Source organism: Candidatus Methylacidiphilales bacterium (genome assembly GCA_028713655.1).
Taxonomy (GTDB): Bacteria; Verrucomicrobiota; Verrucomicrobiia; order Methylacidiphilales; family JAAUTS01; genus JAQTNW01.
In genome coordinates this window covers 1-57,671 of record JAQTNW010000012.1, presented here as the reverse complement: position 1 = coordinate 57,671, position 57,671 = coordinate 1, and the positions used below count along the sequence as shown (strand labels likewise).

35 protein-coding genes (1 of these 35 running past the window's edge) are annotated in these 57,671 nt (G+C 57.3%); 10 read left to right on the top strand and 25 right to left on the bottom strand.

The features are described 5' to 3' along the window. The 11 genes from PHD76_05630 to PHD76_05580 all read right to left on the bottom strand — a co-directional run. Nucleotides 1-126, bottom strand: the start of a protein-coding gene (locus PHD76_05630) for a thioesterase family protein (protein ID MDD5261314.1). Its footprint begins 348 nt before the window's first position; 126 of the gene's 474 nt are visible here — the first part of the coding sequence; the start codon lies at nt 124-126; its stop codon lies off the left edge, out of view. Continuing rightward, the gene (locus PHD76_05625) at nt 110-1,390 is read right to left on the bottom strand and encodes an NAD(P)/FAD-dependent oxidoreductase (GenBank protein MDD5261313.1); all 1,281 of its coding nucleotides are present in this window, start codon (nt 1,388-1,390) and stop codon (nt 110-112) included. The genes PHD76_05630 and PHD76_05625 overlap by 17 nt, the downstream gene beginning before the upstream one ends. Then, a complete protein-coding gene (locus PHD76_05620) occupies nt 1,387-1,860 on the bottom strand; it encodes a hypothetical protein (protein MDD5261312.1) in 474 nt (157 codons plus the stop codon). The genes PHD76_05625 and PHD76_05620 overlap by 4 nt, the downstream gene beginning before the upstream one ends. Before the next feature lie 109 nt (nt 1,861-1,969). Further along, complete coding sequence (locus PHD76_05615) at nt 1,970-3,292, bottom strand: coproporphyrinogen-III oxidase family protein (GenBank protein MDD5261311.1); 1,323 nt, start codon at nt 3,290-3,292, stop codon at nt 1,970-1,972. Continuing rightward, complete coding sequence (locus PHD76_05610; GenBank protein ID MDD5261310.1) at nt 3,289-4,395, bottom strand: iron-containing alcohol dehydrogenase; 1,107 nt, start codon at nt 4,393-4,395, stop codon at nt 3,289-3,291. The genes PHD76_05615 and PHD76_05610 overlap by 4 nt, the downstream gene beginning before the upstream one ends. Further along, the gene (locus PHD76_05605) at nt 4,392-5,747 is read right to left on the bottom strand and encodes an aldehyde dehydrogenase family protein (GenBank protein MDD5261309.1); all 1,356 of its coding nucleotides are present in this window, start codon (nt 5,745-5,747) and stop codon (nt 4,392-4,394) included. Before PHD76_05605 ends, PHD76_05610 begins: the two co-directional genes overlap by 4 nt. A gap of 2 nt (nt 5,748-5,749) precedes the next feature. Beyond that, the gene (locus PHD76_05600; GenBank protein ID MDD5261308.1) at nt 5,750-6,787 is read right to left on the bottom strand and encodes a hypothetical protein; all 1,038 of its coding nucleotides are present in this window, start codon (nt 6,785-6,787) and stop codon (nt 5,750-5,752) included. Then, on the bottom strand, nt 6,784-8,319 hold the full coding sequence (locus PHD76_05595) for a sodium:solute symporter family protein (protein ID MDD5261307.1): 1,536 nt from the start codon (nt 8,317-8,319) through the stop codon (nt 6,784-6,786). Before PHD76_05595 ends, PHD76_05600 begins: the two co-directional genes overlap by 4 nt. Beyond that, a complete protein-coding gene (locus PHD76_05590; GenBank protein ID MDD5261306.1) occupies nt 8,316-8,537 on the bottom strand; it encodes a DUF3311 domain-containing protein in 222 nt (73 codons plus the stop codon). The genes PHD76_05595 and PHD76_05590 overlap by 4 nt, the downstream gene beginning before the upstream one ends. Next, entirely contained in the window at nt 8,534-10,045 is a 1,512-nt protein-coding gene (locus tag PHD76_05585; protein ID MDD5261305.1) for a PQQ-binding-like beta-propeller repeat protein, read from the bottom strand. The genes PHD76_05590 and PHD76_05585 overlap by 4 nt, the downstream gene beginning before the upstream one ends. Then, nucleotides 10,038-12,374 carry a PQQ-binding-like beta-propeller repeat protein gene (locus PHD76_05580; GenBank protein MDD5261304.1) on the bottom strand — a complete coding sequence of 779 codons (2,337 nt, stop codon included), beginning with the start codon at nt 12,372-12,374 and terminating at the stop codon, nt 10,038-10,040. The genes PHD76_05585 and PHD76_05580 overlap by 8 nt, the downstream gene beginning before the upstream one ends. 120 nt (nt 12,375-12,494) lie before the next feature. Here PHD76_05580 and PHD76_05575 point away from each other — a divergent pair, with 120 nt between their 5' ends. The 3 genes from PHD76_05575 to PHD76_05565 all read left to right on the top strand — a co-directional run bounded on the left by PHD76_05575 (nt 12,495) and on the right by PHD76_05565 (nt 16,675). Beyond that, on the top strand, nt 12,495-12,989 hold the full coding sequence (locus PHD76_05575; GenBank protein MDD5261303.1) for a MarR family winged helix-turn-helix transcriptional regulator: 495 nt from the start codon (nt 12,495-12,497) through the stop codon (nt 12,987-12,989). A gap of 38 nt (nt 12,990-13,027) precedes the next feature. Beyond that, nucleotides 13,028-14,299 (top strand): PQQ-binding-like beta-propeller repeat protein, encoded by a 1,272-nt coding sequence (locus PHD76_05570; protein ID MDD5261302.1) that lies wholly within the window; start codon nt 13,028-13,030, stop codon nt 14,297-14,299. A gap of 237 nt (nt 14,300-14,536) precedes the next feature. Then, nucleotides 14,537-16,675 (top strand): TonB-dependent receptor, encoded by a 2,139-nt coding sequence (locus PHD76_05565; GenBank protein MDD5261301.1) that lies wholly within the window; start codon nt 14,537-14,539, stop codon nt 16,673-16,675. Here PHD76_05565 and PHD76_05560 read toward each other — a convergent pair. The 7 genes from PHD76_05560 to PHD76_05530 form a co-directional block, all read right to left on the bottom strand. After that, the gene (locus PHD76_05560; protein MDD5261300.1) at nt 16,653-18,242 is read right to left on the bottom strand and encodes a 2Fe-2S iron-sulfur cluster-binding protein; all 1,590 of its coding nucleotides are present in this window, start codon (nt 18,240-18,242) and stop codon (nt 16,653-16,655) included. The two genes, PHD76_05565 and PHD76_05560, sit on opposite strands and share 23 nt — an antisense overlap. After that, nucleotides 18,235-20,661, bottom strand: coding sequence for an NAD(P)H-dependent oxidoreductase subunit E (locus tag PHD76_05555; GenBank protein MDD5261299.1), 2,427 nt, complete (start codon nt 20,659-20,661; stop codon nt 18,235-18,237). The genes PHD76_05560 and PHD76_05555 overlap by 8 nt, the downstream gene beginning before the upstream one ends. Nucleotides 20,662-20,664: 3 nt before the next feature. Then, nucleotides 20,665-22,368, bottom strand: a complete 1,704-nt coding sequence (locus tag PHD76_05550) for a PQQ-binding-like beta-propeller repeat protein (GenBank protein MDD5261298.1) — start codon at nt 22,366-22,368, stop codon at nt 20,665-20,667. After that, nucleotides 22,365-23,630: a 4Fe-4S binding protein gene (locus tag PHD76_05545; protein ID MDD5261297.1), complete on the bottom strand. Its 1,266-nt coding sequence runs from the start codon at nt 23,628-23,630 to the stop codon at nt 22,365-22,367. Before PHD76_05545 ends, PHD76_05550 begins: the two co-directional genes overlap by 4 nt. Continuing rightward, on the bottom strand, nt 23,627-24,175 hold the full coding sequence (locus PHD76_05540; GenBank protein MDD5261296.1) for a hypothetical protein: 549 nt from the start codon (nt 24,173-24,175) through the stop codon (nt 23,627-23,629). The genes PHD76_05545 and PHD76_05540 overlap by 4 nt, the downstream gene beginning before the upstream one ends. Nucleotides 24,176-24,356: 181 nt before the next feature. After that, complete coding sequence (locus PHD76_05535; protein MDD5261295.1) at nt 24,357-25,385, bottom strand: hypothetical protein; 1,029 nt, start codon at nt 25,383-25,385, stop codon at nt 24,357-24,359. Continuing rightward, nucleotides 25,382-26,836 (bottom strand): PQQ-like beta-propeller repeat protein, encoded by a 1,455-nt coding sequence (locus PHD76_05530; protein ID MDD5261294.1) that lies wholly within the window; start codon nt 26,834-26,836, stop codon nt 25,382-25,384. Before PHD76_05530 ends, PHD76_05535 begins: the two co-directional genes overlap by 4 nt. Nucleotides 26,837-27,098: 262 nt before the next feature. Between PHD76_05530 and PHD76_05525 the strand changes: the two genes are divergently transcribed. From PHD76_05525 to PHD76_05515, 3 genes are all read left to right on the top strand, one after another. After that, entirely contained in the window at nt 27,099-28,331 is a 1,233-nt protein-coding gene (locus tag PHD76_05525) for a PQQ-binding-like beta-propeller repeat protein (GenBank protein ID MDD5261293.1), read from the top strand. A gap of 303 nt (nt 28,332-28,634) precedes the next feature. Then, nucleotides 28,635-29,111, top strand: a complete 477-nt coding sequence (locus PHD76_05520; GenBank protein MDD5261292.1) for a DUF5069 domain-containing protein — start codon at nt 28,635-28,637, stop codon at nt 29,109-29,111. 292 nt (nt 29,112-29,403) lie between these two features. Beyond that, nucleotides 29,404-29,901, top strand: coding sequence for an FHA domain-containing protein (locus PHD76_05515; GenBank protein ID MDD5261291.1), 498 nt, complete (start codon nt 29,404-29,406; stop codon nt 29,899-29,901). A gap of 87 nt (nt 29,902-29,988) precedes the next feature. Here PHD76_05515 and PHD76_05510 read toward each other — a convergent pair whose 3' ends face one another. From PHD76_05510 to PHD76_05485, 6 genes are all read right to left on the bottom strand, one after another. Then, the gene (locus PHD76_05510; GenBank protein MDD5261290.1) at nt 29,989-31,806 is read right to left on the bottom strand and encodes a TolC family protein; all 1,818 of its coding nucleotides are present in this window, start codon (nt 31,804-31,806) and stop codon (nt 29,989-29,991) included. Between the two features lie 91 nt (nt 31,807-31,897). Next, on the bottom strand, nt 31,898-33,886 hold the full coding sequence (locus tag PHD76_05505; protein ID MDD5261289.1) for a hypothetical protein: 1,989 nt from the start codon (nt 33,884-33,886) through the stop codon (nt 31,898-31,900). Between the two features lie 35 nt (nt 33,887-33,921). Then, nucleotides 33,922-35,589 carry a hypothetical protein gene (locus PHD76_05500; GenBank protein ID MDD5261288.1) on the bottom strand — a complete coding sequence of 556 codons (1,668 nt, stop codon included), beginning with the start codon at nt 35,587-35,589 and terminating at the stop codon, nt 33,922-33,924. Then, entirely contained in the window at nt 35,589-37,094 is a 1,506-nt protein-coding gene (locus tag PHD76_05495) for a hypothetical protein (GenBank protein ID MDD5261287.1), read from the bottom strand. Before PHD76_05495 ends, PHD76_05500 begins: the two co-directional genes overlap by 1 nt. A 342-nt stretch (nt 37,095-37,436) precedes the next feature. Beyond that, complete coding sequence (locus PHD76_05490) at nt 37,437-39,587, bottom strand: biotin/lipoyl-binding protein (GenBank protein ID MDD5261286.1); 2,151 nt, start codon at nt 39,585-39,587, stop codon at nt 37,437-37,439. A 45-nt stretch (nt 39,588-39,632) separates the two neighbouring features. Further along, entirely contained in the window at nt 39,633-41,012 is a 1,380-nt protein-coding gene (locus PHD76_05485) for an efflux RND transporter periplasmic adaptor subunit (protein MDD5261285.1), read from the bottom strand. Between the two features lie 67 nt (nt 41,013-41,079). Between PHD76_05485 and PHD76_05480 the strand changes: the two genes are divergently transcribed. The 3 genes from PHD76_05480 to PHD76_05470 all read left to right on the top strand — a co-directional run bounded on the left by PHD76_05480 (nt 41,080) and on the right by PHD76_05470 (nt 42,623). Continuing rightward, nucleotides 41,080-41,871, top strand: coding sequence for an SUMF1/EgtB/PvdO family nonheme iron enzyme (locus tag PHD76_05480; GenBank protein MDD5261284.1), 792 nt, complete (start codon nt 41,080-41,082; stop codon nt 41,869-41,871). A 69-nt stretch (nt 41,872-41,940) separates the two neighbouring features. Continuing rightward, on the top strand, nt 41,941-42,180 hold the full coding sequence (locus PHD76_05475) for a hypothetical protein (protein MDD5261283.1): 240 nt from the start codon (nt 41,941-41,943) through the stop codon (nt 42,178-42,180). Then, nucleotides 42,177-42,623 (top strand): type II toxin-antitoxin system VapC family toxin, encoded by a 447-nt coding sequence (locus PHD76_05470; GenBank protein MDD5261282.1) that lies wholly within the window; start codon nt 42,177-42,179, stop codon nt 42,621-42,623. The genes PHD76_05475 and PHD76_05470 overlap by 4 nt, the downstream gene beginning before the upstream one ends. A gap of 4 nt (nt 42,624-42,627) precedes the next feature. On the opposite strand, the gene PHD76_05465 is transcribed toward PHD76_05470, so the two are convergent. Continuing rightward, nucleotides 42,628-43,419 carry a hypothetical protein gene (locus PHD76_05465; protein ID MDD5261281.1) on the bottom strand — a complete coding sequence of 264 codons (792 nt, stop codon included), beginning with the start codon at nt 43,417-43,419 and terminating at the stop codon, nt 42,628-42,630. A gap of 305 nt (nt 43,420-43,724) precedes the next feature. Here PHD76_05465 and PHD76_05460 point away from each other — a divergent pair. Then, the coding region (locus PHD76_05460) for a calcium-binding protein (protein ID MDD5261280.1) at nt 43,725-57,671 on the top strand (13,947 nt) is incomplete at its 3' end.

Sequence of the window (57,671 nt, the reverse complement as noted above, 5' to 3'; positions counted from 1 at the left end):
CAGGCTGCGATAAAAACCGTGCTCCGCCACCTCCATGAAACGGAAAAAATTCGAGAAGTGCATGATCCCGGCCATGTCTGTGTCGCAGAACTCGACCAGGCGTTTTATTTTAAACTCGAAGGGCATTGGGTTCTCCTTGGGGCTGGTTGATGAGCGGTTTGCCATGTTCCACCGGCGCCGGCACATCGGCGAATTCGGCGACACGTTGGAAGAGTTCGTCGAAGTCGGTGAACAGATCGCCGGTAAGGCAGTCGGTCAGCCGTTTGTGCAGGTGTGGATATTTTTTGAAAAGTTCCTTGAACCGGAAGTTTGGATCGTAAAATGCATAGACCAACTTTCGCATGCTCTCGATGCCATAGCAAAGAGTATTGCCATAGCTGCTAAACATCTTCGCGGAATAATCGCCTGCGGTCAGTGCTGCGTCAACGGCATCGCCGGCCATCTCGCCACTGCGCAACGCGAGCATGACACCTGACGAAAAGACCGGGTCGAGGAAGGCAAACGCGTCACCGGCCAGCACGAGCCCGTTGGCGGCACAGTATTTTGACCGGAACGAGTATTCGCCGGTGACACGGTATTGCGAGGCGACCTTGCCGGGGGCGAGATGGTTTTGGATCCAGAGATTGTTTCCAACTTCCCGCTGAAAAATCGTTTCGGGGTCGCGCGTATCGCGGAAGAGATATGAACTTTCCGCTACGACACCGACGCTGACCCTGTCATCCGGCCACGGGATATACCAGAACCAGCCTTTGCCGGGTAGGTAGGCGACCGTCGTCGCTCCTTCGTCGATGCCTTGATCGCGCATCGCGCCTTTGTAGTAGGTCCAGACGGCGATCTTGTTAAGCTTTGGATCACGAATGCGCCAGCCGTTCTTTACCTGGGTGAAACCGTCGCGTCCGCTCGCATCAATCGTCAGTGGCGCCCGCACCTCAAACGGGCGCCCCTGCTTGTCTTCGCCGCGCACGCCGACCACGAAGTCGTTTTCGCGGATTGGCTCTTTCACCGTCATTTCCTCAATGACTTCCGCGCCTTTTTCCCTGGTGTTGTCCAGCAGCATCTGGTCGAACTCGCTGCGGATGACCTGCCATGTGCTTGACGACGGATGATCCCAATTTTGCGTGAAATAAAACGGCGTCGAGACCTCGCCGCTTTGGCGGACAAATTGGACGCTGTATTTCCTGACGAAGTGCGTTTTCCTGAGCTTGTCGAGCATGCCGAGCCGTTCGAGTGTGAAGTACGTGTACGGAATCAGGGACTCGCCGATGTGGTAGCGTGGAAATTTTTCTTTTTCGAGCAGCAGTACCCGCCGGCCTTTCATGGCCAGCACGGCGGCTGCGGTTGAACCGGCGGGACCCCCGCCGATTACGATGACGTCATAGTTTGATTTCATGGGGGTAGAATCTCCACAATATCGGCGAGCACATCGCCCGACGGTGTTAGCAACGCATTACATCTGCCGTACAACGAACGAGGGCCCTCAAGTTCCAGCACCCGGCTGATCAAGGTGTCGGCCTCCACCCGGATGAATGTTTTCGGACAACTGACAAATTTAACGCCGTGTTCCAGCAACAATCCCCCCAGAGGCCGTTCGGCCAGCAGGATCTCACGCCGGACATCCGGCGGCAGAAGGCCAAGGTGGATCGAACTCGCCCCGAATTCCACCGGCCGCTTCGAACCATCCAGCGCGAGCACGACTTCGCGCTGGTAGATTTCATTCCCGCTCTCCGCGCGTAACAACCGCAAATGCGTCCTTGCGCCGTAAAATGTTTGGAGAGTGGTGGTCATGTCGCGTTGATGAACGAGCAGGTCCCGCTGCGGCTGCGGAATTTCCGATGAGGCGATTTCGAAAATAGCCGGCATGCTCTGCCCTGTCGCGTTGTAAACGTGGGCCAGCGGACACAACCCGCATCTTATCCCGCCTTCGCAGGCGTCGGATTTCCGGCAGAGTTCTCCGCAGAACAGGTTGGTGTCAGGCGTAGCGTGCATCACGGTGTTGGGGTAGAAAGAAATCGTGCAGCAGAGTGTCCACCTGGAGCAATCCAGCGCGCGAATAGCGGATCGTATCGCCATTGATGTCCAGAAAGCCTTCGCTCTCCAACTGGCGCAACGGCGAGGCAAACCGCTCGGCAACATCCACGCCGAATTTATTCCGGAAATATTTCCGGCTGATGTGCCCGAGTTTCATCTGGAGGACCATCTCGCGGATGAGACGCTCTTCCGCGTTTGGTGCCAGCGCACGCCATAGCGGAAGTTCGCCCCGCGAAACCTTGTCGAGATACGGCACGATGTCGTGTTCGTTCTGGAAATGCACGCCGTTGATGTGGCCGAATGACGCGACGCCGATCGGCAGCAGATCCGCACCTTCCCACAAACGATCGCGATAGAGGAATTTCGTGTGTGTCGGATCTTTCACCGCCGTGTACGCACTGGCGATCGTATAACCGGCCCTTTCCAGCTCTGCAAACGCGTACTCCACCCAGCCGCGCTTTGTCTCCCAGTCGGCGACGGGTGCGACGAGTTTGCCCTCGGCCTTCATTTCCTTGTAGATGGTCGTGTTGTACGGGATTTCCATCTGGTAGATGGTCACGCTTTCGGGCGACATTGCGACGACCTTCTCCACGCACTTCAACCAATTCGCCTCCGTCTCTTCAACCATTCCGGCGATGAGATCGATGTTGATCTGGTTGAAGCCGATCGTGCGGGCGAAACCATAGGCGCGTTCAATTTCCTGCGAGTGATGAGCGCGGCCGTTGATCTCCAGAATGTGATCGTCGAAATTCTCCACACCCAGGCTCAGCCGGGTCACGCCCATGTCTTTGATCGCCTGCAGCTTCGGCTCCGTCAATGTACCGGGTTCACATTCGAACGCGACTTCCTGGACAGCATCCCACGGCAACAGCGCTTTCAGCCGTCCGGTCAAATCGGTCAATTGTTTGACTGACAGATACGACGGGGTGCCGCCTCCGAAATAAACAAAGTCCGGGTGCCGGCCGCCGATGAAAGGCTTGCCGGCGTAAATTTTCAGCTCCGCCACCGCAGCATCGATGTACTGCTGGACGCGGGCTGCATTCTGTTCGGTGTAAACCTTGAAGTAACAAAAGTGGCAGCGTTTCCGGCAAAATGGAATATGGACGTACAACCCGAGCGGGTTCCCCGGTGCCGGAGGACGTCCCAGCGCCGCCTGCACGTCACCGACGTTTTCCGGTTTCCAAAACGAAAACGGCGGATAGTTCGCAACGAAGTAGTTGCCGGCCCGTGTCGCGTGATGTTTGGCTGTCGTTGGGCTCGTCATAGGATAACCTCGTACAATTTGATGAAGTCTGCAACTTTTACCGGACGCGGATTAAATTGAGCCGTCCACTGCCTCGCCGCTTCTTCGGCCAGCTTTGGAATTGCGGTTGACGGCACGCCGCAGTCCGACAATTTTTTTGGAAGTTTCGTTCTGGCGAACAAATCATCAAGCAGGTCCCCCAGGCGCGGCGAAAGCTGGTCGTAGAGGGCCTTGGTCGGTGTGTCAACGGCATTGAACCGGACGACTGCCGGAAGCATCAGGCCGACGGCATGGCCATGCACGATCCCGAAATGCGCTGTCAACGGATTGGCCGCACTGTGGACTGCGCCGAGCATGCTGTTCTCGATCGCAGTGCCGGCATGCGCCGCTCCCAGTTGCATGGCAGCACGGGCCTCGATATTTTGCGGCGATTCCAGTACGCGCGGAAGATTTTCAGCCGTCAGCTTGAAAGCTTCGCGGCTGTACAACCACGACAACGCGGTGCGCTTCCTTGTTACAGCCGTTTCCACAGCGTGCGCAATCGCATCGATCCCGGTGCATGCTGCAACGCGGCTGGGTTGCGTCAGTGTAAGGAGGGGATCGAGGATGGCGACACGGGCCGCCGCCTTCGGATCGCCGCACGCCATTTTCTGGTGTGTTTGTTCGTCGGCGATCAGAGAGAACGACTGGCATTCACTGCCTGTGCCTGCGGTGGTTGGGATGGCGATGAAAGGCAGCATCGGCCTGGTTGCCTTGCCGATGCCCTGGTAATCCTGCATCCGGCCTCCGTTGGTCAACAGAAAGTTGGCGCCCTTCGCCGTGTCCATGCTGCTGCCGCCGCCGACCGCCACAATCAAGTCCGCCTGTGCGGTTCTCGCAACGACCAGGCACGCATCGACATCCTTGGTGGTTGGATTTTCCCGGCAATTGCCATAAATCGTCACGGCAAAACCCGCCGCCGCCAGCGACTCCTGCGCGCGCGCCGCATGTCCCGCAGTGATGATGCCGGGATCGGTGACCAGCAGCACTTTCTTCCCGCCGAGTTCGCGCGCGAGTTCGCCGACGCGTTCGGCTGAGTTGGCGCCGAAGACGAGCCGAGTATGGGGTTGCCAGTCAAAGTTCATATGCGTTCAAACGCCCTGCGTTTGTATAAAAATTCAAAAAGATTGCCTTCATGCGGCTGGTGCCAGGAGATTTTCATCGTCGAAATCGGGCCGATGTTGAGCCGTTCGATGTGCGAGGATTCCATGAGTTGTTCGATCCAGCATTCATCACGCGTGATCGCCGTAACGACGAGCGACGAGCCGATTTGTTCAAGCATTTTGCCCTGGGATACTTCGACAATGCCCGCATATGGAAACAAGTATTCTTTGTTAGCCAATGGATGTGCGAAGGAATCGCACCGCACAATCACTGGCCGCAGATATGTGCCGCCCTGAAAATTCACCAGCCGCGGTCCGCCACGATATTGAGCCGTCACGTCCACAGCGCCGGGGGTTGCAAGACCTTGCTCGATGCCGGCATCGATTGCCTCGGCCATCCTCGGGTTGGCGAAAGCGGATAGACTTGCATTTTCATCTTCCGGCGGCATCGGTGCGATGGGACCGAGGCGTTTTGCCAGTGCGTCGGCAATTTCATCGGCGTACGACGGGACAACAATCGTGGATGCGCAGAGGCAACTGCGCCCGCTGTTGGCGGCGATGGAGTCAACCAGCACATCGAGAAATTCCGGCCATCGTTCAATTTGATCGGCTCCGATGAGTACTTTGCTGTAACCGGGGCCATGCGTCTGAATTGCCGGATTTCCCGCGTACTTGTCAGTCGTGCTCTTGTCGCCAAAGACCAGAGCCCGGCCGCAAAGCCGCAGGATCGTGTCGGCGCCTTCGTGGTCGGTCGGATAAAAGCCGAACGCTTCCGCCGGTATGCCGGCGGCGATGAAGGATTGGATGAGCCGGTAGGGTGTCCACGGTTCGTCGCGGCCGGGTTTGATGATGACCGGAATCCGCAAGGCGATTGCCGGCAGCCAGAGCGAATTGACGGCGGGCGAGTTGCTGGGCATTACGAGGCCGAGGCAGTCGGTCGCCGGGTTGAAGCAATACGGGCTGGTTTTGTCGTCGAGATCGAGCCCTCGCGTCAGGCCGCGCAACACCTGGCCCATGTTGGCGAGCATGCCGTGAATGCGCTGCATGTTCCGCCGCACCAGAACATGCGGCAGGCCGCTCGTGGCGGAAAGGGTTTCGACGTAATGTTGCGGGTCGTTGGCGTTTAGAAAAATGTCACCCGCCCGGCCGCAGAGTTCGATAAGTTGCGCGAAGCTGAATTTTTTCAGCGCCGCGCGCGAGGCGGCGATTTTCTGAAGATCCTTGTGGATGATACCGGCGTTGACCTGGCTGACAGTGGCAATCGAGTCCTTCAACCCGATTTTGTCGAGGCTTTCATAAGGCCGACCAAGCCGAAGCGCCGGGATGTGAGTCATAATCAGTAAACACCTTCAACGATCGTTTTCTCCATCGCACCGAACGGGCGGACTTCGGCGACGCCATCCCAGGTGTAGGGCGCGCGCGGTTCACGCCGGATGGCTTCGTCGCGTTCGAGAAAACGGGGCATGAAGAATTCCTTCGTAAGCGTGGTGAGCTCGACACGACCCCAGGCTCCGTAGGGTACGGTTTCGTCTGTTTTCTGCGGGTTGACGACGCGGAGGATGGCGCGGGGTTGCGGTGCGTAGTAGGTGATCGAGTAGTTGTCTTCGGGGCGCAGTGGGAGGCTGGCGGCAAGGCCCATGAGTGTGTTGCCGTAGGTCGGGTAAAAACCGATTTTATCTTCGAGCACCTCCTCAATGATGAAGCGCACGTACTGAGGCGCCATCGTTGTGCCGCCGCAAAACACGCCCCGGATGCCGGTTTCGTAAAGATTTATTTTCTCAGCCAGCGCTTCGAGCAGTTTCGGCGTGGTGAACAAACCGGCAACTTTGCGGTTCTTGAGGATGTTGACAGCTTGCTCGACAACGTGGTCCATGTAGGCGCGGGCATGGTCGAAATCTTTCGCGGTCAAAGCCTTTTTCACCCAGCGCGGATCGAGATCGATGAAGTAGCAGGAACTGCCGCGGAAATTGGCGAGATGTTCAATCGCAAGCCGCAGCCGGCGCGGCCCGGTGGGGCCGACCATCAGCCATGCGCCTCCGCGCGGGAAATGTTCGTCGCTGATTTTGCCGCTGAACTCCTCGTAGTCCGTTTTGTAGTCGTTCCAGCCGATGCGCTGTTTTGGCATGCCGGTGGTGCCACCGGTTTCAAAGATATTGAACGGCTTGCCTTTGAAGGCGGCGGGTACCCAAGCTTCGGGCTGGAGATCACGGAGCCATTCGTCCTGGAAGTGAGGGAACTTCAGCATGTCGGCTGACGAGCGGATTTCTTTGCACGGGTCGAAATTTTTCCGCGCCCAGTCGAGCCAGAACGGACAGCCTGTCTCGGGACTGAAATGCCATTTGATGATTTCGAGCAAATGGGCGTCGAAGTTCACGAGAAATATTTCCTGATGGTCTCTTCACCCGGCGGCTTTGTAATCAGCGAAACGAGAACCATCAGCACTGCGGAGCCGAGAACCATCGGCACGACCGGCAGGAAGCCGAAACAAGTCGCGTTGGCAATGGTGCGTTCAAACAGATGACCGAAGGCCGGGAAAATGATCGTGGGCGGCTGGCCCGGTTTGGGGATCATGCCATCGGAGATGTGTTGGAGCCACCAGGCGCCAACGAGGCAGGCGGCGACCCACAACGTGGAGGCGAGCGCTCCGTATTTGGTGCTGCGTTTCCAAAACAACGCGGCGATCATCACAGGCGCCATCGCGGCAAAACCGCTGAACGCAAACCGGACGGCGAGTTCGAAGATGCTTTCCGGGGTGTTCAAGGCGACGATGTAGGCCACCATCGTGACGAAGATGATGAAAGCGCGGGCGAACACGACGCTGCCGCCTTCGCCGAACCGTTCCTTGCCGCCGTAGTGGGCAAAGACGTCCTTGGTAAACATCGTGCTGACAGCGAGCACCTGGTGCGTATCGGAACCCATGACAGCGGAGATGATGCCGGCGCCGAGGATGCCGGCGAGCCAGACGGGGGCGTGGTCGGTGAGCAGGTGCAGCAGAATTCCATCGGGATTCTTCAGACCAGGCTCGGTCTGGGTGCCGAGAACACCAAGGAAGACACACGGCAGCCAGATCGCCATGATGGCCAGCGGATAAAGGACGACTGTACGTTTGAAGGCGGTGACTTTACGGGCGGCAAAACACATCATCGCCATGTGCGGGAACATGATCGATGACAGCGGAATCAGCGTGTAGCTCCAGAAAAACTGCGGAGACATCCGTTCGCGGGTGACGAGATAAGATGTCTTCGGGTTGTCTGCAATCTTCGCAATGTATTGTCCGAAACCGCCGGGCAGCGCGTGGCTGATGACCGCGAGGGCGACCACGCCGAAAAGCAGGAAGAGAATCGTTTGGAAAATGTTCACCCAGACGGTGCCACGCATGCCGCCGAAGAAGACGTTCATTGTGACAACGAGCACGACGACTAGACATCCGAGCCAGTAGGCGACGTGGCCGCCGCTGATGTCGGTCAGGACGCGACCGCCGCCCATGATGCTGATGATCATGTACGGCACAAGCATCACGACGCTGAGGATAAAAATCACCGTGCCGATGGTGCTGCATTCCCACCGGTCGCGGAAGAAGGAGACCTGCGTCTGGTGGCCGAACTTTTTGCCGAGCGCCCAGAGCCGGGTGCCGATGAAGAAAATAGTGAGCGGGATGACGAAACCGGAAGATGACGCCATGAGGCCGTAGATGCCGATGCCCTGCCGGTAAGCCTGACCTGAGCTTCCAAGGATCGCAAAGGCGGTCATGTTGGTGGCGAAGATCGAGAGGAAGAAGACGAGGCCGCCGACGGTGCGGCTGGCGAGGAAGAAATCCTCGGTGTTTGATTTACTGCGCGTGTACGCAACGCTGCCGATAACGGCGATGATGAGGAGATAAATACCGATGACAAGGATGGGAATCACTTGGGTTCGTCCCCGTCAATGTCCTCGAGATGCTTTGGCCAGGCCGCCTTGACCAGGATGGCCATCATAATCGCGGCGAGTATGGAATAAGCGGCATGGTAAGCGAGGCCGATTGGCAGAAAACCGAAGAGGAGTGGATAAGAGGCGCGCCAGTTCCAGAAATCCTGGTGCAGCACGTACACGGCGGCGATGAGCAGGAAGAGGAGGATTTTTTTCATTTGGCTTTGATTGCGAAGAGGTTGGTAGTGGTCTGAACGTAGAGAGTGCCGTTGGCGACAACGGGTGTCGAATAGACGGGATCACCCATGTCCATCTTGGCGATCAACTTTTTTTCCTTGCTTGCGGCGAACACGGCAAAGGTGCCGTCCTCGGCGCCGATGTAAATTTTACCGTCGGCATAAAGCGGCGAACCCCAAATGTGTGATTTGAGGTCATGGACCCAGTAAACCTTTCCGGTTTCGGCATCGAGACAGTGGAGAAAGCCGGAAAAATCACCGACGAACAACAGGCCGTCGGGCGTAATCGCGCAGGTTGAGAGGCTGCGGTGGATTTTGTTGTACGACCAGACAATGCCGGTCTTGGTGATGTCACCCGTCTTGGTCGGATCGACACAAATCAGGTTGCCGATGCCCTCGCCGTGCTCGGGATCCTGGCCGACTGCGACGTAAACATGACCTTTCCAAAATACCGGCGTTGCATTGATCTCGCTCGGACCATCGGCGGCGGGATATTTTTTCGCGCGGTATCCATTCGGGTTGGCGTCGCACCACCAGATTTTTTTAAGGTGGAGATCGTCGCCCTCCTTGACCGGCTTCGGGTCGAACGCGTACAGGAATCCGTCGGGTCCGCCGAAGAAGACCAACGTTTTGCCGTTGACCTTTCCGGCTGAGGGAGAACACCAGATGCCGTGAAAAATTTTCGGACCAATCTGTGCGTCGTCCTCGCCAAGATATTTGCCGGTTTTTTTGTCAAGCGCGATGAGCGTCGGGGCGTTTGGCGACGGGATGTTGGTGTGGGTCCAGTCCATGCCGTTGGAAGTGCTTGAAATGATTTCGTCGTCCAGAATCATCACGTCGCAGTTCGATGCGTTATGCGGAAATACACCGAGTTCATCGATCATATCGTACCGCCAGACGATGTCGGCATCCTTCGGGTTGGGTTTGACAGGTGGTTTGCCCGGGCCGGCAATGTACTGGCCCTCGGTGATGAACGGGCCGGTGTTGCCTTTGGCAAGACCGTCTGTAGTGAGGCACACGACTTCGCAGCGGTTGGTGACGAGGTAAACGCGGTTGTTTTCGATCGTTGGCGAGGAGAGGATGCCGAGGTATTCCCAGTCGTTAACTTTGCCGGAGGCGAGCTTCGGCACGACCAACTGCCACTGGAACGCGCCGGTCTTTTCGTCGAGGCACATCAGGATGCCGCGGTCGTCCTTGTATTGCGGGTCGCGGGGTGAGGCGTTGTTGGTGCCTATGAACACCTTGCCGCCCGAGATGGTGACATTGCCGAAGCTTTGCGAACCCAGCTTGGCGACCCATTTTACGTTTTTTGTCGTTGTGAGATCGATTTCTTCGGAACCGAGTTTTGACTTGCCGGGATCGAAGCTCCCAGGCAGCCCGGTTTCCGGCGAAGACATGTTACGTTCGTTGGTGCCGCCCCATTGCGGCCAGTCACCAGCGCGTACTGTGGTTGTAAGAAGCAGTGCGGAAAGAGACAGGTATTTAATCATTGGATTTCACCGTAATGTTATCGATGTACACGCGCATGTCTTGCGGTGCGAAGCCAAATAGGCCCGGGGAGCCGTTGCGGTGCGCGGTGCGGTGCGGGACTTCGATGGTCCACGCGGATGGTTCGGCTTCGCCGCGTTTCCAGGCCTTGGCGCGAATCATACCGGCGCCGTTAACGGCGATATCGACGCGCGTTTTCAAGTGGTACCACTCGTTCGGAGTCCACTTGAACGGGACGGCCAGGTGGAGGCGTTCGAGGTTGGAGTTAACTTCAAGTTTTTGCTCGTTGCCTTTGAGAAGTATGGCGTAACGCTGGTTGATGACACCGACGTCGGACATCTTGCGTTTGTTGCCGTCGCTGAGGACATCAGCCTCAATGGTGTAGTTTTTCATGTCGGGATGGCCGATGAACACCTGCGCGCGTTGAAAAAATCTGTTGTCGATGGTTTTGGTGAGTGCCTTATTGCCATCGCGTTCGCGGACTTCAAACTTGAACCGTGCGCCGATCCATGAGAGCGGTGGATAGGCAAATGACGCTCCCTCGGTGGCATTGGTTTCCGTAAGCTTGAACTCTTCAAAATCTTCCTTGAGTGGCAGGTTCGGCAAAATGCGGCCGCGCAGATAGCCGTGCAATTCACCGAGCGACGCCTGCATCATGCCCGCGGAAGGCGCCGGGTCGGACGTTGCGACAAGTTGGCCGGCGTCGTTGACTGAGGCTTTCATCGTCGATTTTACTTTCGCCGTGGCTGGAATGAATGGTTCCCATTTGATCGACTTCGGATCGACGCTTTCCTCGACGGTGAATCCGTTGGCATCCAGCGCACGGATATGCAAGGGAATGTTTTCACCTGGTTTCAGCAACACTTCCGCCGGAATGATCTGGAGTTGTTTCTTTGGACCCGGTGCCGGCCATTTTTCGGCAGCGGGTTCAGCCGGGAGGTTCGGATTGTTGCCTTTGGTGCCGAAACAATAGAGTTTCTTGGTTGTCTGGACGTAAATCTTGCCATTGTAGGCTGTTGGGCTGCCGAAACAGCGACCTTCGAGTGCGACATGGCAAAGAATTTTGCCCTCGGTTTTGCCCGGTTGGATGATGTAGAAGGCGCCCTTGCTGCCGGCACCCGAGTCATCACCCCCGCTTTCGCCGGGCTCGTTGAGGACCGGGACGTAAATTTTGCCATCGGCAAACAGCGGTGTCGAAGTCCGCTGTTCGATGCCAACCTTGAGTTTCCAGGCGGTCTTGCCGGTGTTGGCGTCAATGGCGCAGAGCTCACCGGTTTCTGTGACAAGATAGACGCGATCCTTGTTGAGGGCCAGGGAACTCACCGAGGTGGAAGCTTCGTTGGTCCAGAGGCGGACGGTTGCGGGATCAATCACGACGGGGCCTGCGGCGGGGTTGGCCGGTTCGACGGTCGGAATTTTGATGGCGATGGTTTCGCCTTTTTCATAGGGTGTGCCGAAGATGGCGATGATTTTGTCGTTGTTGTGAACGACCAGCGAAGCGTTGATCCCGGAAGTAAACAAAGGCACGCGCCAAAGCGGGGCGCCGGTGCGGGTGTTCACGCAGACGATGCTGCCGTCACCGCATGCGGCGTAGAAAACGCGCTTGCCGTTGAGCCAGCCGAGCACGGGATGAGAGAATGAGTTGTCCTTCGGTTTGTCGCCCGGGCTGGATACCCAGGCCAGGTCGCCGGTCTTCTTGTCGTATGCATAAAAACGATCGGCTGCAGGACCTTGAGCGCCCCAGTTGGCGGTGATCCCGCGAGTGATGACGAGGTCGCGGTCGATCAGCGGTGAGGCGGTGCGACTGTTAGGAAAGGTGAGACGGCCGAACTCCTCCATCAAGTCGTGCTGCCAGACCGGTTTTCCGTCGGCTGTAAAACAACCGAAAATGCCCTGGGTGTCCTGCATGTAAACGTTGCCGGTTTCAGCATCGATGGCGGGGCTGGAAGTCGCGTATCGCAAATAGATCGTGTCGCTGAGGAAATCGTTGTAAAGCTGCTGCCACTGCTTTTCCCCGGTTTCGGCATCGAAGCAGGCAACGCCTTCCTGCATATCCGGCCCGTCGCCGAGGTAGCCCATCACATACACCTTGCCGTTGGCGATCACCGGCGTGGATTGTCCGGGGAAATCCGCCGCCCACAACTGGTTTTTACCGCCTATCCGGATCTTGTCGGGCAACCCGGTTTCCAGCGAGCTGCCGTTCTGCTGTGGTCCGCGCCATGAAAGCCAACCGTGGGCCCGAGTTGCCTGGGTTTCGGGGCTGGTGGCGGCGGCAAGGGCGGCAGTGCCAAGAATCAGCGGAAGGAGGATCAGTTGGAGTGTCCGTTTCATGGTGGGGCCTGCTGAATTTAAGGGTACGCTCGCATACTTTTTTTTCTGCGCAAGCACTTATAATACGTATGCGTATTATATTTTTCGTGCCATCGGCGGGGGGCTTGGTAGGCTCTGCACATGGCTCCAGCCCCGACACCTTCCTCCACACACCGGCGCAGGCTTGCGCCCTTGATGCGAAGAACCTGGTACAGCATTAACCAGACCTTCCGCCGACGCATCGCCCATGCCAAGTTGACACCGGACCAGTTCATCGTGCTGCGCTGGCTTACAGAGGGTGATCCCAGGGGCACAACCGTCAATGAATTGTGTGTGTTGATGTCCAGCGACCCGAACACGATGGCCGTGCTCATCCGCCGCATGAAGCAGATGGGGCTGGTCACCAGACACGGCGATGAGACCGACGGCCGCATCCTGAGGATCCGCCTGACCGCCAAGGGACGACGCGCATTTGCCGGGCTTCGGCACATCGCATTGGACTTGCAGACGGAAATCCTATCCGTGCTGCCGGCCGGCGAGCGGAATGAGTTTCTCGACAGCCTCGAACAAGTGTCGGAAAAGTGCCGCGCATTGCTCGATGCGAGTCTCAAGAATTCCCAGTCTTGCCGGGGTTGATCTGAAATAATTGGAACTATTTCGACCAAATGGAAGACATGAACCATAAAACAACAGGCAATTCCTTGTCTTCATACGCATACGCGAATTTACTGTTAGGCTGGATGCTTGTCATCGCATGGGGTGTTGCGAGCGCGCATGCCGGGGATTGGCCGCAATTCAGGGGGCCCAAGCAGGATGGAGTATCGACCGAGACCGGCATCAACAAAAACTGGGCGGAAAAGCCGCCGCAGGTCGTGTGGACCTGCGAGTTGTCAGACGATGGATTTGGAGGACCGTGCGTGGCGCAAGGAAAGGTGTACATCGTGGATCATCAGGGCACGGATGATATCGTTCGGGCCTTGGATGCGGAAACCGGCAAGGAAATATGGCGCTTTGCCTGCCCTGGCCCGTCTCAGAGCCGCAATGGCTTCACGGGTGCGACGCCGACGGTGGATCACGGAAATGTCATCGTGATCGGCCGCAAGGGAATCGTGCATGCTTTGAAAGCCGACACCGGAAAGATGATCTGGGAACGGGATATCATGGCGGACTTCAAGGGGAGATTTCCAGAGTGGGATATGAATATCTCGCCGGTTGTGGATGACGGGCGACTGATTGTCGTGCCGGGAGGAGCGGATGCTTCCGTGGTGGCCTTAAACGAGCAGACAGGAGAAACGATCTGGCGGGGGGCAGGTTCCGAGCCGGGATATGCGACTCCCCTGGTTGTGGAGTTGGACGGCCAGAAACAGTACGTGACGTTTACGGCCGAGGGACTGGCGGGATGGAAGCCGGAAACCGGCCAACGCCTGTGGAGTGTGCCATGGATAACCCCCCACAAGCAGAATGCCGCCACACCGATCGTGATGGGAAATCGCATCTTCATCAGCAGCGCGTGGGGTGCGGGTTGCGCCTTGGTTGAAGTGAAGGCCAACAATCCGAAGGTGTTGTGGAGCAACAAAACGATGCTGGCCCGGTTCAACAGTCCGGTTTTTTGGAAGGGATTTATTTATGGAGTCAGTGAACCGGGGAATCTGAAGTGCATCGATGCTGCGACGGGAGAACTGCAATGGGAAAAGGCGGGGTTCGAGTTTGGTCCGGTGATGGTCGTTGATGGTGCGCTTATTGCGGTGAACGGCAAGAGCGGTGCTGTGATCCTGATTGAAGCCAAGAGCGGGAACTATCGGGAATTGGGGCGGATCCAGCCCCTTGCGGGCTCCGTGTGGACGGCCCCGATCGTGGCGAACGGCAAGTTGCTCGTGCGAAATAAAAAGACATTGGCTTGCCTGAATATCCAGGACCCGGAACCCGCCATCCAACGGAATAACTAACTTAATACTAGCCCCATTGAACACCCCGACGCAAATTGGACGGGCTATGCGCCTGGCGCAGGGCATGAGTTTCCCGACAAGCGCGGACACATATTGCGGAAGCGCCGGGAATTGCCCGATGCGAGCCGCAAGGAGGCCTCGAAAGAACAATATGCGCTCCAAATTATTATTATCTTGCACAATGAATTGGGTTGCTTTACGAAAACATCCCACCTTCGGCGGATGGAAACGATTTTTATGAAAAATACGCCCGTATTGTTAGTTCTATCGATTGCTGTTTTCTTCCCGGGCTGGGTGGCGGGGCAGGAGACGGCGGGCAACCCGGAAGAGTTGCCCATGATTACGGTCGTGGCTGAAAAAAAGCCGGGCCCGTTGCAGGACGTTCCCGCGGGTGTTACGGCGGTGACCGGCAAGACTCTTGATGCTGACGGTGTCACCACAGTGAAAGACGCGTCAATCTTTGCGCCAAACGTGTTCGTGAATGAGTTTGGCGCGCAAAAGCTCAGCAATCCATACTTCCGCGGGATCGGCTCCAGTCCGAACAATCCAGGAATCACGACATTTATCGACGGCGTGCCGCAGTTGAATGCAAACTCATCAAGCATCCATTTTCTGGATATCGATCAGGTCGAGTTTGTACGCGGTTCACAGGGGGAGTTATATGGGCGCGACACCGTCGGAGGCCTGATCAACATCACCAGTCGCCCGCCGGGCCTTACGTCATGGCACATGGACACGGAAGGCAACTACGGAAACTACGATTTTCGCGAGGCACAGTTGTCGGCGAGCGGACCGATTGTTTCCAATGAACTGGGACTCGGCCTGGGCGGAGGCTACACGGCGCGTGACGGATACACCAAAAACGATTTTACGGGGCATGACCTGGACAGTCGCAACGATTTCTTTGGCAAAGGGCAATTGTTGTGGCGGCCTGAGAGTGACTGGGAAATACGGCTCTTGTTTGCCGGAGAACGGGATCACGATGGCGACTACGCGCTTGGCGATCTCGGAATGATCCGAGCCGATCCGCACCATGTCTCGCACGATTTTGAAGGCTATACCCACCGGTACGTTATGTCGCCGACATTGTGGGTTGGGTACAAGGGCGAGACGGTGGATTTTACGATGATCACCGGCCTGGTGCATTGGCAGACAGAAGACCTGACGGATCTGGATTATACATCCGACCCGAGCCTGTACTCAACCCGGCGGAACACGGAAAAGGAGCTGCAGTTCAGCGAGGAATTCCGCTTTGCCTCGTCGAAAGACACCCCGTTGGAACTGGCCGACGATCTGAAACTGAAATGGCAGGCGGGAGTGTTTACATTCACCCAGGACTACAAACAGGATGCCTTCAACGACCTGAGTTCTTCTTTCGCCGGGCTTGGGCCGGGATTCCGTTTGACCCAGCGGCAGAACGCCGATCTGCAGGATGTCGGAACCGGGGTTTATGGCCAGTCAACGCTCACGGCATGGGACAAGCTGGATTTTACATTCGGACTTCGCTGTGATTGGGAACAGAAAGATGCCAATTTTCAAACAACCACCACAGTTCCGTTGCCGCCACCGTTTGGCGGGGTATTTCCCTCATCCGTAGCGGCGAGCAAGGATTACACCGATGTTTCGCCGCACTTTGGCCTGGGGTATCATGTGACAAAGGATCATTTGGTTTATGCGACTGTGACACAAGGCTACAAAGCCGGCGGATTCAACGCATCGGCCCCTGCAGGCAGCGAATCATACGGTGAAGAACACACCTGGGATTATGAACTTGGATGCAAAACTGAATGGTTGAACAAGCGGCTTCTGGCCAATCTTTCGCTGTTTTACATTGACTGGCGAAACATCCAAACCAACCAGCCCAATCCGGCCTCGCCCGGCCAATTCTACATAGCCAACGCCGGTGCTGCAGCCAGCAAAGGCGTCGAGTTGGAGTTGACTGCGCGTCCTGTTGCCGGCCTGGATATTTTTGGCGGATTTGGTTATACCGATGCCAGGTTCCTATCCGGCAGCACTGATAGCGGCGTTAATATTGGCGGCAACAGATTGCAATATGCCCCGGAGTTCACCGCGAATGCGGGCACGCAATATTCACTGGCTTTGTGCAAGGAAATGACCGCCTATGCGCGCGCCGAGGTTATTGCTTGCGGCAGTTACGAGTACAACAACCAAAACAACGCCGGCCAGGAAGCTTACACGCTTGCCAATTTCCGGCTTGGAGTGCGTGGTGTGCGCTGGTTCGCCGAAGGCTGGATCAAGAACGCGTTTGATACCAACTATGTCCCGGTTGCCTTTACTTACAACTCGCCCGCCGGACTCATTGGCGAGAGCGGCGCACCCATGACTTGCGGGGTCAGGGCCGGCGTGAATTTTTGATGGCGTTTTTAGATTCGTCCTCGAACGCCAGGGCGCCTGTGGGACAATGTTTCACGCAATCTTCCGCCACTTGTTGCAGGCCGTCGGCGAGCGGGCCGTTGAGCGGCACGCCGATTTTCAAGTCGAACCCGCGCCCGATGTATGTCATGCCGAGGGGGACACGGGCCTGCGAGGCCAGTTCGATGCAGATGCCGCATGAGATGCACTTGCCGGGTTCGAAGATCACCCCGGCCGGCTGGCGAATAAACTCGAACCTGCGGCGATGTTCGCCCTGATAGGCTTTTGGGTCCACCTGGTACGCTTCCGCAAAGATGCGGAGCCGGCAATTGCCGGCCGAACGGCAGTCGCAATGGCAGCAACGGCCTGCGGCAATCTCGGCTTCCGTGATTAACTCCCGTACACTCAGCACCCCGACCGCGCCCTTTGCCAGCTCCTGATATTCCTCCGTGGGCAGTTTTGGAATCGTCGAGGTGAAATCCTTTTGGCCGACATGATGCTCCCGTCCGTTTAGGAAACTGTCCACACACTCCGCCAGAATCCGTCCATCGCCGACCGAGCGCGCGGGATCATAACCGCTGCGGATTGCACTGCCTGCGGCGAATACGCCGGGGACGCTGGTCTGGTAGGTGGACGAATCAATGCGAATGGTGCGTGCCGTGGCCTCGACACCGAGTCCGGCGGGGTTTGTTTTTTGCATGTTGCCGACGGAAATGATTACCGAGTCAAATTGTTGCCGGAGCTCTTCCAGGCGGATGTCCCGTCCAAGGCGCATGTTCAGGCGTAGTTGGAGGCCAAGCCGTTTGATGACTTCAATTTCGCCGTCGAGTACCGCCCGGGGCAACTCTGTATCCGGAACGCCATAGCGCATATGGCCGCCTGGTTTGTCGTGATCGTCCAAAACGGTACAGGAATGGCCGGATTGCATCAGGAAAAACGCGGCGCTCAAACCGGTCGCTCCGGCGCCGACGATGGCGATGCGTTTGCCTGTCGGTGCCGCGCAGGCGGGTGTAAACGGCTCGGCTGCGGCCAAATCCTGGTTTGAGATTTCGCGTTCGATCAATTGGATCGCCACGGCGCCGTCGTATTTGCCACGGCGGCAGCCGGCCTGGCACGGAGCGCGGCAGATCCGGCCCATCACACCGGGGAACACAACGTTTTGTTTCACCAGCGCGATGGCTTCGCGCATCCTGCCACCCGCGACGAGCCGGATGGTGGCGGGAATCTGGAGCCGGGCTGGACAAACGCGCTGACAGACGGAAACGCAATCGCCGAGATGATCGCTGAACAGGAGTTCCATCGCCGCCTTGCGCGCAGATTTGACTTCGTGCGTTTCACTGGCGACAACCATGCCTGCGGCGACTTTCGTCGAGCACGACGGCGACAGACGCGGGTCATTGCCGATTCGCACAACGCATGCCATGCATGACGGCCGGTTTTCCTTCACGCCGGCGAGGTGGCAGAGGGTTGGAATATTCAGCCCCAACTGGCGCGCGGCATCGAGTACTGTGCTGCCGGCCGGTACAGTGACGGATTGGCTGTCGATGGTCAGGGTGATGGAATTATTCATGTTGGGCCAGCGCTTCGGGCGCTGGTTCCTTGTGCGAGTGTTCGTGGCACTTGATTCCGCCGCTCATGATGGTGATGGCGTTCTCGGGGCAGTCGGCGCGGCAAACGTCGCAGCGAGTGCAGAGATCCGTATTGATCTGGTGACGGCTGTAGGGTGTCATCGGGATGGCATTGACGGGGCAATGCTGGGCGCAAATGGTGCAGCCGGTGCAGTTGTCCTGGACGACGTACTGGATGAGCGGCTTGCATTTCCCGGCCGGACAACGGCCCGCGATGTGTGCCTCGTACTCATTTCGGAAATACCGCAACGTGGTGAGGACCGGATTTGGAGCGCTCCGACCAAGGCCGCAGATGCTGCCCTGGGTGGTGAGAGAGGCCAGTTGCAGGAGCTCATCGAGGTCGGCGCTCCGGCCTTTTCCCTGGCAAAGCTTGTCGAGAATCTCGTACATCCGCATCGTGCCGATGCGGCAGAATGTGCATTGGCCGCACGATTCGTCGCGCAGAAACGTAATAAAATATCGCGCCATATCCACCATGCAGTCGTCCTCGTCGAGCACGATCATTCCACCCGACCCCATGATCGCCCCGGCCGCCGTCAATGCCTCGTAATCGACCGGCGTGTGATCCAACGCAGCCGGGATGCAACCCCCGGACGGGCCGCCGATCTGCACAGCCTTGAATTGCCTGCCGTTTGCCATGCCGCCGCCAATGTCTTCGACGATCTCGCGGATCGTGATGCCCATCGGCACCTCGATGAGTGCTGCCCTGCTAATTTTTCCGGCAAGTGAGAATACCTTTGTGCCCTTGCTTTTTTCCGTGCCATGCGCGGCAAATGCCCTGGCGCCGTTGCGGATGATCCATGGTACCATCGCAAACGTCTCAACGTTGTTGATCAACGTCGGCCTTTGCCACAGTCCGCAATCGGCCGGGTAGGGCGGTTTCATGCGGGGGACGCCGCGCTTGCCTTCGATTGATTCGATCAATGCCGTTTCCTCGCCGCACACGAAAGCCCCGGCACCCTCGAAAAGACGCAGCTTGAAATTAAAATTGCCGCCCATGATGCCGGTTCCAAGAAACCCGCGTTCCTCCATTTTTGCAATTGCCGCGCGCAACCGTGCGACGGAGCGCGGGTACTCGGCCCGAACATAGATGTAACCTTCAGTGGAGCCAATGCAGCAGGCCGCAATCAGCATCCCCTCAATCACGCGGTACGGGAATGATTCCATCAGCATCCCGTCCATGAAAGCTCCGGGATCGCCCTCATCGCCGTTGACAATCACGTACTTCACACCATCCGGCGCCAACGCCGCCCGCGCGCGCGCCCATTTCTCGCCGGTCGGAAATCCCGCACCGCCGCGTCCACGGAGGCCGCTTTGGGTGATCGTGGAGATGATCTCCTCCGGATTGCTGCCGAGTACCCGGCGGAGCGCGGTGAACCCCTGGTGCGCGATGTGCTCATCGAGGTCGAGCGGATCCATCTCGCCCAAGCCTTCCGTCGCAATGCGAACCTGACGTTCGTTAAAAGCTGCGACTGTTTTTTCGCTGACATTGAGCGCGTGACCGCTGGTATTTTTCCGGTCGTTGCCGTCGGTGACGAGTTGTTCCAGCGTCCGATCTGTCCATCGAACGATCCGCCGACGCAGGCTCATTGGCCGGAAATGGCGGCGCACGATCCCCGCCGCTTCGTCTGGATCGACCTTTCCATAGAACGCCGCAGGCCTGCCTGGCAGCCGGACCTCGACGAAGGGCGTCTGGTGGCACATGCCGACGCAGCCGACACGTTTAACCGATGCATCAATGCCAAAATCCTTCACAGTCCGGCGCAATTGATGAAACAATTTGTCGCTGCCCTTTGCCATGCAACAGGAACCAAGGCCGACACGGATTTCAGCACCCTTGCCATTGAGGTGTCCCGGGATGGTGTCCACATCGGCGATCGTTTTGTGACGGGTTGCCTGAAAATCCTCGACCATCGCATTGATGGTGTCGGAGGTCAGGCGGCCGTACGTGGTGTGATCCACCTTGACGACCGGCGCCAGCGTGCAGCAACCGAGACAGGCGACGCGTTCGACGGTGAACTCGTTGTTCGGGCTGGTGTCGTGTCCATCGGAGATTTTGAGTTGCCTGTGGATATGGTCGTCGATGTTTTCCGAGCCTTTGACATGGCAGGCGGTGCCGTGGCAGACCCGCATCGTGTGCCGTCCGGCTTCGCCTAGCCGGAACTGGTGGTAAAACGTCGCGACGCCGATCAAGTCGGCAAGCCGGATGCCGGTGATTTCACTAACATGCTGCAACGCCGGTTCGGGCAGGTGCCGGTATTCGCGCTGGATGCACTGTAGAATCGGAATCGTCGCCTCCGGCCCGCAGCCCGTCCGCGTGAGCAACTCGTCAACAAAGGCGTTGTAGTTTGGGGAGTGCATGGATCATTTGCTCTCGATACAGAACAGGTTTTCCTTGCCTCGCAGGAAGATGCGTTTGCCAAGCGGTACGGGGCTGGCGAAACATTCCTCGCCAAGTTCACCCTTGCCGAGTTCCTTGTATGCGTTACCGGTTTCGATCACCCATGAAGCGCCCTTTTGGTTGACAAGAATCAACGCGTTGCCTGCGATCGTGGGTGATGCATAGAAGGTGCCGTCAAGTTGGTGTGTCCAGACGGATTTGCCGCCCTGCAGGCCGTAGCAGGTTAGCATTCCTGCCCCGCTGATGATGTACAGCCGCTGGCCATCGCTAACGGGGCTGGTTGCATCCGGTACATCTTCCTCGACTTTCCATGAGAGGTCCTTTGCTCCGGGATGCAGTCCGACAATGTTGTTGTTCGGCGCGGTGGCTACGACCATGTTGCCGGACACGATTGGTGATGGCGCGACATCGCTGTCGAGGCATTTGTTCCGCCAGAGTTCCCTTCCGTCAACCGGGTTGTAGGCGATAACGAACGGGTTGGCGCAAGTGATTAACTGTGGTTTGCCGTCGATATTAGCCACAATCGGAGACGACCATGAGCCGGCAACATCACGTTTGGTTTCCCAAAGCGGCTGGCCGGTTTGTGTGTTGAGCGCCAGCATCTTCGACTTGCCGTCCTCGGGCTGGCCGCAGTCGATCTGGATCAGCAACCGGTCCTGACAAATTGCCAGTGACGCGGCATATCCGTATGAATTTTCCAGCGGACCGATGTTGCGCGCCCAGATTTGTTTGCCGGAAAAATCAAAGGCTGCAATCTCACCCGTCGGGAATAAAGCATAAACACGCCGGCCGTCGGTGGCCGGCGTTGGCGCGGCCAAACTCGTTTCGGTGTTAACTTGCGGTTTTGGAGGGCGCGCGCCACCCGGGAGCTTGATCGTGGCTGACCACAGAAGCGCGCCGGAATCGGCGTCGAAGCGGAACACGCTGCTCTGCGTTTCGTCAGCGCCTGTCACGAACACGGCCTTGTCCCAGACCACAGGCGAACTCGACCCGGACAAGGGCACCGCGGTTTTCCAACGGATGTTTGTCCCGCTCTTTCCGTTCCATGTAACGGGCACGGTGGCTTTTGGCGCGATGCCAGATCCGTTCGGGCCGCGGAATGATGGCCACTGCAGCTGCATCTCATCCGCGGACGGAAAAGCCGACACTGTGGCAACGGACGGCGAGGCGGGACTTGCTTCCGGCAGTTTGACCGGCTCCGTCGAGAGGGCGACTGCGGTTACCGAAACCATCACGATGATGCAGGCCACCGCGTACCTGGCGTGCGTCATTGTGCGCTTCTCCTCCGCTGCCTTGCGCGCGCCCCACGCCTGCAGATCCGGCAAGCGACGGCGCGATGTCCGCACAAAATGGGCACTTGCCAGAAACACAACCAGACCTGCGAGCAGTATGCGCGCGGTGTCGTGTGAAAGCTGGAGCCGGTAAAACGTTTCCTTGCGCAGTTTGAGATCGAGTTTGCGGATTTGCGCCTTCAACGCTTCGTCCTTTGGCCTACTGCGCAGTTCGTCATGGAGGCGGACGACCTGTTTTGAGTTGACCAGGGTAGCAACCTTGCCGCGCACCTCGTTAAATGCCAGCAGTCCGCTGAACAAGAGGATAAACAACCCCGCCGCTGTCGTGAGCGGTAGTGCGAGCTTATAAATGGACCGACGTTGTTTTTCGTTCATAAGGGAGGTGCCAGTGGGACACCTTCGGGCACAGACAGCCCGAGCCGTTGCAGTTCTTGTGGACAATCTGTGAAGCAGCGTGCGCAAGCGAGGCACCGGGTTTGATCGGCTTCATAATCGTGGCGTTTTCGGCGGATTGCCAGCATGATCAGTTTGCCTCCGATGACCAGTGCGATCCACAGGCCGCACAACCGGCCCGCCAACACGTACCGGTCTCGCACTGTCCGCGCGTCGGCATACAAATTCTCCACTGGCTCACCGGTCACACGGAACGCCGCCGATGCATCCGTTGTGCCCGACTCCTTGCCGGTTTCCTCAAGATAAACCCGCTCGGCCAGGTTCACGATCCGGTGTTTGCGCGCCAGATTTTTCCCCGTTACTCCGCCAAGCAGCCCGCCTGCGATGAGTAGTACCGGCAGCAGCAGAATCATCGCCGCCAACAGCCGTTTGTCCGTCGTCATCGAGCGCGACGGCGCATCAATGGTGGATTTGTTGATTGCATCGAAGGGACAGGACTGTTCACACAACCTGCATTGCGTGCAGGTGTCCGGCGTGATCCGGACCCGCCACTTCGAAACGCTTGATGCAAATCCGAGCAGTACGCCGTACGGACACAGGAACCGGCAATACGGCCGTCCGACAAACATGCCGAGAACAAGCAATCCAATGCCGCACGCCACCATCAATACGCTGCCGCTTAAGCGGAAAATGGTCACGAACGGATCGTACTGGCAGATGATATACCCGCCGCCTGTGGCCGCAAAAACCAGCGCCAGCCCGAGATAAATGTATGGAATCAGCCGCAACCCGTGTTCCAACCACACCGGCACCCGGACCGGTTTGATCAACATCAAATCCTGCAATGCCCCGTGCGGACAGACCGCCGAACAAAATACGCGCCCGAACAGCAAGGCGAACACCAGCGGAGCCAGCCCGAATGCCAACACCGTTGCAGGCACGCCAAATGATGAATCAGCGAGCCCCTGCGCCATATTTTGGATGCTGCCGATCGAACAAATGCAACCTTTCCTCCAGAATCCGAAGTACAACAACGAAAAAATCCCGAGCGCCACAAGGCCGCGCCGTGAGCGGCGCCGCAACGCCAGCCACGCCGCCAGTGCCAGAGCGGCCAGCAGCACGATGACATCGAGGTGCTCCAGCCATGGGCCGCGCGGCAGCGGAGTGTTAAAGCCCGGCAGCTTATGGCCGGTCTCGCTGAATTCGGGAGGCGGAAAGCGCTGTGCGGCAAGAAACAGGATCATGAGGTTGACTCCCGGCTTTTGAATTTGTACGGCTGCGCAACCGGGACGCGGTGGATGGCATCGGAAGGACAGGCCCGGGCGATCGAGCATTCGTTGCAGTTGAGGCAGCGGTCATGGCGGATTTGGAGGTGGAGAGAACCGTTGCCGAACATCGTGCATCCCTTGACACACTTGGCACAGCCGACACAGAGAGATTCGTTGATTGTGTACTCATAATACGGGTCCTCCACGAACGTGCGGAAGATCGCGCCGGTCGGACAGAGCTGGTTTTCGGCGGCGGTATTGAGCTTGTTCGGTTGAGGCTCGAAGTAGCCGGTGCATAACCGGCAGTAACCGCACATGTTAAAACTGTGGACGCACTTGACCGCGGACTGTTCGAGTACGCACTCGGTCGCGCAGCGGCCGCATTGAATGCATTTCCATGGATCAATCTGCCAGACTGTGCCATCAGCCTTCACCTTGCGGACCAAATCGACGAACACGCCACCCAACCCCAATACAGTTGCGCCGCGGATCATGTTGCGGAAAAAATCGCGGCGGTTCATTGTCTATCCTTCCGCCATGGCAATGAACAATCGGCGTAAACATTGCAGCCGCCGCACCCGCCGAGGGATGTGCAGTTCTCACGGCGGCGAAACAAGACTATCCCAACCAAGCCCGCCGTGCAGAGCAATGCAGTGCGAAGCGCGGTCTCGAGGAATTTACGACGGGTTTGAGGCTGGGTGTTCATGCGGTTTTCAGCGTGAAAATGCGGATGTTTTTTGTCGCGGGATCGAGTGCCAACACGCGTCCGTTGGAATCGCAGGCGACGTCGAATCCGAAACCGACCTGGCAATCGGCGCACGCTTTTTTTGCAAGGTCCAAATCCTTCACGAGGAGTTCTGGCCCGGCGACGACGCCCTCGAAGGTGCCTTTTGCGTCGTAAATCTTGATCCGGTTCAGGCCTTTTTCGCTGGTGACGAATTTGCCGTCGCGCCTGCGTGTGAAATAGACTGGATTGCAGCAACCGCAGAATCCTTCAATTGCCATCGAGGGTGTGCCCCAAGCGAGTTCAAACTTGCCGTCGGTGGTGTAAGCTTCGATCTGGTGGCGACCGGGGTTGTTGACCCAGAGCAGACCGTCGCCACCTAACAATACATGGAAGTATGGGCTTGGAATCACAAATCCGGGATTGCCGTTGCCACGGTGTCCGAACCGGCTGAGCGGTTTGCCGTTCGAGTCGCAACGAATGATCTCGCGATGGCCGGCATCGGCCAGGTAGATGGCGTCTCCGGCGTCGGCAACACCGGTGAGGTAGGTTTTATCGCCGGGTGATTCGCAGCGGGTCATCGGCTTGCCATTGCCGTCAAAAATCTCCAGGTGATCCTTCAGTGCAACGCAGAGCCGCGCGCGAGTGACGCAGAGGGCGAACGGCGTGGCAGCGAGCGCAATAGTCGATTGGAGTTGGCCGGTATGATCGAATTGTTTCACAGCGCTGTCGCCTCCGATGAAAACGGAGTTGTCCGGGCCGATGGCGAGGCATTTCGGGTCTTCTAATCCGGCCGGGATGGATTCGGTTTCCCGGTAGAGCAATAATGCGGGATCGGTGTGTTCGAACTGGCTGACGTCGTACGTGAATCGCGAATCGAGCGGCGGCTTTTCGGTTTTTGAGCCGCTGCCGCGTTTTGTACAACCGGTGAGGCCTGTCAGGCCCAACAGGCTTATGCCGGCGACACCCAGGAAACTGCGGCGGTTGAGTTCTGCATTGTTTTTCATGGCTTGCCTCCCGTGATATCAAGACAAACCATTTGTGTCAGGTCGCGAACCAGCAAACGGCTGCCCGCGAGCGCCATCGGCGCCCAAGAGTCGTGACCGTTGAGCACGCGATTTTTCACTAAGGGACGATATTCCTCAGGGTTTGCCTCGGCTAGTGTCAGCACACCTTCATCATTCATCACAAACAGTTTACGATCGGCGATCAGGAACGGACCGAGACCGAACTTGTCCTTGCTTCCGCTGGTCCAAAGCACCTTGCCCGCCAAGTCAAGGCAGGTCAACTGGCCGTCGGGGCGCACGCCGTAGAGGTGGTTCTGGTAAAGAATCGGTGTCTGCTGTGTTGCGCCGAATGTGGTTGCGGCAAGGCTGAACAATTCCACAGGTGCAATTTTGCCGTCGATCTCCCTGAGTTGCAGCATTTTGGCCCCGGAATTATAACCACCGGAGAAGAAAAGCTTTCCGTCGCCGAGGTAAACGGGCGAGGGGATCGTGGCGATCGAGATGACCCATTTGTCCGTTTCCCATAACACCGCGCCGCCGTTGGCCGCCACGCCTATCACACCGTGGCTGCCGCAATAAACGTATTGGCGCTTGCCGGCAAACTCAATCGGTACAATCGATGAGTGTGTCATTTTCCAATCGTGCGGATTGGCTGTTTTCCATATGACTTTGCCGGTGGCCAATTCAACCGCGATCATCAACGCGTCGCCTCCTGGCGCAAGGATCACGTGGTCGCCATCTACAAGCGGGCACTGCCCGGCGTACCATTCCGGGACCTCGGCGTTGTATTCCTTCACAAGGTCGATGCCCCACACAAATTGTCCGGTTGTGGCATCGACGCAGACAACGTGGCACTTTGGGCCGAGTGAGATGACATATTTGCCTGCCAGTGTCGGTGTTGTCCGGCTCATGCCGTGATTGCGCTTCACCTTCACGGGGTAGGAGAAGCGCCAGATTTCCCTGCCATCGGCCAGAGACAGACAGCGTAACGCATCGGCAAAATTTTTCTGGTCGTAATCCAGTACGTACACCCGCCCGTCACGTATAGCCGCGCCGGCGTAGCCTTCGCCAAGGTCAACCCCCCAGAGCGGCGTCCATTTTTGGCCTATGCTGACGTTGTCGGAGGCGATGCCATCGCCGTTCTGTCCTCGAAACCGGGGCCATGCGCCGGGCAGCGTTGCCGGCAACCCTGCGCCGTCGATGAGCTTGCCGGAGAGAAACGGGGACGATTGATCGGCTTGTCCCGGCGTACTATTGCGGTCCATTCCAGGTTGCCGTTCCTTGATGGATTCGGATAACAGGCGGCTATCTCGGAGAATGAAGACCAACGCAGCACCAAGCGTGGTGCAAAGAATCAGGGCGGTGAGGATCTGCAGCCGCCATGAGTTATTCGGTTGCGGGGTAGTCATAATGGATTGGCAGGCGCCGGGTGTGCCAGATTCTTCAGGCATGAAATATCCCTACCGGGACGGGCGCCTGATTGCGGGTTGAGGTTTGTCAAATGGGGTGCAGAAATTGATTGCTGCGGTATGAGAATGCGGGTAATGAACGAGGCATTGCTGGACGGAATCTGTTTGAAGGCGTCCGTTAAGATGACAGCGGATGCAGCAATGGAACTATTAGAAATATAAGGCATATGATCCCGCATCCACTCATTAGATTAATTAATATAAAGCAAGTTTACAAGACTAAAAACCTCATTACCTCAAAACCATGAAAACACGCTCCCTCCTTTACGCAGTTATCGGCTTTCTGTGCTCTCTGCAGCCTGCTGTGATTCAGGCCGCAGACTGGCCCGGATACCGGGGTTCAGTCACCGATGGCGTTTCAACGGAGAATTTGAACCTGAATTGGTCCGCCAGCCCTCCCAAGGTGCTGTGGAAAGTCCCGACAAAATCCGGTTTCGGCTCATTTTCAGTTTGCGGCGGCAAGGTCTTTACTGAAGTGGAGAGATCCATCAACGGCGCTTCCCACGAGGTTTGCGTGGCTCTCGACCCGGCCACAGGCAAGGAATTGTGGTTTGCGGATCTGGGGGTGGGCAATGGCAATTCGACACCTGCCGAGAGCGATGGAGTTGTTTGCGTGTTGACCAAGGATCTGGTGCTGCATGCCCTTGATGCAGCGACGGGCAATTCCCTTTGGACGCATGATCTTATCAAGGAATATGCGGCACACAATATCGGCTGGGAAAGCGCGGCTTCGCCAGTGATCGATGGCGATCTGGTTTTCGTCATGGGCGGCGGTGATGGCCAGTCCCTGCTGGCCTTCAACAAAAAAAGCGGGGAACTTGGCTGGAAAACCGGCACCGAGGCGATCACCCACGCGACGCCAGTCCTGGCCACCATTTTGGGCGAACGACAGGTGATTTTTTTCTGCCAAAGCGGGCTCGTATCGCTCTCGACAAAGGACGGCAAGTTGCTTTGGAAGTTTCCCTACAAGTTTAAAACATCCACTGCGGCTTCCCCTGTGGTCAGCGGGGACATTGTCTATTGCTCGGCCGGTTACGATGTGGGGGGCGGCGCTTGTAAAATCGCCCGGCAAGGATCCGGCTTCACCGCGACGCAGTTGTGGCAGACTCCCGGCAATCTCGAAGTGGCCAACCATTGGAGTACACCGGTTTGCAGAGACGGTTACCTCTATGGAATGTTCAGTTTTAAACAGGAAAAAGTTGGCCCGCTCAAGTGCGTGGAAATTGCCACGGGCAAGGTCATGTGGGTTCAGTCCGGCTTCGGCCAGGGCAATGCCATCGTTGCCGGCGGCAAGGTTCTCGCGCTGTCGGACAAAGGCGACCTCGTTGTTGTTGAACCCGCGCCCGATGCTTACAAGGAATTGGGCCGCTTCACGGTGGTCAAGGGCGATTGCAGGTCCACTCCGGCTGTGAGCAACGGCTGTATTTACGTACGCAGTTCCGAAGAGGGCGCCTGCATCGATGTTTCGGCGCCTTAAAAAACCCCTTTGATGTCATTCGCAATCGGACATTGCCTGTTTGTCATGGGGCAATGTCGGCACGGAGCAGGGAATCATTTTTTATCACCGCAAGAAAACTGGAAAGCCGGTTTGGAGAAGGCCATCAGGGCAACTTTGCCGGCACTATGGCTGTATGGCCATTTTGCGGGTCACTGTGCCGATACCGGCGGAATTACCTGTTAGGACAACACCCCATATCGGAGGCCCGATGTTGCCGTAATCTAGGTAAAAGGGGAAAGTTCAGCCCCAACCTTAAAATTAAATCAGAAGAGCATCATAATTATGAGCACTACCATCACCGCCCAAGACTTGACCAAGCAAGCTCCCCACAGTCCGCGCAATCGAATCGCCGGATTCGTCATAGCAAGCCGTACCATTGACAAATGCCGCGCTGAGTTGGCGGGAAAACTTGGTGAATATCATTACGATTGCCCGCTGGACAATGTGCTCTTCACCTTCAAGGGCATCACCGGCAAGCAATTCAAGGCTGCCATTCAATGCTCCAAAAACTACGAAGATGTCGGCGCCTGGCTGCTTGCCAACGGAACGCCGAAAACGCCGTCGGAAGTCAAAACATGGTCGGATGAAATCGAAGCGGAAAGCCTCATGGAAAATCCGGAAAAGCGCGATTTCTTCATTAAAAACTGCGCGAGGCTTGGACTGAATCCTGAAAGGAGCACCACGTTCGACTGGCTCGAGGCCGACGACTGCGAGAGTTTCAAGCCTCAAATTCGAGCAAAGAAAAACGGTGCGAAGTGATTAACGCCACAGCCCGGATACGGGCGGTCTCTTTGCATTCTGGCAGACCAACAGGAAAGTTTTTTCAATAATTTTTCAGATCCTTCCAAACTGGGCTATAATAGTAAGGGATGATTTTCCTTCTTTACGGGAAGGCCATCCAGTGGGAAGTGAATAAATTGGGGGGAGTCCTGCCAGGAAGAAGAAATAAAGAAGAAAAGATTGCGACTAAAGACATTTTTGGAACGCAACATGCTTAAATAAAATCAATACTCAAGCCGCTCATTAGGGGAGTGAAAATAGGGAAAAAATCATGCCTGCCATCTTGCCGATCCATAATCGTTCGACTCGCCGTATATTCTATCCGGAAGACATCCCAACGCAAAAGATGCCTCTTCAGGACCTTGCTCAGTCGGCAGCCAGGTTGTGCGAGGATCTTCCCGGATTGCAGCCGTCTGAGGTTCCACAAAAAGCGGGGGTTGATTACAAACTTATCCTGCAATCCGTCAAGCAGGCGCCCCATTGCCCGGTTGAAATTCCCATCCCCAGCGGACATTGGCTTTACATTGGAACAAGGCCGGCATCTGAATTGCTGGATGGACTTTGTCTGCTGATCAACCATCCCTCGGTCTCAAGATTGCATTGCGCCCTTACGGTGCATGAATCAAAGCTTCTGGCCTTTGACATGGGATCGACCAATGGCACTTTCATCATGACCAGGGAAAAGAAGCAGCCCTTGGACAAGAGCCCCACATCTGTTCAAAAAGGGGAATACATTCTCATTGGCAGGTTGTTTTTCCGTGTAGGCTGATTTGACTGAAATGAGCTCCACACCTTTGAGGGACTGCAAGTTCCTGATTCTGAACTCATACTTGCCAGTTAGCGGATTGCCGGAAACCTAATCTCCAATGAGGATATTTTCCCGGTCGAGCAGGGTGCCGGTGATCTGATAGAGGCGTACGAGGACTTTGTTCACGTCGGCGCGGGCGGCCATTTCACGTGTGCGGGCGTCGGTCAGGTCCCTTTTGAATTTCAAAAGCTCCAAATCGGTTGTCAGGCCCTTTTCCAGCCGGATTTCCTCGTCGTCCAGGGCTTTTTCCGCGTTGCGGTGGAAAAGGCGCATGGCGTCGAGGCGTTGCAGGTTGCTATGAACAACGGCGGCAAATTGTTGCACGCCCAGGGTCGTATTATTCTCAACCTGTTCGAGCATTAAGAGCGCCTCTTCCTTGCGCTTGCGGGCTTCATCGCGCGTCCCGATCGCGGTGTCGTTGCCCAACGGTATGGAAAAGACGAAGCCGGCGCTCCACTGCGGTCCCTGACCGCTAAAGGCAAGATCGTAGGATCTGGTTATGCCCGCAGCCAGGCCGTTGTAGCCCGCTGTGCCCTTGAAATCGAGCTGCGGCCACAGCTGGTTTTCCGCATAGATCAGTTTGACGTTCTCACGCTCCACCTTGTATTTCGCTGCGATGTATTCCGGGCGATGGCTCAAGGCTTCATTGATCAACGTGGGCACGTCGAGGACGGGCAGCCCAACCGGCATCTCGCTGGTGGGTTCGAGCAGGACAGGCTGCGAAGCTGGATCGACGTTTGCCATCAGCGCCAACAACTGGGTCTGGCGCTCCAGCAGTTTGTTTTCCGACTGTGTCATTTCTTCGATGGTCTGGGCCAGCACGGTTTCGGCGCGGTTCAGATCCCTTGCGGTGGCCTGGCCTTTTTCAAGGAGGCGCCGCTTTTCCTCAGTCAAGCGTCGCGCGAGTTGGCATTCCTCCTGTTTGAGCCGGAAATCTTCCGACAGATAGGTGATGTCGTAATATGCCTGCAGCACTGAAGCCACGGTTTCAAGCACCTGCGACCGGAATTCGAGGTCGGAAATTTGTTTGTTGGCCCGCGCCACGCGCACCTGGGCGAGGTTGACGTCCGTTCCAAAACCCTTCCATATCGGCTGGGTCAGGTTGACTCCGGAAAAACTCTGCCACTCCGGTGCAAAAAGAGCCAGCGGACTGGTGGTGTTCAGGGTATTTTTATAAACATCCAAAGTGGAAAACAATTCGTACTTGGTGCCGATCGGCAACTGCCCTTCCAGCGAAGCTTTGGCGTGGTAATTGTTTTCCTCGTAAATGCGAGGGTCGCGTGAAAGCCCCAGCAGCGTGCCGCCCGTGGAGATGAAATCCTGGGTGTTCTGCGGACGGTCGATGTCCTCGTAACTACCCTCGACTTTAAACGTCGGGTTGAACTGGCCGTCCGCCTGTCGGATCAAATCCCCGCCGATCGATTTGTCGATGGCCTTGATTTTGACATCCAAATTCTTTTGCAGGGCTTCTGCTATTGCCTCGGCAATGGCCACCCGGCGCACCGGCATGGGACTGGGTTCGGGAAGAGTGTAATAATGTTCCTCGGGAGCCGATGCTTTTGATTCAGAGGCCGGAGCCACAGGCTGGGAGTTGGTCGCGGTTTCAGTGCTCTGAATTTCCGTGGCGACGGGGGAAAGAGTCGGCGGTACACCCTGTTGGACCTGCTCGACCGAGGATTTGTCCGTGGTCGTTGGCACATGTTTGATCCCTTGGGTGGCGGAGGGCTGCGGCTTGTGATAGGTCTGGGCGAGTAGCAGGGACGACATGAACAGCAGGGTCAGCACCGTGCCTCCGGCAACAACAAAGATCCATTTCCGGCCACTGCCGGGACGCTGCATTTGTACACTGTCGCTTTCGGGGTCCATGAGTAGTATCCTAAATAACCGGACACGAAGTTCAGCTTATACTCAGAATTTGTCAACTGTACTGAGTAGGGGGCAAAACCTTTTTACCGGCTCATTTTCCGGGCGCAATTCCGCCATGGGCAAGGTTTTCTTCGAGCCAGTTGTCCTCTTTCAAAAGCCGTTTGCGGGCGCGGGTGGCCATGCGTTCGGCCGAATTCTGGGCCAGCGAGTAAACTCCCTCAAGCAAGGCAGAGGACTGGCCCTCGGGCTGGATTCGGTGTCCGAGCATGCGTCGCAGCGGAGCGGGCAGATGCTTTTTCAACAAATCATCCTCAAGGCATAAGATAAATCGGGCGCTGCCGGGATCTCCCTGCCGCCCTGCGCGGCCGGACAATTGCCGGTCGATCCGCCCGCTTTCGTGCCGTTCCGTGGCAATGACATGCAGCCCGCCCGCCTCGGCAACTCCGGGGCCGAGTTTGATGTCGGTGCCGCGCCCCGCCATGTTGGTGGCAATGGTCACACAGCCCGCCAGACCGGCTTGGGCGATAATTTCAGCTTCCTCTCCGTGTCTCACCGCGTTGAGTAAACGAAATGGAATGCCTTCCTGCCCAAGACGCCTGCCTAGCTCCTCGCTGGCTTCTACAGACCGCGTACCAGCCAGCACCGGCCTGCCGCTTTCATGCACGCGGCGGATTTCCGACACGACCTCCCGCCATTTCTGCTCCGCATCACCGAAGATTTTTGTGGGATGCTGGATGCGTCGCACCGGACGATTCGTTGGAAGGGCAAGCACCGGTAGATGATAAATTTGCCACAGCTCTCCCTTTGATTCTTTTGCGGTTCCGGATAGCCCTGACAATTCCGGAAAGCAGCGGAAAAATCGTTGAAAACTCATCGATGCGGCGGTTTCGTTGGGCGGGGAAATTTCCAATCCTTCCTTGGCTTCGACCGCCTGGTGCAAGCCCTGCTGCCAGGTGCGATGCGCCATGATTCTTCCCGTGAATTCGTCAATCAGGCCCACCTTGCCCTCCTGGATCACATAATGGATGCCGGAGTGGTAATGTTCGCGGGCGATGAGAGCGGTCTTCAACACTTCCTCCAAGCGGTCGCGGTTCCGCCAGCCCGGCGGGAGTTTTTCCGCGGCTGCGTCCAGCGCGCGCAAAGTGGCTTCCGGGAGAATGATGTCGCGAAACTGAAAATCCACCTCGTAATCCACACCGGGACGCAGCGCTGCGATCCAATCCCTGGCCATTACCGTTGCCTCGATCAACTGTTTGTCGCGGGACGGACGGCTGATGATCAATGGTGTGACAGCTTCATCGATGAGCACGCTGTCGGCCTCGTCGATGATGGCGCAATGCAGGCCCCGCATCACCACGCCCTGCGCGCGTTCGGGCAGTCCGGCCACGATCCGGAGATGTCTGCGGGTGGGATCATACGGCGGGCCCATGATCAGGCGGTCCCTCAAAAAATCCGCCAACATCTCCTTCGGCGTGGTGTACACAATCTCGGCATCGTAGGCGTGTTGGCGTTCCTCTGGGGCCATTTCTCCCGTCACTGCGGCGGCCCTGAGGCCGAACAGCCGGTAATATCCGGCCAGATCGGCGCTGTCGCGCGCGGCAAGGTAATCGTTGGCGGTTACAACATGACAGGGAAGGCGTGTCAATCCGCGCAAGGCCGCCGCCAGCGCCACGACCAGGGTTTTGCCCTCGCCCGTGGCCATTTCAGCCAGACACCCCTGGAAAAGCGCCAGTGCGCCCGCAACCTGGACCGGATGCGGCCTCAAGCCGAGTACTTGAAACGCCGCAGCCGAGGTACAGGCCAGGCCTTCGATCAAGGCTTCCTCGGGTACTTCATCCCTGACAAACTGCGGCCTGAGATTCTCCGCCATGTCAGCCAGTTCCGAAGCTGGCGCCGATTCCAATCCACTGCTGCGTTCCAGCACGCGGGACGCCCGGGCCATCAATCCTTCCAGCACCGTCTTTCTGCGCTTGAAAATACCGTGGAACGAAAATGCCCAGGAATCCGGTCCCTGATAGTTCCTGCGTTGTTCGCGGACATTCAGACGCCGGTAATTGCGGTAAAGGCGTGGGTTGCTCATGGTTATAGCTGATTTTTTAGCCAGGATTACGCGCTTTAATTCTGAACCGCTTCGAGAGCAGGAATTGCCTTGCTATAGCGATCACGCAAATCCTCAAGCTGTAGGCGAATCAACTCTTTATCCTGCCTTTTCTCCCACCAGTGAAAACCGTAATACACAGCGGGAATTACAGCCACTGCAACGACAAGTCCGATCCCTGTACAGATTAAAGTGCCACCAAGCATTCCATATCCTCCAGCAGCTACAGAACCTCCTCCTAAACATGCGAAACTGGCATTACTTGCCGCCGCCCCACCCAATGAAGCAATTGCAGTTCCTGTCGATGCTGTCCCATATGTCCCCACCCAAAAGAGAGTTGTATCTACAGCTCCAAACGAGGCAACTGTTCCAATGCTACCAGCCACCATGTTTTTATGGGCTTCCTGCAAATTAGAGTACCCTAAGAAATACCCCCCGTAGGAAAAAATAGTAGTAGCTACAATTCCTGAGGCCATCGAGGGCAACAACCCCCGGAGACTTGGAGCCGCCCCACTCAATCGTCCCCAACCTAGGGAATTGACGTATGGTGACTTAAAAAGATTTGACTCCAGTAAGGAATCGTTTACATAAACGCCCGCCCAGCTCGAAGCTCCTCCTAAAGTCATATTCGACATGACAGTATAGGCATCGATCCTCCCCGTTGAATTATATTGGCCTAGTGCATCCAACGGAGCCAAGATCAGCCCCGTGATTGCAGCTACCTTGCTTTCACGTAGAAGGCTGTACATCCTTGGCGTCATGTTTTGATCAAGCAAGAGTGAGAGGTTTCCTTGGTTTTTAGCAATATTATTGGCAAGATGAGTTGCTTGCCATTTTGGAATGCCAGCAGCGGTCAGTTCTGATGCCAGCCCCTCGCGGAAGAGCGCTGGATTTATAACCGGAATAGGCTTGGGAAGGCTTTGGATTTCCGCAAGGGGTCCACTGCCTCCGATTTTGCTCGCAGTCAAATTGAATGAATCTCCATTGAATTCAACAGAAAAGAGCAGGCGTCGATAGGCACCGGTTTCGGCCATACGTTCATAAAAATCAGCCAGGCGTCGCAGCATTACAACGGGTGACTTGCGAATAGGACTAGATTCGAAAATGCGCCAACCATCGGTATCCCGTGCTAAGTGAATAGATTTTGAGTCAGACAAGGGTAAGTCGATTTCAAGTTTCTTCATCGGCGCGGCAGCCAATTCATGAGGTTGCCTATCAGATTCGAGGTTATTCGCAGCTTGGCGGTAATAAGCGGCAAGTGTTCGCAAGCGGGATGCACACCAAGGCCTGGACATTTGTTGACCAGTCAACGTAATGCCCAGCTTAGAGGTTCCATATTTGGTCTCTCCGATGAGCAGTGAGCGAGGTTGCATATTTGAGTCAAATTTTACAAAAAGATGATCGATCCCTTGGGGAGCCAAACGAGGCGTGAGGCTTTGCCATTTGCCTTGCGTTAGTAAAATTTTTCCAACAACTCCCTGAGCGACGGTTTCGCCTAATGTTCCCTTAAGCAAAGTTGGCCGCACAATTGATTTGGCGACCGCCAACTCAGCGCCTTGGCTGGATAAAACTGTAGTGCTCGACCCTACTGCTAATGCATTCAGGCTTGATGGCGACGCGACATTCCATGCCTGACAATGTGCACAAGCCAGTAAAACAGCTGTTCCGAAGTAAAAGAAACGCATCAGAATTGCTCCAGCTTGATTTTTGGTGAGTAAGCTAATTTTTTGCGCATTTCATGTTTAACCCCAATTGGGTCTTTTGTAACCTTCTCTTTGATTTGATTGTTTACCTCGTTACTAAGCAGTTGCTCGACGACTGCTTGATAAAGGTTCATCGCGTCAGGATTTAGCAGACCCGGGTCAATCACTTTCAGATCATCAAACACTTTCCCCAGATCATCGTTGGAGTTGATTTTATAATAAAAGGCGTTATCAAGTAACTTTATTGACCAGAGATTATACAACCGCAATCGCTCCGACTTGAGCCAAGAGTCATCGCCGAGGACTCGCTTTATTTCATCTTGGCCTTGACGCTGGATTTCTGGATTTTGGATTTGCCCAAGGTGTTGACTGGCATCATTCACAATATCTTCCAACTCCACAATATTTTTTGAAATTGCGCCTTTTTCCTTATTAGCAAGTGCGGGATGGGCAGTTGACTGCAACGGCCTCATTTTCCAAGCATCGAGAATATATTTTAGTTCTTTAAAATTCTTTTCGGATTGCGCTTTTGTAAAAACTACTAAAAGATTTTTGTAATCGTTAGCTGCGCTATCCCTCTCCTGAACTACATTGGCGCTCAAATCAGAAGAGTTAAGAGCGTACAGTTGTCCCAGTAAAACCTCGGCAGTTCGCAATAGAGGAACAACATCTTCCCTGCCTGTTGCGACCATCGGTTCCACGTTCTTGAGCAGATTTTGCAAGCCTTCCACCGACTCATATGCAGTTACAATAGTGCGCGTTTTCTCTAAGGCACCATCCAAATCCGATATAATTTCCGTCTTGCCGTTGGAAGAGGCTTCTTCCGTTAATTGCTCAAGCAATTTCAACCTAGACCGAGATCCCTTGAAGCTGGTGAGTTGGCTATTTGGATCATCGAGAATCGCCTTCAGTTCCGCGGCTAAATCCAGTGGTTTTACAGTTGCATTCGCAATTTCCGCGTTGTTCTTGAGCCATTGCTCCGCACCTTGGCTCATGGCCAAAACCTCATTGATGGCGTCCGGATGGACTTGGTAAAGACATAGATCAAGTATGGATTTCCACTTTTCCCACTCCTCCTGAGTTGCATTTTTCTTGGTTCTAAGCACCTCCTCATAGTACTTGAGGTTTTGAACATCAGATGGATTGTGGTTAATGGCACTCAGGAAATACACCAGCGCCAAATCGGTATCGCCATTATTCTGGGCTTGATGACCGAGTTCGGCAGATCTCTTTGCTAAAAATGGATTTGCTTTGATGCCCGACCCGTCGGAGCGGATGCTTTCGATCTTGCCGCTAATACTACGTACATCTTCACCGATATCTACCTTTGAACGCCCCACACAGTTTTCAATAGCAGACAACCGTTCTTGCTGAGAGTGTAGTTCTGCCGCTATTTTTTTCGCAGATTGATGATTGAAGTAGAAAATTATGCTGATACCTAAAACTACCACTGCTAAACTGATCTGCTGAAATTGAATATTACTCATACACGATAATCTTTCCAAACAAAGGGTCGTTTGCCCTGACCCCGGAAGTGGGACAGATCAAAAATATAGTTTGATCCCTTGGTTGATGTTGTTGTTCATGCTGCCAGACACAGCGTAGGCTATAGGCCGCAGCGGAGTCTGGCAGCTCTGCCGCAAACTCCTGAGGGGTTTGATACCCCAGCGAGCTGTGCGGACGTTATTGCTTATATACGATTCTCCACTGCTCGGCCAGCACTTTGACTTCCAACAGAGAACCAAAAATTTCCCGGTTCAGCAGTTCATCACGAAGCTTGTCGCGGAAGCTTCTTTTTGCCCTTCGCGCAGACCAGTAAACCATCCGGGTTAGTTCCGGATTTTTTCCTGAAACACCTGTCGCAGGCTCCGGCTCCACTGGCTGAGCAACGGTTCCCATTTGAGGTCGAAGCGCAGTACCCCGGTCCGGCGCTGCATCAGGGCAATGCCTGGACGCGCCTGCAAATCGGCATAGACCAGAAAGAACGGATCCTCGGCTTTCAATCCGCTGGCGTCATTTTTTTCCGTCTTCACATCACCTCCGGCCGACCAGCCCAGCGCCGCCGAGGGCAGGATTTTTTGTTCCGCCGGCACAATCCGGAACTGCCTGGCGGGCAGGGCCGTGCCGCTCTGGCCGCGCAAACGAACCTTGCCGCCGCGCAAACGTTTGGAAAACAGTTCCGACGCCTGCTGCTGGCTGACAACAGCAACAAAACGGTACGCGGCGGGATCGATCACCTCGCCGAGTTGGTTCCCCCGCTGCATCCACGCGCCCAGGGTGTCCTGTACGCCGGGGGCCGCCCAGACGCCGTCAAACGGCGCGCGTATTTCCAGCCGCGACTTCAGGCTTTCGGCGCGTTTGAGATTTCCTCGGGCAGCGTCCATTTCCGACTCGGCGGGTTGCAGTTCCACCCGCGCCTCCATGGTCACACCCTGCAGGCGAGCCTCGCACTCGCGCACCTGGGCGTTCGCGGCTTCGATGTCACAATCGAGCTGGGGATTGGACAGAACCATCAACAAGTCGCCTTTGTGCACGACCTCACCCGAGGGCACGACAATCTTTTCCACGCGCCCTTCCGACTCCGCAAAAATACGGGCATAACGCGAGGCTTCCACCACTCCGTCCGCGCGAAAATGATTGGGGAATGGGATCAGCCAGAGAAAGACCAGGATCACGGCCAGCCCGCCAAATGTTAGTGTGATTGCTCTCGAGCGGACCGCCTCAAGCACGGGATCGTGCAGGATATATCGCACGAAGCGGACGGACGGGACCACGACCCAAAGCACCACGGTCACGGCGGCCAGCACCAATCCGAGGCCCAAAAAATGTTCCGCAAGGACGAAGAAAATGCTCCACAACAAAACAATGCGATACAAGCCGCTGGTTACCCCATAAACGCCAAGCCAGCGCGCCTCGGCGGGCGATCTCGCGACGCCGACCGCAAAACGGGAGCGGAAGACATAATGCTCGAGCAGATATTTCAGATGCAGTGTGGAGCGCTGGCCCAGGTTTGGAATCTGTACCCAGTCGCTGAAGATATAATAGCCGTCAAAGCGGAGCAGGGGGTTGATGTTGAAAAGCAGGGTGGTCACCGACGCCAGCACCACGATGTTGTAGGCCATGCTGTTGATCATGCCGGGCCCGGTTGAGGCCCATACCAGCATCGCGAGGGCGGCGAGAAAGAATTCAAAGATCATGCCCGCAGCCGCCACCAGCATCCGACGCCGCGAATCGGTAAAACCCGTGCTCGAAGACACGTCCACATAGGGCAGGGGAGTCAGGATCATCAACATCACTCCGAACGTTCTCACCTCGCCGCCGTAGCGCTTGCAAACCAGCGCATGGCCGAGTTCGTGCCAGAATTTTGTCAGGACACCGCAAAAATAAAACAGGAAAAAATTCGAGGGTGAAAAAATGGCCTGCGACTGGTCCCGGACAGCGTCCCAATGTTCGAGCGCCAGCTTCACGCCGTTGAGCACCAGCAAAAGCCAGACCACAAAAAACCAGCGCGAAAAAAACGGGCGGAACCAGGGCAACAAGCGTTCCAGGAAAGGATTGGGGTCCAGCAGATGCATGCGCAAAAAAAGGAAATTCAGCCATTTGCTGCCAAGTTCCTTTTCATCGGCCTTCCGGCGGCGTTCGTAGAGCTTGCCCGCATCCGGCGGAAGATCCGAAACCATGAGATTCGCCTCGGTGAGCTGTGCCAGCAGCCGGATCACATCCTGCTGCCCGGGGGAATCGCCGGGAAACAACTCCAGGCACTCGCGCCAAACCTGGTCGATGGTCCGGTCCGTGCGCAATCGGGCCAGAAAATTCCAGGCGGAACTTTGCAGGCGGAAAAAGCGGTTGCTGAACGGGTCGCGGATCACGTACCAGATTTCACCGCGGAATGTCTGGCGCGAAACCTCGGCAGCCGGATTGAGTTGCGCACGGCTTGCCGCCACGCGGTGCCACGCCTCGCTGAACATTTGCGCGCCCATGCCCTTAATCCCCCCGTATTGCGGTTTGCGTGTACAGGTTCATCCTCACCACCAGAGTTTGAGCCGGATGAAATCCACCAGGCGATGCGTGGCCTGGAACCAGGCGCTGCGCCAGCCCGCCTTCATGCGGACGCTGCCACTCATGCCCGGTCGAAACCAGGATGCAGGCGGATCGGCCAGACGGCAACGGACGAGAAAAACATTGCCCTTTGGTTTGGCCACGGCCGCAGGCTCCACCCGCTCAACGATGATGCGGTAACTCTCGCCTGGTCGCCCCGCAAAACGCACCCAGCCCGCCGCGCCTTCCCGGATGTCCTGCACATCGCGTTCCTGGAGTTCGGCTTCAATATAGAGGTCCTCGAAACGGCAGACCCGCATCAGGATGTCGCCTTTTTTCACCGGTGCGCCGAGCTTGTCGCGCAGGTCGCCTTCCACCACCACGCCGTCGAACGGGGCCCGCACTTCCGCGCGCGCGAGATTCAGGCGGATCTGGCCCAGCTTGGCGTCCGCCTGCGAGGCCTGGGCGAACTTGATGTGCATGTCGCTGACCCGGCTGTCACCCTGGGCGAGTTGGGCTTCACTATCACTCCGCTGCCGGTTGGCCAGCGTTTCCGCCTCCTGCAAATGCAGTTCCTCCGCGTCCAGGCCGAACAGCGGCTGCGATTTGGAAACCGGGTCGCCCGCCAGCACATCCACATGCTTGAGATAACCATCGAACGGCGCCGGAAGGTTCAAGAGCGTGCGCGTCTTGAGCGTAAAATCTCCGCCCACGCGGTAGGGCAGCGGGATCAGGAATATGAAAAGCACAAACAACGCCCCGGCAACGGCGCCAAACTTCAGCAGGGTGCGTTCCGGGCCGAGGAAGCGCGAGAGCCAGCGCCGGGCGCGTACTTCGCCGGGCTTCCACCAGGAACGCCCGGTGCGCTCCAAATCCCCGAGCCGCCGCGCGCTCAAATCGCAGATCAGGCGCAGCGCATCCAGTTCCTCCGCGCTGAAAGCCCGGTCCTGCCGTTCCAGCGCTAACACACCCTGGACTTCGTTTTCAAGCCGCACCGGCAGGGACAAAAGATGCCGAGCGCCGTGCTTGCGGGAGTAGGCTTCATGATAACGCGCGATGAACGGCGAGTCCTTTTCCTCCGGCCAGGCGATCTCCGCGTCCTGGTCGGCGGATTCCTGCATGGCGGAAATCAGATCACGCGCCGCCTGGAAACGCTCCTCGAACTTGTTGCTGTGGCTGGTGGCCAGCAGGTGGAGTTCCTCGCCGCGCACCCAGGCCAGCGACGCGCGGGCGGATTTGAAATGAAAGGCCAGTTCGTTGCAAAATAGCATCGCCGCCGGCTGCTGCCGGGTCTGCTCATTTAATTGGAGTTGAAGGTCCAGCGCCACCATGAGCGCGGCGTTGGAAGGTGCGGGTGATGACGGCATAAATAAAATGATGGGGCCGGGATTACGCTATTGACCAAAACCCCTTGGAAATGTTTCTTATCTAACCATGCCAAGATTTTTGTCAACCCTGCTCCTGATTCCGCTGCTCTGCGCAAAGCTCGCCGGCGCGGAAACCAATGATTTCGATAACAGCATGGGCCTGCACTTCAAAAAGGTGCCCGGCACCTCCGTCCTCATGTGCATCTGGAAATGCCGGGTCAGCGATTACAATGCTTTCGTCTCCGCCACCGGCCGTAAATGCACCAAACCGCCGTTCGTCCAAACCCCCAACGATCCTGCGGTCAACATCAGTTGGGAGGACGCCAAGGCCTTCGCGTATTGGCTGACGGGAGTGGAGCATGCCTCGGGCAAACTGCCGGCCGACTGGTTTTATCGCCTGCCCAGCGATATCGAATGGAGCCGTGCGGCGGGGCTGTCTCCGTCTGGTGAGGAAACGGGCTATGCAGCCGAAGACAACGCGCTTTATCCCTGGGGCAAAGACTGGCCGCCTCCGCCCGGCTGCGGCAATTATTCGCCCAGTTTGCAGGTGGACAAATACCCCTACACATCGCCGGTCGGGAGTTTTCCGGCGAACAAATTGGGGTTCTTTGACCTGGGCGGCAACGCCTGGGAATGGTGCGAGGACACCTACAATCGTTCGCCTGATTACCGCATCCTGCGCGGGGCGTCCTGGCGGATGAAAGATCCGGGCGATCTGCTGCTCTCCAACCGGATCGGGAATGTGCCCGATCTGCAACTGCCGGTGTATGGATTCAGGCTGGTCATTGAAATGCCCAAGCCGCCCGAACCCCCGCCTCTGCCGACTGCAACAACTTCGTCGGCTATTCCTAAAAAATAAAAAGCCTTGGGCGGGACGCCCAAGCTACTGCAGATTGACTTTCTGCATTCAATGTGTCACATTGGACACATGAAAACGATTTCAATTCGCGAGCTCCATACCCGGACGGGACATTATGTCCGCAGCGCCCAGACGGAACCTCTTGCGGTCACCGAGCGGGGACAACGGATCGCCATTTTACAGTCCGCCAACGGCAGCCAATTGGCCGGGCGCTCCTTTCCGCGCCGCACGCTGAAAGAACTTGTGCGCGTCAAACCCGGCAGCATGGACTCCTCGAAAATAATCTCGGAAGACCGTGATCGCGGATGATCTATCTCGATTCCAACTATATCGTGCGCTGCTATCTGTTGGAACACGGTTCCGCTGAAGTTTTGAAATTGGTTCAAAAGGCCCGCGGCTGTTGCAGCCTTTCGCTGGCAAAAATCGAATGTGTCGCGGCCTTTAAACGACACCAGCGCGAAAATGCGATAGATGCGGAAGGCCTCCAAAAAGCATTAAGTTTTTTCGCACAGGATGACGCCCAGGAGGTCTGGACTTATTTTCCAGTTTCAAACGCATTGATAAGTTCCGCCTGCGCCCGCCTCCAAACACTGCCGCCTAACGTCTATTGCAGAAGCGCGGACGCCCTTCACCTGACATGCGCTTCCGAACAGGGCTTTCGGGAAATTTATTCGCACGACCGGCATTTGCTGGCGTCCGCCGCCTTTTTCGGGCTAAAGGGCATCGACATTATTCCGAAGGCCCCTCGATAAGGAGTTATTCCGACGCGCCGACTTTCTTGGCATACGCCTGCACGCCTTGAAGCATGGTGGCCAGGAATCCGGCGATGGTGATCAACCCGCCAATCGCTTCCGCGCGGCTGAGTTCGATCTTATCCCCAACCGCGATGTCGCGGACATGGTCGGTCATGCGGCGGGTCAGGCCGAGAATGGGTTCGCCGCCCTGCGACTGCGCGGGCGCCTGCATGACGGTGATCATTCTGAGTTTGAGCGTGAGCTTGCCGTTCCTGGCTTCCTCATTCGTGAGCTTGCCGTCTTTCAATACAAGCGCCTTGGTCAGGTCCAGCAGTGACTGCACGTGATCTTCCAACTCGGATTCAATGCCGTATTTTTTCTTCAACTGGGCGAATTTTTCGGGAATCGGAAGTTGCAGGAATTGCTGGCGGTCCGGGCCCGTGATTTTTTCCACGAGGGCGGGGTCGGCCTTGCCGGTCATTTTGTAATCGCAAAGCGCGCAAACGGTGCGGCAATCCTCCAGAAGCGGGACAATGGTCGAGAGGGCTTCCGAAAGTGTGTTGCGCGCCATCCAAAATTGGGTCGCATCCTTGGCGCGTTCAAAATCCATCCGGCTCTGGATCTTGGGCATGACGGAACTTTGCTGGGCCATCTGGTCGTAGTCTTCCTCGTTGATCTTGCGGAAGCTGGCCAGGCAGAAGCAGGCGATGTCGAAGAGCCGCTGGTAAACTTGAAGGTAACGCTCCGCGACATCATTCAGGCTGATGACCGTGGCGGCATTGGGGGAAGGCTGGGGTTGTTTGGAAGCGGACATGGCGACTTCTTATACCGCGAGGGAGGAATCGTCAATAGAGTTTCGGGAAAACGCAAAACACATTTCTCTCACGAAGACATGGAGGACACGGAGGAAAAGAAGATATAAAATGTGGAATTCAGAGACGAAGCTGAGAGCTGAAAGCGCCTTCCTGCTCGCGACGAATGTTGGAGTCAGCGGTTCAATTTTTGCTGAAATATTCTCTTTGATTTATAACTATAACTTATACTTAAGGTTATATTAATCAGTCTTACGTCGTTCTTGATTTGCCTTTTAGATGCGAGCTAGTCTCAGCCTTAACTGCCATGCCCATTCTCAACCCAGCACGCGCTAAAAAGCTCAAATCCCGGTACGTCCCTGGGACCCGCTGGAATCAGAACTCTCTCCACCGCGCCGGACAATTCAGCCTCGAAGCACTCGAGCCCCGCTGCCTTCTCGACGCCAATCTGTACACCACCTCCCCACCGGCCGCCACACCCGCCGCCGCCACTGCCTACAACTCCGCCCTGAGTACCAATTTAACGGCCTTGGCCAGCAATCTTGCCTCGGTCGGCGGCGCCCTTAATCAGGACCCCACGCTCACCCAGAAAGCCGTCCCTTTCCTCCAGCAGTCGGTCACCGACCTCTACGGAAAAAATTTCGGCCAGTTCCTGATCGGCGGTTCCGGCGCAAACGCCTACGCCACAATAGTCGCCAACTATTTTGCCAACGACAGCACGCCGACCAGCGCAGAATTGGCGACAACCCTCGACACAGCCGTCAAAGCCACCTTCGGTTCCGGTTCCAGTGTCACGGACAACTCCACCGCCGCCAAACTCGAACTCGATTTCAACATCGACCCCTCCAAGGCCGCCACTGCGCAAAATCTAAAACTTGGCAACGAGGCCCAGGAGTTTGCCCTCTCGCTCGGGCCGAACGCGCAAATTGATCTGGGTTTCGGCGGCACGATCAAATTCTCCATTGATGCCGACCTTTCGGCTTTGACCGGCGTGGCCGGGACGGATGAGCCCGACTATTGGATTGATTTCGGCAGCGGCGGAAACAAATACGAGCTGACAGCCAGTTCGCGTCAATCCACCTCCGGCGCGGGCATCAATGCCCCGTTGGACGGATTTGGCGTCGGATTCGGCCTGATCGGAGCCCGCCAGACAACATCACCCACGGATGCCGGCGGTTATGTCAGTGGCGGGAGCTTTGCCCTCGATCTGGATCTGAACGTTGCCTTCAACACGGACTCCAACGGCAAATTCACGCTGAACAATTTGGATAATTACCTTCCTGACGGCAATTGGCAGGATGCCTTCACGGTCCAGACACCGCAGGGCAGCAGCGCCGCCCTCCCCTCGCGGACAAACAACACGGCCCGGCTTGTGTTGCCCGTTGATGTGGCCAATCCCACGGGCAACACATTCATCTCCGGCCTGGACGGCCTGACCGGGACCTTCACGCTCACGGACAATAATCTTTTTAACGGCGGCGTGCCGCTGGTCACGGCCAGCGACCCGACCCTGGCTTCTCTTTCCCGCATGGGCCCGGACGATCTCCTGCAATACGTCCGCAACGTCTCCAATTTCATGAGCCAGGCCGAGCAGCAGCAGGAATTGCAAAGCCTCATGCCCTTCCTCGACGTGACGCTCGGCCAGGCCTACGGCTATCAAACCGCTACCGATGAGGCGTTTGTCAATCCGGTCACGTTGTTGAGCAATGTTCTCACGGCGAAGGACGCGCCCTCGACCAGCGGCGACCCGCTCGACTTTAGCGGCAGCAGCAGCTTCAAAATCTACATTTTCAACAACGGCGCCCTGATGACGCCCTCGGGCGGCGCCACCGTCACCCTGGCCCAGGACAACGCCCGCGACTCGCTCGACAAGCTCCAGGCCGCCTTGCAATCCGCTCTGCCCACCATCTCCGGCACAAAGTACGTCCAGGCCCGGCTCACGGACACGGCTTCGCCCCGGCTTGAGCTCTACGGCGACGCCAACACAACGTTCTATTTGGAAAATATCAACCCCGCCGCGCAAACACTCAACCTGGGATTCGATCCCTATGGCATTGTGTTTGCGCGCAACAGCGGAACCATCACCGGGACCGGCGCCGCCAAATACCAGTTGGGGACCGTCAATGTTCTTTCCGGCAGCAACATCAATCTCTCCACCCTGACTTCGCCGCTGGTCTTCACCGTGCAGGTTGGCGCCAACGCGGTAAAAACCGTGACGGTCGAACCCGACAATTTTGTCAGCATGAGCGGCTTTGCCGCCGCTGTGCAAAAGGCGCTCGTGACACAGGGTCTCTACGACGTCAGCAACGGCAGCGGCATCCTGGCCACGGCTGTGGCTGTCGGCTCCGACTACGGCCTGCAATTCATCTGCGCAGGCAGCTCGCCCCAAACCTTCACACTGGGCGGGGCCGGGGTTTCATTTTTCAATCTTGGCGCGACCCTGACCGGCTCCTCGACCAACGCCTACACACTGAGCTCCGCCACGCCGGTCGTTGTCTCCGCATTCAACACCCCTTCCGACCTAACGTTTACCATCCGGAAACAGGATAACGGAACGGCTTCCTACCTCACGGCCAGCATCCAGATCCCCGCCGCCTACTACACCTCGCTGAACCAATTGCGCGCGGCGATCGTTACCGCTCTCCAGGCGCAAAATCTCTACGACAGCGCCACCCAAAGCGGCGTGCTTGTGCGTGTGGTCCAACTTGCCGGTGGAGGCCAGGGCCTGGAATTTTACGGTTCAGCCGAGATTTACGAACTTTCCGTCAGCGGCACGGGCCTTTCGCGGCTGGCCATGACGGCCACCACGGCCACCGCCCCCTCGATCAACATCAGCGTCACCCGGGACGGTTCCGCGACTCCCCTAACAACAACCCTTTTCATCAACGGCAACACCACGCTGGATTACTACGGCGATGCCGTCAATTCCCGGGTCGCGGACCTGGTCTCCGACATCCACGACGCGCTGGTCCGCGCGGGGCTGCTCGATCCGGCCGCCGGCACGGGGGTCGATGTCCGGGCCATTGCGGACGCTTCCAACAACCTTACCGACACCATTGAATTTTTCGCCCTGAACGCGGGCGCGGGAACCGGAAAAATCCAGTCCATCTCCACCGGCGCCGCATCTTCAGCGCTGACTGTCACGGCCGCCACACTCACAACCACCGGTTTGGGGCAACTCAACATCTACGGTGTCGCCGCCCGCATCATCGCCACCTCGGGCGAGGAGCGAAAACCCAACTTTTCAAATATCGAGGAATTCGTCACCCGCCTGCGCCAGTCCACCGGCGTGCCTCAGGTCAAGGTACAGCCCTACGACACCGGTTCCGGAAACATGGGCCTGAGCTTTTCCGCCTGGACCGGCAACACGAGCACCATCACCATCGGCGGCCCTGGCCTCTCAAAGCTCCATCTCGCCAACCCCAGCAACGGCACGAACTCCGTTCATTCCCAAAGCGCCATCACGCTTTCCGATTTCAACTCTGCCAGCGCGACCAATCGTACCCTGACATTTTCGATCAACGGTGGAGCTGCTGTCACCGTTGTTGTGCCCCAAGCTGTCTATGCCTCGATTGCCGATCTGGCGGATGCCATTTCCCTGGCCATGCGCCAGGCGGGATTGAACGAGGGATTGCTCGAGTCCACACCCACTTACAGCGGTGGCAACCTGCTCAGCGGCATCTCACCGTCCTTCAGTTTTCCCATCCGGCTTTTCGCCGACAAAAATTTCGGCGCCGGCAGCCTTTCCGACCTGACCGATGTTAAAATGAGTTTTGCCAACTCCTACGGCCAGACCAGCACCGGACAGATCACCAACCTCGCATCCAGCACACTTGAAACCGTGACCCGCAGCGACGATCTGCGCTTCACGCTTGGCGTGGATTTGATCCAGCCGCCCACATCCTCGGAATCCCTGACGGTGGATCTCCCCGTCATGATTCCCAGTTGGGACGGGCAGCTTACCTACGACAGCCTCATCCGCGTCGTACTGGACGACGGCGTTAGTCACGATCTTCTCATCACAGCGGCGGAAACCTCGTCCGACATCTCAACACAGGACTATGCGGATTTGCTCACAGCCAAAATCCTGGCTGCCGGGTTGGACTCGAAGTTGACCGTCTCGGTCGATACGTCGGATCAATATGGCCGCGATGTCATCCGGCTCAGCACGGTGGCGGGCAGCAGCCACTCGCTGACGGTCAATGTCCCGACGTATTCACACGACCCGGTCCTGCAGCCCAACTCCGCTGCGGGCAAACTGGGTTTCAGCACCACCACGAACGCTTCCAATCCCGCGGAATTTTATTTTTATGCCGGGCTCGACAACGCCACCATCGGCGTCCAGGGCGGCACCGAACCGTTCACCGCGGGCACCGGCTACGTGTTGAGCGGCGATTCCTATCTCCAGATCACACTGCCGGATGGAAGCAATTCCATTGTCAGGATTCCGGCTTCGTCAACCAGCGCCAATACAACCCTTGACGATCTGGTTGCCGACATCAACAGCGCGATCCCCGTTTCCACGCCCGTCACGGCCGTGAACAACGGCGGCACACTGGGTTTTACGTTTACCGGCACCGCCACGGGCGCCAACACCTGGCAGGTTGAACTTTCCAAACGCGTTTATCTCGGCGTCGGTCTCAATCCCATCATTGCCGACAACGCGATTGACACCTCCGTCGGCGGCTACACCCTGGCCACGGACGCGTTCTTCACCGTGCAACTGCCCGACGGGACCCTGGACGTCTTTCAAGTCAGCGCCGCGGACACGGCGGACAACACGAGCTACCAGAATCTGGTCGATGACATCAACACCGCCATTCTGGCGAAGGACGACCTCAGCCAGGGCGGCGTTACCCCCAAACTCATTGCCTATATTGACAACAGCGCCGCCGACAACAAAATCCGCTTCAAGCTCAGCACCGATTTCTTCCCCGCGGGAGGCTCGTGGAACCTCCAGATCAATTCACAGTACAGCGATGGCAAATCCAACGCCGCGCTCGACGACCTGCTGTTCGCACCCACTAACAACAAGGAATCCAGCCGGGCCATTCTCGGTGTCATCTCATCCACGCTGCAAAATCCGACCGATTTCCAGTTGTCCCACGATCTGAATTTCGATCTTTCCATCAACGGGTCCGATTACACCACGGTTACCCTGCCTGCAAGCGACACCACAACCAACGCGAACATCGGCGATTTGATCACCGACCTTAACAGTGCGCTTGCTGCCACCACACTGACGCTGAACGGCACGTCCTACAATGCAGGCCAGTTCATCCAGGCCATCGCCATCTCCTCCGCCTCGCGTGTCCAACTGGCGCTGAGGGATGACGCGCCTGTCGATATTCTCAACCTCCGCTTTGCCCCCACCACAACCGTGAACAACGGCTACACCGACCTGGGCTTCCCTGCCGAGGAATCCAGGATCGGCATCCGCGGCAGCGACAGCACCCTTTCCAACATCTTCCTAACAGGACGCGCCGAGGTGCGCAGCGGTGATCTGGCGGGCACGGCCAATTTCGGCTTCATCGATTTTGCCTTTGACCATGCGGATCTGGATGTCGTGGCGGAAAGCGAATACCAGGTTTCAGGCACCGTCGATCGCATGCAGGACCTCATGAGCGCGTTCGGCGGCAACCGCAGCGACTTCCCCGGCCTCACCACCCAACTGAACATCGAAGACAGCACCGCCGCCAGCCTCAAGCTCACCTCGCTTTCCTTCCCGAACGACCCGGCCAGTTCCTATGCGGGATCTTCCGTTACGAATCTCAACTTCGGCTCCGGCGCCTTCATCCTCATCGCCTACCAACCCACCGGTGATGCAGCGTCATCCAGCATCGGCGCGGGCGTCAGCAGTTTCAGCCGGCTCCCACCGCCCGACCTGACATTTAACAACACCAATCATACCGAATTGCTCAGCCGCCTGGCGTTCTACGATGTCGTCACATCCCTCTGGCGCGTGGGCGATCTCATCAGCGATTGGATGAAACATGACCCGCAGGGGCCGTTTGCCTCCAAGCTGTTTTTCGTCAAATCCGGCCTCGTCGATGCCTACGATTTTGGAATCGAGTTCAACCACATCATTGACCAGATCCTGCTCAACCCGCCGAAGAGTCTCCAGGAAATGCGGCGCACACTGGCCTCGGGCTTTCAGTTGAACGAATCGGACATCACTCTCAACCTGGTTACTTCCGGCAGTGGCTCCACCTTCCAGGCTGCCATCCAAATCGGTTTCGACCTGGTCCGGACCGTCACTGCCACTCTTCCGCTCTACGTCGATCTGGCCACGCTTGCCGACCGCTCCCAAAATAGCGGCCTGGTCAAACAAAGCCTGCTCGGACTCTCGGCGCTCGCCGGCAATCCGGCCAATCCCATGAATGTGGATTTTTCAGCGCTCTCCAAGCTTTCCCTCGACATGGATATCGTCCTCGTCAAGGACGGAGAGGTCGTCGAACCCACACCCGTCCTCAACGAGCCCGCCTCCGGCCATTTCTTCGAAACCCGGTTTTTCCTCGACGGCGACTCCTACACCTCCGATCTTCCCGCTGGCGCCAATCATCTGCGCCTGGGTTACAGTTGGATCAACGATCAAGGCAAGGAAGTCGTCGCCCCCGGCGACGTCAACAGTCCCAGCATCGCCTCCGTCGCCACCACACAGGCCCTGTCTGCCGTCTATGATGGAACGCAGACCCAGCCCACATTGACGGCTTCGGCCAACGGCGGGCTCATTCTTGATGGAATCACCGTCGCGGTCGGCGACAGCGTACTGGTCAAAAACCAAGGTGATACGACACAGAACGGGCTCTACGACGTCATCTCCATCGGCAGCGCCGGCAGCAAATGGGTCCTGGCGCGCACCACGGATTCCCTGACCTGGCTGAAGGTGCAAATCACGCGCGGCACTCTCAACGGCGGCTCTTATTTCATGATCAAGGATGTACCGACCGTCACGGTAAAAGCGGCAACCGCCGCCGCCCTGGCCGGCGCCTACCTTGATTATACAACCGATGCCGACCCCTCGAACGACTTTTTCCTCCCGCTTTTCACCGCGGCTGCCAACGGCGCGCTTGTCATCGATGGCGTCACCCTCGCCAATGGCGATTTCGTCCTGCTGAAAAACCAGGCCGTGACGGCCCAAAACGGAGTCTATCAAGTCATTGACACCGGCAGCGCCTCGACGCCGTTCAAGCTCACACGCATGACCGTCGGTGATGCCACCACGGGCAAGGCCGCTGTCGTCGGCGGAACCGCCTCGGGCGGCACTGTTGCCAATCCAAAAAATTATTTGATCAGCCAGGGTGTTGTCACCGTCCAGACCGGCACAAACCCCTATGGCGTGGTTGCCTTGCGGCCTTCGGCTGTTGCCGTCAACGCGGAGGGAACGGTTGCCCTGCCGGACGCCAACGGCACGCCTCAAATGTACGACATCGATGCCGTCACCACGGATACGCCCGTTGCCGCGGCCGTTACGGTGAATGCCGCCACCACGGCGGATTTGAACGCCGTCTTCAACAGCGGCGCCAACACGCTGACAGCTTCCGCCAATGGCGTGTTAACAATCGATGGCGTCACTCTTGCCTTGAATCAACAGGTGCTGGTCAACAACCAGACCGACGGCTCCCAGAACGGCGTTTACAAACTCACGACCCTGGGCACCGCCTCGGTCAAATGGGTCCTCACGCGCAGCACTTCGTTTAATAGCGTCGCCGAGCTCAACGGCATCAAGGTCGCCGTCGCTTCCGGTGGGACGCTCTACGGCGGCAAAGTGTTCAAGGAAACCGCCACAATTGTCGATCTGAACACTTCCATCGTGCGGTTCTCGCGCCTGATCGAGCCGGCGGTGTTCGACCTTGATGTCGCCAGCTTCGGCGGCGTGGCCGCCAAGCAACTGCCCTATTCCGTCGTGGCCGCCTCAACCGGTGATATCAACACGGCTTCCGGCTTGGGGCAGGTGGCTGTCTATGACAACACCGCAGGTACCCTTACTGCGGTTGGCAACGGGTTCCTGAAAAATCTGGCCATCCAAGCCTGGGATTCCATCAACCAGGCTGTCATCACGCAGACCAGCATCGACGGCATCCGTGATTTGAAGGTCGGGGATCACATTCTCCTGATGCATCAGGGCCAGACAGACCTGAACCCGTCCACCACAACCTATCAGGGCAACTATCAGAACGGCATCTACGAAATTGTGAGCCTGGGCAGCTCCACGACCCACTGGCAGTTGCAGCGCGTCGATTTCGCAAATTCTGTCGCCAAAATCCAATATCTCCGCGTTGCTGTCGAACGCGGCGTTTACAACGGCGGCATCCGTTTCATCCAGACCAACCATCTTCTCGGCGCCATCAGCTCATCCGAACCCATCAATTTCTCCGGGGACGCCGCCCATGTCTATGGCGATTACGATGTCAACGGCACCCTGACCGCTCCCTGGCTGGCTTTTTCCGCCATCGGCCAGGCTGTGGCGGATCTGCCGCTCTCCGTCATCATCATACCCAACACCGGCGGGCAAACTGTCATCACCAAGGACCTCGGCAGCCTCACGGATATCGAGAAAAAAAATCTCGGCCTGCTCGGAACCGGCATCGTCAACGACGACCTTTACAAGTCCATGCCGGACCTGCCCACCCTGCACATTCTCGTTCCGAACGACAACGAAACCGTCATCAATGCCTACACCGGTTCCGGTCTGGATAAATTTTTCAACACCTCGCTCATTGCGGTGCAATTTAATCCCCTGCCGGATTTGTTCCACACCGTGCCGCCCAGCGATGTGCTTTCGCTCCTGCGCGACTGGTCCTTCATGGGCGACGCCCTCGACCTTGCGCTGTTCAACCTCCAGTTCGGCATGGACCGCGCCACCGGGATCGAATTGCCGCTGCTCGGCGCCAGCCTCCCGAACTACACGGGCTTCATCGAGGATTTCCGCGACGACCTCACGACGCGCATCCGTTCCTACCTGCGCCTTGATCCTCTCAAACCGGTCAACGACATCCGCAACGCGCTCTATGACGCCCTCGGCCCCAACGGCGTCGGCTACCTGAGCGCCATCACGGATGTCGGCATCACTGTCATCGGCCAGACCTGGAACATCGACGACCAGTCGAACCCCAATTATTACGGCACCACGCCCGAGGGTCTGAAATTCGAGAAAATCACCGGCAGCGCGGTCGAATTCTCCTTCACGCTTAACAAAACGCTCGATACCTACGCCAACTCGGTCGTCATCGACACGATTGACATGGGCGACTCCACACTCGGCCTGACCCTCTCCAACCGCACCAACGCCACCCTCAGCAACGGCGTCGCCACCGCCACCACCGGCGGCGTCAATCTCCGCCGCTCCTTCCAGCTCAATTTCGGGTTTGGCATGGATGTGGTCGATGGGTTCTACATTTTCAACCCGACCCAGACCAGCGGTTCCACCGCCCCAACGGCGCCGCTCATCAACATCGGCATCCAGGCCGAACTGGACGGCGACATCAATACGGCCGGCATTCAGCCTTTCGTGCAGAAGGATTTCAACAGCCAGCTCAACCAGCTTAGCATCCGCGTGGCGGACGGGCGCGCGGATTACTCAACCGACGGCAAAGGCTCGGGCTTTTTCGGAAACTTCCTTTTCAACCTGAACACCGGGACCGGCACCAACCGCGTCGGCGCCGGCAACCGCGGCGTTTCAACCGTCCAGCTTGCGGACGAAACGGTTCTCGGCCCGGGCGCGGGTTCTGTCATGCGCTATGACTTGAACGCCGACGCCGACATCCACCTGCAAATTGAATCGCAGGCCGGCGGCCTCATCCCTTCCTACCAGGCCGACATGTTTTATTCCAAACGCTTCGGCACCGGCAGCAGCCTGCTGACCTTCGACGCCAAACTCGCCGGCCTCGGGGACACGGTTCTGGGCCAGAAAATCATCGATCAGACCGCCAGCACCGACGAATACCAGAAAGCTTCACCGACCTGGCGCATCAATCGCAGCCTTCTTACCGCCAACGGCAAGGAAGGCTCCACCTTCATCGCGTTCCAAAACATCACCATCGACGTCAAGGATTACCTCGGTGGCCCGCTGTATGCGTCCCTGCAGTTTTATTCCAAGACCACCGACGCCATCCGCCCGTTCATCAAGTTTATGACCACCCCGATTCCGGGGACGGAGTGGATGGCCCAGCCGTTCATCCCCGGCGATTTCCTCGGTACGCCTTTCGCCATCTTCCTGGCCACGATCAACACGATGGACAAGCTGCTGGGCGACCTGCCCAGGTTTGCGGCCCTCAACAGCCGCACCAGCAACAACCCGCGCGTCAGCCTTGGCGGCACGACATTAGGACCCAGCCAGGACATCAAAATCTGGGGTTTCGGCCAGGACGACAACAAGGAAGCCTTCGACAAATACAAGGAAGACCGCGCCATGCGCGAGGTCAAACAGTACATTAAGGAGGATGCCGAAGAGGACGATGAGGATGAGGAAGACAACCGCTCCCGCTTCCAGAAACTTTCCGACGCCCTCACGGAACCCCTGAATACACCCAACAAGTTTTCTCAAAAGTTTGAAAGCTTCCGCGACGGTGATTATTTTTCGTCGGACCCCAAAGCCTCCGGCGTCAGCGGCTCCATCAAGGAAGCGTTCAAAAAGAGCGTGCGCGACGCACTCGAGCGGAACGACGACCGCGGCGGCAAAAAGCGCGTCATCGCCAACATCCAGGGTGGCGGCTTCCAACTCGGCGCTCTTTCCAACCTGACCGCTGTCAATCTCATGATGGGCAACAACGCGGACCTGCTGCGCGTTGAACTTCCCAAGCTCACCCTCGGTTTTTCCTACACGCGCTTTTTCCCGCTGCCCGCCTTCCCACCACTGGGCATGACCCTCGGCTTCCAAATTTCAGTCTTCATCCACCTCAGCTTCGGCTGGGACAGCAACGGGTTTTACTGGACCAACAAGGATGCCAGCAATGCCGATATCACCCAAAGCCAGCGCATTCCCGCCTTTGGTATCTCCGCGCGCTTTTCCGTGGGTGTCGCCCTCAACTTCGGCCTGATCGAAGTCGGCGTCCAGGCCTACTTGGAAGTCGGCGTGGAATTTTTCTGGAACATTCCCGAGGGCACCGATCGTCTATACCAGCGCGAAATCAACTGGCTCTGGGACCATGGCGATTCACTCTTCGACGTTCGCGTGTACGGCAAGGTGGGGGTGGTGATCTATATTGATCTGACCATCCCGATTCCCTTCGTCGGCCCCATCACCAAGCGCATCTTCAACAAGGAATTTTCGATCTACCTCTTCGACCACACCTTTGAGGCCACCCGCGGCAGCATCCAGCTCGGCACCCAGACCGGCGACACCCTGGTCTTGAACATGGGCCCCCATGCCGGCGACCGCATTTTCCTGGACGTCAACAACCGCAACGAAGTCTTCCGGCTCTACCATGTCGGAGGAGACAGCACATCAGGCGAGGATATCGTCGTTGCCTACACTTCCTCCGCCACGACCTACTACCAGCGATTCAACGGCGTCAAGCACGTCGTGGGTTATGCGGGCAAGGGCCAGGAGGAAATCAACGCCGACGACAACCTTGGGAACGTTACCATCGATTTGTCAGGCAGCGGCTCCGCCACGCTCACCCTCAGCCCGTTGCAATATGCCACCGTGGATTTCTTCGGCGGCCAGGGCAGCACGGTCCTGCGCGCCGGCATTGCTTACAATACCGCATGGGGCCGCTCCCGGCTTGAAGGCGGCGACAGCGTCGGCACACTCGACGCGCACGCGCTCGCCCAGGGGATCGACCTCATTGCCGGCAAGGGCAATACCGAGATCGATGGCGGCACCGGCGCCGACAAGATCGTTTCCAACCAGGGCTCGGACCTCATCAAGGGCAACGGTGGCGGCGATACGTTCTACTTCCTCACCGATTTCGGGCGCGACCGCATTTACGTCACAGGCACGGGCAACAGCGTCTCTTTTGCCGGGGCCACCCTCAGCGGTTACAACGACGGAACTGCGGATTACGTTGTTCCAACCACCACCGCCCCGCTCAAGTTCCAGTTCGGCCCGCTGGTGCAAAGCGTCAAGCAGGGGGACAACACCATCTACTTTGCCACCGACCCCAGCGGCGCCAACAGCATCGATACCTGGACGGGCGGATCGGGCGGCGACACCTACAACGTGTTCTATTTCGCCCCCGGCAAGACCCTGAACCTCATCGGCGGTTTGGGCGCCAATTTTTACGCCGTCTATCTCGGTGATCCCAAGAAGGTCTATAACAAGGACGCTGCGCTCAACATCGGCAACGTCAACATCAACGACAACGCCGGTTCCAACAGCCGCCTGCTCCTGACCCAGACTTTTGCCGACACCATCAGCTACGACTCCACACATGTCACCAATGGCCGCGAACACATGCAGCTCAGCGGCATCGAACGCATCGATCTCGATGCCGGCGATTCCACCCTGATCTGGGGTGATGTCAACAATCCCAGCACCTACACGCCGATCGTCGGCGGCAACGTCACCACCGGGCGCATCATCCTGGTCGGGAACGTCAACCTCACCGGCACTTCGGATGTCAGCCTCACTCTCACCCGCACTTTCGACGCGGCTTACAACCTGAACCTGCAAAACGCAAATTCAGCCGACGCGCGCAATCTCAGCATCAACATCGAAAACCCCAACCCGCAGCTCACCTCCGACCTCTATGTCGGCGCCTCGGGAGGCATTTACATCTCTCAAAACAGTGGAACCAGTGGTGACGGTTACGGTGTCATCACCCTCAACGTTCCCACCGGTTCGGTGGATAACGCGCCCGCTGAAAGCGGCGGCATCATCCGCGCAGACCACGGCTCGATCGAAATCCGAGCCAGGAACAGCATTGGCGAAACCGGTGGCGGCACCCATTCCCTTCAGGTCCAAAGCAACGCCATTTCCGCCTCCACCTCGTCCGCCAGCAACGCTTCGGGATTGCAGGGCATTTATCTCTATTCGGCGGTCGATCTGAACATCCGAGCCAGCCAGAACCTCGACGGCATCTCCACCGCCAACGGCCAGATCCGCCTCGAAGTGGCTCCGGGCCACAAACTCACCTACGGCAACATCGTGGCAGGCGGCGGGCAGGACATTACCATCGTCGCGGACGACATCGAACTCGCCGGCGCCTACAGTGTCAGCCGTTCCACCGTCACCCTCACGCAAGTCACCACCACCGTCACGACCTATTCGTATCTCTACGTCTGGGAACCGACGATCACCGGCTTTAATTTCCCGCCTTTCTTCTATCAAAGCGTCACCTGGACCTATCGCATCGTGCCCGTGGCCGTCACTTCCCAGGTCACACAATGGCAGGACGTCACCACCACCCAGACGCTCAATTACACGGCTGGCAGCGGCGCCATCCACGGCACTGGCAACCTCATAGTTCTCAACAACACGGATCTGAAAAATATCGAGGTCGGCAAGCTCACAGCCTCCTCCGATCCAACCATTCTCTCGCTCACCAAGGCCATCCTCGACAGTTGGGGCGATGCCACCGTCAACGGCCTGGCCTACAAGTTCGGCTCCATCGTCATTGGCCGCGACAGGAACGACACGGTTCACACCGGCCACGTCGATCTCTTCAACTACGCCTACCAGGACAAATTGCTCGTTCGCGCCGCAAGCATCCACGCGGGCGGCTCGCCCGGAACGCCGGATCCCGGCATTCTTTCCTCAGCCGATACGCTGGAATTGGATGCCTATCACATTGATAACACTACGGCTCACAACGGTTCCATCACCTTCGATACCACCGGCGACTATCGTGCCGACACCATCCTCATCAACGCCGACACGGACCTGACCGCGCAGGGCAGTTTCACTTCCACCGCCACGCTCGACGGCCTCCTGCAATTCAAGGCCGGCGTCTTCAGCGGCAACGGTTCCGTCACTCTTGCCGGCACTTACACCGCAACCGGCACCGGCTCCAATCTTCTGGCCGAGTCCGGCGGCACCACGGGCGGCATCGTGATCAGCACCACAGGGTTCAATATTGACAATCTGGTCACCCTCAACGCCCATCACGGCGGCATCACGCAGACCACGTCCGCCTGGCTCCAGGCCAACAATCTCGAAGTCTTCGCCGAAAGCTCCGTCAGCGTCAAAACAAGGGTCAACAACCTTCTCAACGCCTTGATCAGCGGCACGGGCGATCTCACGATCGACGAATACGATTCGCTCAACGTCACCAACGCCCAGACCACAGACGGTAGCATAGATCGGAAGAGG

Coding starts and splice junctions, on each gene's coding strand:
- PHD76_05625 (MDD5261313.1), bottom strand. CDS start 1,390: ATGAAATCAAACTATGACGTCATCGTAATCGGCGGGGGTCCCGCCGGT.
- PHD76_05620 (MDD5261312.1), bottom strand. CDS start 1,860: ATGCCGGCTATTTTCGAAATCGCCTCATCGGAAATTCCGCAGCCGCAG.
- PHD76_05615 (MDD5261311.1), bottom strand. CDS start 3,292: ATGACGAGCCCAACGACAGCCAAACATCACGCGACACGGGCCGGCAAC.
- PHD76_05610 (MDD5261310.1), bottom strand. CDS start 4,395: ATGAACTTTGACTGGCAACCCCATACTCGGCTCGTCTTCGGCGCCAAC.
- PHD76_05605 (MDD5261309.1), bottom strand. CDS start 5,747: ATGACTCACATCCCGGCGCTTCGGCTTGGTCGGCCTTATGAAAGCCTC.
- PHD76_05590 (MDD5261306.1), bottom strand. CDS start 8,537: ATGAAAAAAATCCTCCTCTTCCTGCTCATCGCCGCCGTGTACGTGCTG.
- PHD76_05585 (MDD5261305.1), bottom strand. CDS start 10,045: ATGATTAAATACCTGTCTCTTTCCGCACTGCTTCTTACAACCACAGTA.
- PHD76_05580 (MDD5261304.1), bottom strand. CDS start 12,374: ATGAAACGGACACTCCAACTGATCCTCCTTCCGCTGATTCTTGGCACT.
- PHD76_05575 (MDD5261303.1), top strand. CDS start 12,495: ATGGCTCCAGCCCCGACACCTTCCTCCACACACCGGCGCAGGCTTGCG.
- PHD76_05570 (MDD5261302.1), top strand. CDS start 13,028: ATGAACCATAAAACAACAGGCAATTCCTTGTCTTCATACGCATACGCG.
- PHD76_05565 (MDD5261301.1), top strand. CDS start 14,537: ATGAAAAATACGCCCGTATTGTTAGTTCTATCGATTGCTGTTTTCTTC.
- PHD76_05560 (MDD5261300.1), bottom strand. CDS start 18,242: ATGAATAATTCCATCACCCTGACCATCGACAGCCAATCCGTCACTGTA.
- PHD76_05555 (MDD5261299.1), bottom strand. CDS start 20,661: ATGCACTCCCCAAACTACAACGCCTTTGTTGACGAGTTGCTCACGCGG.
- PHD76_05550 (MDD5261298.1), bottom strand. CDS start 22,368: ATGAACGAAAAACAACGTCGGTCCATTTATAAGCTCGCACTACCGCTC.
- PHD76_05545 (MDD5261297.1), bottom strand. CDS start 23,630: ATGATCCTGTTTCTTGCCGCACAGCGCTTTCCGCCTCCCGAATTCAGC.
- PHD76_05540 (MDD5261296.1), bottom strand. CDS start 24,175: ATGAACCGCCGCGATTTTTTCCGCAACATGATCCGCGGCGCAACTGTA.
- PHD76_05535 (MDD5261295.1), bottom strand. CDS start 25,385: ATGAAAAACAATGCAGAACTCAACCGCCGCAGTTTCCTGGGTGTCGCC.
- PHD76_05530 (MDD5261294.1), bottom strand. CDS start 26,836: ATGCCTGAAGAATCTGGCACACCCGGCGCCTGCCAATCCATTATGACT.
- PHD76_05525 (MDD5261293.1), top strand. CDS start 27,099: ATGAAAACACGCTCCCTCCTTTACGCAGTTATCGGCTTTCTGTGCTCT.
- PHD76_05520 (MDD5261292.1), top strand. CDS start 28,635: ATGAGCACTACCATCACCGCCCAAGACTTGACCAAGCAAGCTCCCCAC.
- PHD76_05515 (MDD5261291.1), top strand. CDS start 29,404: ATGCCTGCCATCTTGCCGATCCATAATCGTTCGACTCGCCGTATATTC.
- PHD76_05510 (MDD5261290.1), bottom strand. CDS start 31,806: ATGGACCCCGAAAGCGACAGTGTACAAATGCAGCGTCCCGGCAGTGGC.
- PHD76_05505 (MDD5261289.1), bottom strand. CDS start 33,886: ATGAGCAACCCACGCCTTTACCGCAATTACCGGCGTCTGAATGTCCGC.
- PHD76_05500 (MDD5261288.1), bottom strand. CDS start 35,589: ATGCGTTTCTTTTACTTCGGAACAGCTGTTTTACTGGCTTGTGCACAT.
- PHD76_05495 (MDD5261287.1), bottom strand. CDS start 37,094: ATGAGTAATATTCAATTTCAGCAGATCAGTTTAGCAGTGGTAGTTTTA.
- PHD76_05490 (MDD5261286.1), bottom strand. CDS start 39,587: ATGGGCGCGCAAATGTTCAGCGAGGCGTGGCACCGCGTGGCGGCAAGC.
- PHD76_05485 (MDD5261285.1), bottom strand. CDS start 41,012: ATGCCGTCATCACCCGCACCTTCCAACGCCGCGCTCATGGTGGCGCTG.
- PHD76_05480 (MDD5261284.1), top strand. CDS start 41,080: ATGCCAAGATTTTTGTCAACCCTGCTCCTGATTCCGCTGCTCTGCGCA.
- PHD76_05475 (MDD5261283.1), top strand. CDS start 41,941: ATGAAAACGATTTCAATTCGCGAGCTCCATACCCGGACGGGACATTAT.
- PHD76_05470 (MDD5261282.1), top strand. CDS start 42,177: ATGATCTATCTCGATTCCAACTATATCGTGCGCTGCTATCTGTTGGAA.
- PHD76_05465 (MDD5261281.1), bottom strand. CDS start 43,419: ATGTCCGCTTCCAAACAACCCCAGCCTTCCCCCAATGCCGCCACGGTC.